Source organism: Corallococcus sp. Z5C101001, from assembly GCF_007352635.1.
Lineage (GTDB): Bacteria > Myxococcota > Myxococcia > Myxococcales > Myxococcaceae > Corallococcus > Corallococcus silvisoli.
This window is the reverse complement of the sequence record NZ_VKLU01000012.1, coordinates 1-57671: the sequence shown is the minus strand read 5'-3', so window position 1 is coordinate 57671 and position 57671 is coordinate 1. Positions and strand designations below refer to the sequence as shown.

Annotated in this window: 40 protein-coding genes (1 of these 40 running past the window's edge); 20 read left to right on the top strand and 20 right to left on the bottom strand. The window is 71.0% G+C overall.

Annotation, left to right across the window (positions count from 1 at the left end):
- The 4 genes in view from FOF48_RS25885 to FOF48_RS25870 are tightly spaced (at most 5 nt apart) and all read left to right on the top strand, a layout consistent with a single transcriptional unit that may run on beyond the window.
- Positions 1-3477, top strand: the 3' portion of a protein-coding gene (locus tag FOF48_RS25885) for a type I polyketide synthase (protein WP_143905684.1). The gene continues 2151 nt to the left of window position 1, outside the view; the window shows 3477 of its 5628 coding nt (coding positions 2152-5628); its start codon lies beyond the left edge, outside the window; the stop codon is at positions 3475-3477.
- Complete coding sequence (locus FOF48_RS25880) at positions 3474-10367, top strand: type I polyketide synthase (protein ID WP_143905682.1); 6894 nt, start codon at positions 3474-3476, stop codon at positions 10365-10367. The genes FOF48_RS25885 and FOF48_RS25880 overlap by 4 nt, the downstream gene beginning before the upstream one ends.
- Positions 10364-15790: a MupA/Atu3671 family FMN-dependent luciferase-like monooxygenase gene (locus FOF48_RS25875; protein WP_143905680.1), complete on the top strand. Its 5427-nt coding sequence runs from the start codon at positions 10364-10366 to the stop codon at positions 15788-15790. The genes FOF48_RS25880 and FOF48_RS25875 overlap by 4 nt, the downstream gene beginning before the upstream one ends.
- 5 nt (positions 15791-15795) lie before the next feature.
- Positions 15796-16794 (top strand): thioesterase domain-containing protein, encoded by a 999-nt coding sequence (locus FOF48_RS25870; protein ID WP_143905678.1) that lies wholly within the window; start codon positions 15796-15798, stop codon positions 16792-16794.
- Between the two features lie 165 nt (positions 16795-16959).
- Here FOF48_RS25870 and FOF48_RS25865 read toward each other — a convergent pair whose 3' ends face one another.
- From FOF48_RS25865 to FOF48_RS25850, 4 genes are all read right to left on the bottom strand, one after another.
- A complete protein-coding gene (locus FOF48_RS25865; RefSeq protein ID WP_143905676.1) occupies positions 16960-18618 on the bottom strand; it encodes a hypothetical protein in 1659 nt (552 codons plus the stop codon).
- A 90-nt stretch (positions 18619-18708) separates the two neighbouring features.
- On the bottom strand, positions 18709-19221 hold the full coding sequence (locus tag FOF48_RS25860; protein WP_143905674.1) for a hypothetical protein: 513 nt from the start codon (positions 19219-19221) through the stop codon (positions 18709-18711).
- 145 nt (positions 19222-19366) lie between these two features.
- Entirely contained in the window at positions 19367-20629 is a 1263-nt protein-coding gene (cml, locus tag FOF48_RS25855) for a CmlA/FloR family chloramphenicol efflux MFS transporter (RefSeq protein ID WP_186002072.1), read from the bottom strand.
- 292 nt (positions 20630-20921) lie between these two features.
- The gene (locus tag FOF48_RS25850) at positions 20922-21608 is read right to left on the bottom strand and encodes a hypothetical protein (RefSeq protein ID WP_143905670.1); all 687 of its coding nucleotides are present in this window, start codon (positions 21606-21608) and stop codon (positions 20922-20924) included.
- Between the two features lie 232 nt (positions 21609-21840).
- Here FOF48_RS25850 and FOF48_RS25845 point away from each other — a divergent pair, with 232 nt between their 5' ends.
- A complete protein-coding gene (locus FOF48_RS25845) occupies positions 21841-23334 on the top strand; it encodes a DUF1570 domain-containing protein (RefSeq protein ID WP_143905668.1) in 1494 nt (497 codons plus the stop codon).
- A gap of 39 nt (positions 23335-23373) precedes the next feature.
- On the opposite strand, the gene FOF48_RS25840 is transcribed toward FOF48_RS25845, so the two are convergent.
- The 5 genes from FOF48_RS25840 to FOF48_RS25820 form a co-directional block, all read right to left on the bottom strand.
- Positions 23374-23724, bottom strand: coding sequence for a hypothetical protein (locus FOF48_RS25840; RefSeq protein ID WP_143905666.1), 351 nt, complete (start codon positions 23722-23724; stop codon positions 23374-23376).
- A gap of 304 nt (positions 23725-24028) precedes the next feature.
- The gene (locus tag FOF48_RS25835; protein ID WP_143905664.1) at positions 24029-24622 is read right to left on the bottom strand and encodes a hypothetical protein; all 594 of its coding nucleotides are present in this window, start codon (positions 24620-24622) and stop codon (positions 24029-24031) included.
- Positions 24623-24715: 93 nt separating this feature from the next.
- On the bottom strand, positions 24716-24913 hold the full coding sequence (locus FOF48_RS25830) for a hypothetical protein (RefSeq protein WP_143905662.1): 198 nt from the start codon (positions 24911-24913) through the stop codon (positions 24716-24718).
- Positions 24914-24935: 22 nt separating this feature from the next.
- Complete coding sequence (locus FOF48_RS25825; RefSeq protein WP_143905660.1) at positions 24936-25655, bottom strand: DUF1775 domain-containing protein; 720 nt, start codon at positions 25653-25655, stop codon at positions 24936-24938.
- Positions 25656-25755: 100 nt separating this feature from the next.
- Positions 25756-26619, bottom strand: coding sequence for a hypothetical protein (locus tag FOF48_RS25820; RefSeq protein ID WP_143905658.1), 864 nt, complete (start codon positions 26617-26619; stop codon positions 25756-25758).
- 198 nt (positions 26620-26817) lie between these two features.
- On the opposite strand from FOF48_RS25820, the gene FOF48_RS25815 reads away from it, so the two are divergent.
- Positions 26818-27555 carry a class I SAM-dependent methyltransferase gene (locus FOF48_RS25815; RefSeq protein ID WP_143905656.1) on the top strand — a complete coding sequence of 246 codons (738 nt, stop codon included), beginning with the start codon at positions 26818-26820 and terminating at the stop codon, positions 27553-27555.
- Positions 27556-27705: 150 nt separating this feature from the next.
- Here FOF48_RS25815 and FOF48_RS25810 read toward each other — a convergent pair whose 3' ends face one another.
- Both FOF48_RS25810 and FOF48_RS25805 read right to left on the bottom strand, forming a co-directional pair.
- Positions 27706-28335 carry an MXAN_6652 family MXYO-CTERM-anchored protein gene (locus FOF48_RS25810; protein WP_255442667.1) on the bottom strand — a complete coding sequence of 210 codons (630 nt, stop codon included), beginning with the start codon at positions 28333-28335 and terminating at the stop codon, positions 27706-27708.
- Between the two features lie 31 nt (positions 28336-28366).
- Positions 28367-29584: an MxcI protein gene (locus tag FOF48_RS25805; RefSeq protein ID WP_143905652.1), complete on the bottom strand. Its 1218-nt coding sequence runs from the start codon at positions 29582-29584 to the stop codon at positions 28367-28369.
- A 362-nt stretch (positions 29585-29946) separates the two neighbouring features.
- On the opposite strand from FOF48_RS25805, the gene FOF48_RS25800 reads away from it, so the two are divergent.
- Positions 29947-30474, top strand: coding sequence for an ureidoglycolate lyase (locus FOF48_RS25800; protein WP_143905650.1), 528 nt, complete (start codon positions 29947-29949; stop codon positions 30472-30474).
- Between the two features lie 83 nt (positions 30475-30557).
- Here FOF48_RS25800 and FOF48_RS25795 read toward each other — a convergent pair whose 3' ends face one another.
- Both FOF48_RS25795 and FOF48_RS25790 read right to left on the bottom strand, forming a co-directional pair.
- Entirely contained in the window at positions 30558-31949 is a 1392-nt protein-coding gene (locus FOF48_RS25795) for a hypothetical protein (RefSeq protein WP_143905648.1), read from the bottom strand.
- A 143-nt stretch (positions 31950-32092) separates the two neighbouring features.
- The gene (locus tag FOF48_RS25790; protein WP_143905646.1) at positions 32093-33007 is read right to left on the bottom strand and encodes a DMT family transporter; all 915 of its coding nucleotides are present in this window, start codon (positions 33005-33007) and stop codon (positions 32093-32095) included.
- Between the two features lie 124 nt (positions 33008-33131).
- Here FOF48_RS25790 and FOF48_RS25785 point away from each other — a divergent pair, with 124 nt between their 5' ends.
- Both FOF48_RS25785 and FOF48_RS25780 read left to right on the top strand, forming a co-directional pair.
- Positions 33132-34079 (top strand): LysR substrate-binding domain-containing protein, encoded by a 948-nt coding sequence (locus tag FOF48_RS25785; protein WP_143905644.1) that lies wholly within the window; start codon positions 33132-33134, stop codon positions 34077-34079.
- A gap of 103 nt (positions 34080-34182) precedes the next feature.
- Positions 34183-34497 carry a hypothetical protein gene (locus tag FOF48_RS25780; protein ID WP_143905642.1) on the top strand — a complete coding sequence of 105 codons (315 nt, stop codon included), beginning with the start codon at positions 34183-34185 and terminating at the stop codon, positions 34495-34497.
- Between the two features lie 68 nt (positions 34498-34565).
- Here the strand turns inward: FOF48_RS25780 and FOF48_RS25775 are convergent, their stop codons facing one another.
- Positions 34566-35198, bottom strand: a complete 633-nt coding sequence (locus FOF48_RS25775; protein ID WP_161666845.1) for an NAD(P)-dependent oxidoreductase — start codon at positions 35196-35198, stop codon at positions 34566-34568.
- A gap of 98 nt (positions 35199-35296) precedes the next feature.
- On the bottom strand, positions 35297-36283 hold the full coding sequence (locus FOF48_RS25770) for an NAD-dependent epimerase/dehydratase family protein (protein WP_143905638.1): 987 nt from the start codon (positions 36281-36283) through the stop codon (positions 35297-35299).
- A 105-nt stretch (positions 36284-36388) separates the two neighbouring features.
- On the opposite strand from FOF48_RS25770, the gene FOF48_RS25765 reads away from it, so the two are divergent.
- Entirely contained in the window at positions 36389-37051 is a 663-nt protein-coding gene (locus tag FOF48_RS25765; RefSeq protein ID WP_186002071.1) for a TetR/AcrR family transcriptional regulator, read from the top strand.
- Positions 37052-37087: 36 nt separating this feature from the next.
- On the opposite strand, the gene FOF48_RS25760 is transcribed toward FOF48_RS25765, so the two are convergent.
- Complete coding sequence (locus FOF48_RS25760) at positions 37088-37972, bottom strand: NAD-dependent epimerase/dehydratase family protein (protein WP_143905634.1); 885 nt, start codon at positions 37970-37972, stop codon at positions 37088-37090.
- Positions 37973-38219: 247 nt separating this feature from the next.
- On the opposite strand from FOF48_RS25760, the gene FOF48_RS25755 reads away from it, so the two are divergent.
- Positions 38220-38399 (top strand): hypothetical protein, encoded by a 180-nt coding sequence (locus FOF48_RS25755; RefSeq protein ID WP_143905631.1) that lies wholly within the window; start codon positions 38220-38222, stop codon positions 38397-38399.
- Positions 38400-38436: 37 nt separating this feature from the next.
- Here FOF48_RS25755 and FOF48_RS25750 read toward each other — a convergent pair whose 3' ends face one another.
- Entirely contained in the window at positions 38437-39522 is a 1086-nt protein-coding gene (locus FOF48_RS25750; RefSeq protein ID WP_143905629.1) for an aldo/keto reductase, read from the bottom strand.
- Between the two features lie 89 nt (positions 39523-39611).
- On the opposite strand from FOF48_RS25750, the gene FOF48_RS25745 reads away from it, so the two are divergent.
- Together FOF48_RS25745 and FOF48_RS25740 are read left to right on the top strand one after the other, a co-directional pair.
- The gene (locus FOF48_RS25745; RefSeq protein WP_186002070.1) at positions 39612-40019 is read left to right on the top strand and encodes a MarR family winged helix-turn-helix transcriptional regulator; all 408 of its coding nucleotides are present in this window, start codon (positions 39612-39614) and stop codon (positions 40017-40019) included.
- A gap of 146 nt (positions 40020-40165) precedes the next feature.
- The gene (locus FOF48_RS25740) at positions 40166-41545 is read left to right on the top strand and encodes a hypothetical protein (RefSeq protein ID WP_143905627.1); all 1380 of its coding nucleotides are present in this window, start codon (positions 40166-40168) and stop codon (positions 41543-41545) included.
- Positions 41546-41567: 22 nt separating this feature from the next.
- On the opposite strand, the gene FOF48_RS25735 is transcribed toward FOF48_RS25740, so the two are convergent.
- Together FOF48_RS25735 and FOF48_RS25730 are read right to left on the bottom strand one after the other, a co-directional pair.
- Positions 41568-41867 (bottom strand): DUF3817 domain-containing protein, encoded by a 300-nt coding sequence (locus FOF48_RS25735; RefSeq protein WP_143905625.1) that lies wholly within the window; start codon positions 41865-41867, stop codon positions 41568-41570.
- Positions 41864-42232, bottom strand: a complete 369-nt coding sequence (locus FOF48_RS25730; protein WP_143905623.1) for a hypothetical protein — start codon at positions 42230-42232, stop codon at positions 41864-41866. Before FOF48_RS25730 ends, FOF48_RS25735 begins: the two co-directional genes overlap by 4 nt.
- 202 nt (positions 42233-42434) lie before the next feature.
- Here FOF48_RS25730 and FOF48_RS25725 point away from each other — a divergent pair, with 202 nt between their 5' ends.
- A complete protein-coding gene (locus FOF48_RS25725; protein ID WP_143905621.1) occupies positions 42435-43394 on the top strand; it encodes a GlxA family transcriptional regulator in 960 nt (319 codons plus the stop codon).
- Between the two features lie 5 nt (positions 43395-43399).
- Here the strand turns inward: FOF48_RS25725 and FOF48_RS25720 are convergent, their stop codons facing one another.
- Positions 43400-44332, bottom strand: a complete 933-nt coding sequence (locus tag FOF48_RS25720) for an MBL fold metallo-hydrolase (RefSeq protein ID WP_143905619.1) — start codon at positions 44330-44332, stop codon at positions 43400-43402.
- Positions 44333-44441: 109 nt separating this feature from the next.
- On the opposite strand from FOF48_RS25720, the gene FOF48_RS25715 reads away from it, so the two are divergent.
- The 6 genes from FOF48_RS25715 to FOF48_RS25690 form a co-directional block, all read left to right on the top strand.
- Positions 44442-45329, top strand: coding sequence for a LysR family transcriptional regulator (locus FOF48_RS25715; protein ID WP_143905617.1), 888 nt, complete (start codon positions 44442-44444; stop codon positions 45327-45329).
- A 37-nt stretch (positions 45330-45366) separates the two neighbouring features.
- Positions 45367-45954 (top strand): NYN domain-containing protein, encoded by a 588-nt coding sequence (locus FOF48_RS25710; protein WP_143905615.1) that lies wholly within the window; start codon positions 45367-45369, stop codon positions 45952-45954.
- Between the two features lie 27 nt (positions 45955-45981).
- Positions 45982-47730, top strand: a complete 1749-nt coding sequence (locus tag FOF48_RS25705) for a DUF885 family protein (protein WP_143905613.1) — start codon at positions 45982-45984, stop codon at positions 47728-47730.
- Positions 47727-48605 (top strand): alpha/beta hydrolase, encoded by an 879-nt coding sequence (locus FOF48_RS25700; RefSeq protein ID WP_186002069.1) that lies wholly within the window; start codon positions 47727-47729, stop codon positions 48603-48605. Before FOF48_RS25705 ends, FOF48_RS25700 begins: the two co-directional genes overlap by 4 nt.
- A 173-nt stretch (positions 48606-48778) precedes the next feature.
- Positions 48779-55540: a polyketide synthase gene (locus FOF48_RS25695; RefSeq protein WP_186002068.1), complete on the top strand. Its 6762-nt coding sequence runs from the start codon at positions 48779-48781 to the stop codon at positions 55538-55540.
- A partial coding sequence (locus FOF48_RS25690; RefSeq protein ID WP_143905607.1) for a condensation domain-containing protein occupies positions 55537-57671 on the top strand: 2135 nt, incomplete at its 3' end. The genes FOF48_RS25695 and FOF48_RS25690, both read left to right, overlap by 4 nt.

Genomic DNA, 57671 nt, shown 5'->3' with positions numbered 1-57671 from the left:
GCCGTCGCGGACCGCGTGTCCGTCGCCTCGCTCAACGGCTCCGACAGCACCGTCATCTCCGGCCACGCCGAGTCCGTGCGGCAGGTGGCCTTCGCGCTCCAGGCGGAAGGGGTGCGGGTGACGCCGCTCAACGTGTCCCACGCCTTCCACTCGCCGCTGATGGAGCCGATGTTGGCGGACTTCGCCCAGGTGGCCAGACAGGTGCGCTACGCGGCGCCTCGCCTCGGCTGGGTCTCCAACCTGACCGGAGCGCTTCATCCCGCCGCGCCCCCGTCCCCCGATGATTGGGTCCGCCAGGTGCGTGAGCCCGTCCGCTTCGCCGCGGGCATGGAGACGCTGGAGAAGCTGGGCTGCGACACGTTCGTGGAGATCGGCCCCCGGCCCACGCTGCTGGGGCTGGGGCGGGCATGCCTGCCAGACTCACGGCACCACTGGCTGCCCACCTTGCGCCAGGGGCAGCCGGAAGGACCGGCCCTGCTCCGCGCCGTGGGCGAGCTGTATGCCCGGGGAGCCTCCGTGGACTGGGCGGCCGTCGAGTCGCGCGCGCCGCGCAAGCGAGTGACGCTGCCGGCCTACCCCTTCCAACGCCAGCGCTACTGGCTCGACCTCCCGGAGCAGCCCACCCACGGCGCGGGTCCCTCCACGGGAGGCCCCGCGCTCCACCCGCTGCTGCACCGCGCGCTGCGCTCCCCGCTCGTCAAGGAGATCGGCTTCGAGTCCCGGCTGGGCACCGACACGCTGCCCTTCATGGACGACCACCGCATCCACGGCATCGTGGTCGTGCCCAGCGCCAGCCATGTGTCGATGCTGGTGGCCGCGACGGAGCTGGCCTTCGGCGCCACGTCCTGCACCCTGCGCGATGTCCTGTTCCCCCAAGCCCTGGCGCTGCCTGACTCCGGTCAGCGCACCGTCCAGGTGGTCCTCACCCCGGGCGCCGGGGGCGAGGCCAGCTTCAAGTTGCTCAGCCTCCGGGGCGACAGCCTGGAGCGTGACGAGACCTTCTCCGTCCACACCACCGGGAGCCTGAGCTGGCCGGACCGGGGCGCGGCGGGACTACTGGAGCGCGCATCGCTCGAAGAGGTACGGGCGCGCTGCGGCGAGGAGATCTCCGGCGCCGGCTTCTACGAAGTGATGGGCCAGCATCAGGCCCGGCTCGGCGAGCGCTTCCAGGTCATTCAGTCGCTGCGGCGGGGGAACGAGGAGGCCGTGTGCGAGCTGCGGCTGCCCTCCGCCCTGGGTGACGTGCGCGACCACCAGCTCCATCCCGTCCTGCTCGACGGCTGCTTCCAGATCCTGGGCGGGATGATCCCCGGCGGCAATGAGGGCACCTACGTCCCCTTCGGCCTCGAGCGGTTCCGCTTCCTGGCGCGGCCCGTGGGCGAGCGGTTCTGGTGCCACGCGCGCATGCGTCGCGGGCAGCAGGGCACGAGCGTCTTCCTGGACGTGCGCCTGCTCGGAGAGGCAGGCGAGGAGATCGCCGTCATCGAAGGCCTCCAGTACCAGCAGGCCAGCCTCGGCGCGCTGGAGCGTGCGTTGCGCCCCAGCCACGCGGATTGGCTCTACGCCCCCACCTGGGAGCCTCGGCCCCTGGCGCCCGCGGCCCGCAAGGCTCCCGCGCTCGCGCCTGATCAGGCGTGGCTTGTCTTCACCTCCGAAGGAGCGCTCGGTGACGGACTGATCCGCTCCGTGAAGGAGCGGGGCGGGCACGGCATCCGGGTGAGCGCGGGTGCGTCGTACGCGAGGCTCGACGGCGCCCACTTCCAGCTCGACCCCTCGCGTCCGGAGGACTTCGCGCGGCTGTTCGAGGCGCTGTCCGTCGAAGGCAAGGCCGTCGCGGGCATCGTCCACCTCTGGAGCCTCACGGCGGCGCCCGTTCGCGAGGAGGCCACCGACGCGCTCGCGGCGCTGGAGCGTGCGCAGCAGCTGGGCTGCGGCAGCGTCCTGCACCTCATCCAGGCACTGGCCCAGGCGGGGCTCGCGCGCGCCCCGCGCCTCTGGCTGGTGACGCGCGGCACCCAGCCGGCGGGCGGCCATCCCCTGCCCCTGAACGCCGAGCATGCGCCGCTCTGGGGTCTGGGACGGGTCATCGCGATAGAGCACCCGGAGCTCTCGTGCGTCCGCGTCGACCTTCCCCCCAGCGAATCCGCCGGGGATGTCCCCGCGCTGCTCGAAGCGCTGGAGGCCACGGACGGCGAGGATCAACTCGCCTACCGCGAGGGAGCGCGCTTCGTCGCACGGCTCACCGCGCATCGCGCGACCCCGCCGCCTCGTGAAGTCGCCGTCCATGCACAGGCCAGCTACCTCGTCACCGGGGGCCTCGGAGCGCTCGGCCTGGAGGTGGCGAAGTGGCTCGTGACGAAGGGCGCACGCCACCTGGTGCTGCTCGGGCGCAACCCGCCCTCCAGTCACGCGACGACCACGCTCCAGGCGCTCGACCAGCAAGGAGCGCGGGTGCACGTGGTGGCCGCGGATGTGTCGCGGGCCGATGAACTCTCGGGCGCGCTCGCGTCCCTGCCCTCCGGGATGCCTCCGCTCGCGGGCGTCGTCCATGCCGCCGGAGTCCTCGAGGATGGCGTCCTCGTCCGCCAGGGCTGGGAGCGCTTCTCCCGGGTCCTGGCCCCCAAGACCGCGGGCGCGTGGAACCTCCATGTGCTGACGCGTGGGCTGTCCCTGGACTTCTTCGTCTGCTTCTCCTCCGCGGCCTCGCTGCTGGGAGCTCCCGGCCAGGGCAACTACGCCGCGGCCAATGCCTTCCTCGATGCCCTGGCGCACCGCCGCCGCGCGCTCGGCCTGCCCGCGCTGAGCATCAACTGGGGCCCCTGGAGCGGTGTCGGAATGGCCGCCACGGGCGCGCAGCGCCGCGCCGCCTCGGACTGGCTTGGCACCCTCGCCCCCGAGCAGGGGCTTCAGGTGTTGACCGGCCTGCTCGAAGAGGACACGCCCCAGGTGGGCGTCCTGCCTGCGACCTGGTCCAGGCTCGAAGCCCGTCCGGGCGCGGCCCCCTTCCTGGAGCGCTTCACCCGCGAGAAGAGCCCGCCCGCCGCGCCCGTCCCGCTCATCCTCCGCCAGTTCGAGTCGGCGGCCCCCGGTGCCCGGAAGACGGTGCTCGAGCGGCAGACGAAGGCGCTCGTGGCCCGGGTGCTGGGGCTGCGCGCCGACGACCTGGGCCCCCGGCAGCGGTTCTTCGACCTGGGCGCGGACTCCCTGATGGCGGTGGAGCTGAAGAACCAGTTGGAGACCCAGGTGGGCCGCACGCTGCGCTCCACGCTCATCTTCGACTTCCCCACCCTGGACGCGCTGGTCGAACACCTGCTGGCCGAACTCTCCGGAGCCGTCCCGGAGGTGGCCCCAGCGCCGCCTCGCGGCGAGTCCGAGCACGCCGCCCGCCCCGAGGAGCTCGAGGAGCTTTCGCAGGACGAGCTGGCGAACCTGCTGTCCCAGAAGATCGCATCGCTTCAGCGAGGTCGCGCGCCATGAGCACGAGCGCAGAAGGACGGGACTACCGGTCCCTGATGAAGAACGCCCTGGTCGAGCTGGAGCGGCTGCAAGGCCAGCTCGACGCCGCGGAGGCCGCCCGACGCGAGCCCATCGCCATCATCGGGCTCGGCTGCCGTTTCCCTGGCGGCGCGGACACCCCCGAGCGGTACTGGCGACTGCTGCGCGACGGCGGCAGCGGCATCGTCGAGGTGCCACCGGATCGCTGGGACGTGGATGCCTGGTACGACCCGGATCCGGACGCCCCGGGGAAGATGTACACGCGCTTCGGCGGCTTCCTGGGACCCGTGGATGGGTTTGATCCGCGGTTCTTCGGGATCTCGCCTCGCGAGGCGAACAGCCTGGATCCCCAGCAGCGCCTGTTGCTGGAGGTCACCTGGGAGGCGCTGGAGCGGGCCGGGATTCCCCCCGAGCGCCTCTATGGCACCCAGACGGGGACGTTCCTGGGCGTGAGCAACTTCGAGCACGCCACCTCGCTGGGGAAGGTCCCCCCGGCGCGGATCGACGCGTACTTCGGCACCGGCGGTGCGCTCAGCGTGGCCTCTGGTCGGCTCTCGTTCGCGCTGGGGCTGACGGGGCCGAGCATGACGGTGGACACCGCGTGCTCCTCGTCGCTGGTGACCGTCCACCTCGCCTGCCAGAGCCTGCGGAACCGGGAGTGCGACCTCGCGCTCGCCGGTGGCGTGAACGTCATCTTCGCCCCGCAGGTGGGCATCACCTTCTGCAAGGCCCGCATGCTGGCGCCGGATGGGCGCTGCAAGACCTTCGACGCCGCCGCGGACGGCTTCGTCCGAGGCGAGGGCTGCGGGATGATCGTCCTCAAGCGGCTGAGTGACGCGCGGGCGGCGGGCGACCCCATCCTCGCGCTCATCCGCGGCTCGAGCGTCAACCAGGACGGCCCGAGCGGAGGCCTCACCGTGCCCAGCGGCCCCTCACAGGAGGCCGTCATCCGGCAGGCCCTGGCCCGCGGAGGCCTCACGCCTCAAGAGATTGACTACGTGGAGGCGCACGGCACGGGGACCGCGCTGGGGGATCCGATCGAGGTCGGCGCGCTCGGAGCGGTCTTCGGCCCGGGCCGCACCGGGGGCCCGCTGCTGATTGGCTCGGCGAAGACCAACCTGGGCCACCTGGAGGGCGCGGCGGGCATCGCGGGCATCATCAAGGTGGTGCTCGCGCTCCAGCACCGGGAGCACCCGCCCCACCTGAACTTCAAGAACCCCAGCCCGCACATCCCCTGGGAGCGGCTGCCCGTGGAGGTGCCCACCACGCCCAGGGCCTGGCCCATCCGGGAGGGCGCGCGCAGGGCGGGGGTCAGCTCCTTCGGCTTCAGCGGCACCAACGCCCACGTGGTGCTGGAGGAGGCGCCGCCCGTCGAGGCGCTGGAGACGGCCATGGAGCGGCCGATGCATGTGCTGGTGCTCTCGGGGCGCACGCCCCAGGCGCTGGAGCAGCAGGCGAGCCGGTTCGAGGCGCACCTGGACACAACGGACGCGCGGCTCGCGGACATCTGCTTCACCGCGGCGGCCGGCCGCTCGCACCACGCCCACCGGCTGGCGCTCGTGGCCAGCTCGCGGGAGCAGGCGCGCGAGCTGCTGTCAGCGTTCCGCGCGGGCCAGGAGTCCACGGGCCTCTCCACGGGGCAGGCACGGACCACCGGCCGGCCCCGCCTCGCCTTCCTCTTCTCCGGCCAGGGCTCGCAGTACACCGGGATGGGGCGGCAGCTCTACGAGACGCAGCCCGCGTTCCGCCGGATCCTCGACACGTGCGCGGAGGTCGTGCGGCCCCACCTCGAGCGCCCGTTGCTCGACGCGCTCTTCGCGCCGAGCGGTGACGGGGCGCTGGACGAGACCGGCTACACCCAGCCCGCGCTGTTCGCGCTCGAGTACGCCCTGGCCCAGCTCTGGCGCGAGTTCGGCGTCGAGCCATCCATGGTGATGGGGCACAGCGTCGGCGAGTACGCCGCGGCCTGCGTGGCCGGGGTCTTCAGCTTCGAGGACGGCCTGAAGCTCATCTGCGCGCGGGGACGGCTGATGCAGCGGCTGCCCCCAGGCGGAGAGATGATCGCGGTGATGGCGGAGGAGGAGCAGGTCGCGCCACTGCTCGCGACACACGCCTCCGCGCTGTCCCTCGCGGCCCGCAATGGCCCCCGCAGCGTCGTCCTCTCCGGGACCCAGGCGGCCATCCGCGAGGCCAGCGCCGCGCTGAAGGCCCAGGGAATCAGCGTGACGCCGCTCCAGGTCTCTCACGCGTTCCACTCGCCGCTGATGCAGCCCATGCTGGCCGACTTCGAGCAGGCGGCCCGGCAGGTGACGTACGCCCCCCCGACCCTGCCGCTGATCTCCAACGTGACCGGCGGACTCGCGGGCGACGAAGTGGCCACGGCTGACTACTGGTGCCGGCACGTCCTCGCGCCGGTGGACTTCGCCCAGGGCATGCGGACCCTGCACGCCGAAGGCTGCGGCGTCTTCGTGGAGATCGGCCCCAAGGCGACCCTGCTGGGGCTGGGACGCGACTGCGTTCCTCCCGACGCCGGCACCTGGCTGCCGAGCCTGCGCGCCAACGGGCAGGAGTGGCAGGCCCTGCTCGACGCGCTCGGCAGGCTCTACGTCCTCGGCGCCCCCATCTCCTGGTCCGGCTTCGACCAGGACTTCGCGCGGCGCCGCGTCACCCTCCCGACCTACCCGTGGCAGCGCCAGCGCTATTGGCTCGACGGGCTCGGAGAGGCCGCGCCGGACGCCGCGCCCAGTGTCTCCAACGTGTCCCCAGCCCGGCCCGCGGGCCCCACCCTGCATCCGCTGGTCGGAGCGCGGCTGCGCTCGGCCCTGCGGGAGATCCAATACGAGGCGCGGCTGAGCGAGGACGCCCCGGCCTACCTGCGGTACCACCGCGTCTTTGATCAGGCGGTGGTCCCCGCCGCCGCGTATCTCGACATGGCGCTCGCGGCCGGAGGGGCGCTCCTGGGCTCCTCCGAGCTGGTGTTGCAGGACGTGCTCATCCAGCACGCCATGGTCCTCCCTCAGGGCACGACCCGGGCCGTCCAGACCGTGCTGTCACCTCCGGAGGGAGGCTCGCTCGGCTTCCGCATCCTCTCCGCGCCGGAGGGAGCGCAAGACGTGGAATGGACGCTCCATGCGTCCGGGACGGTGCGCCTCCGCGAGGCGGGCGACGCCCTGCCCGGCGTGGACCTGCCCGCGCTCCAGGCCGCGCTCTGCGACGAGCTCGCGCCCGAAGCGTATTACCGGACCGCGCGGGAACACGGGGTCGACTATGGGCCGGCCTTCCAGGGCATTGAACGGCTCTGGAGGCGCCCTCATGAAGCGCTGGCCCGCGTCCGCTTCCCGGACGGCGGAGCACCAGGGTCGGAGGGGTACGTGCTCCACCCGGTGCTCCTGGACGGCTGCCTTCAGGTGCTGGCCTCCGCCTTCGAGGACGACGGCCGGAACGAGCCGTACCTGCCGGTGGGCTTCGAGCGCCTGCGCGTCCACCGGAGCCCAGGCCCCGTGCTCTGGAGCCACGCGCGCGTCCGCCCCGTGCTCGATACGGGGCGGCTGACGCACACCGTGGACCTGACGCTGCTCTCCGAGGAGGGCGAGCGGGTCGCCACCGTGGAGGGCATGATGCTCAAGCGCGTGGACGTGCGGGCCCTGCTGGGCACCGCGCTCACGCCAGCCCTCGCGCAGAGCCTCTACGAGCTCACCTGGCGTCCCCGCGAGCGCCGCCACCAGCCTCCTCCGGACTTTCTGCCGGATCCCCAGGCACTCTCCGAACGGCTCACGCCCCAGGTGGACGCGCTCTTCGCCGAGGAGGACTTCCGCGTCTACGCGGAGCAACTGCGGAAGCTGGAACCGCTGTCCGGCGCGTACGTGCTCCAGGCGCTCTCGCGGCTGGACGTGACGCTCCGGCCCGGCGAACACCTGACCCTGGAGGCCCTCGCGGAGCGCGCTGGCGTGACCCGGCAATACCACCGGCTGCTGAGCCGCCTCCTCGACATGCTCACCGAGGACGGTGTCCTGCGCCGCGTGGGAACGGGCTGGGAGGTCATCACCGCGACGCCCATGCCCGACGCGCGCAGCCGGGTGCTCGAACTCCAGGCCAGCGCCCACGCCATCAAGGCCGAGCTGACCCTGCTCGACCGCTGCGGGACCCAGCTGTCCGACGTGCTCCGGGGACGGCGGGATCCCCTGTCGCTCCTCTTCCCCGAGGACGACACCACGACCGCGGCCATCTACACCGACACGCCGGGCGCACGGGCGATGAACACCCTGGTCCAGCGCGCCATCGCGGAGGCCGTTCAGGCGCTCCCCGGCGGGCGCCGGCTCCGTGTGCTGGAAGTGGGCGGAGGCACGGGCGGCACCTCCCGCCACGTCCTCCCCATCCTCCCGGCGCACCGGACGGACTACCGCTTCACGGACGTCTCCCCGCTGCTCGTCGCCAAGGCGAAGGCCCAGCTCCAGGAGTGGGCGTTCGTCGACTACCGGGTGCTCGACATCGAGCGAGAGCCCGCCGCGCAGGGCTTCGAGCCGCACCGCCACGACCTCATCGTGGCGGCCAACGTGCTTCACGCGACCAGCGATCTCCAGCGGACGCTGGAGCACCTCCGGCGGCTGCTGGCGCCGGGAGGTCTCCTCGTGCTCCTCGAGGGCACCGCGCCGGTGCGCTGGCTGGACCTGACCTTCGGCCTGACCCCGGGTTGGTGGCGCTTCACCGACGTGGAGCTGCGACCAGACCACCCACTGCTGGCGACCCACCGCTGGGAGTCCCTGCTGCGACAGAGTGGCTTCCCCGACGTCGCGAGCCTCGCCCCCAAGCTGCCCGGCGGCGATGAGCCCTCGCAGCAGGCGGTCGTGCTGGCCCGCGCGGCGCGCGCCTCCACGCCCCCGCGCGAGGCCACGGGCCCCTGGCTCATCCTCGCGGACGCCCAGGGCACCGGCCACCGGCTGGCGGACGCGCTCCGTGCGCGCGGGGCCTCCTGCATCCTCGTCCGCCCGGCCGACCCGGACCTGCCCGAGGAGCCAGGGGTGCTCCGGGTGGACCCTGCCCTTCCGCGGGACTTCGACCGCCTGCTGGAGGCCGTTCGCCAGCCGGGCCAGCCGCCCCTGCATCGCGTCGTGCATCTGTGGAGCCTGGATGTCCGCGACGCCCGGGAGCTGGAGGCGAGCGCGGGCGAGCGCGGCGTGACGGCGGAGGAGACCGCAGCGGTGGAAGGGGCCGCCCGCCACGGGAGCCTCGGTCTGCTGCACCTGACGCAGGCCCTGGCACGCCGCAAGGAGTCCACGTCGGTGTGGGCCGTGACGCGCGGCGCGCAGGCCGTCGGGGGCCCCCACCCGGTCGCCGTCACCCAGGCACCGCTGTGGGGGATGGGCCGGGTGCTCGCGCTGGAGGAGCCCCAGCTCTGGGGAGGCCTCATCGACCTGTCTCCGGCTTCAAGCCCTCAGGAGAACGCCGAGACCCTGCTGGGCGAGCTCTGGGAGCCAGAGGACGAGGAGCTCATCGCGTGGCGCGAGGGCATGCGCCACGGCGCGCGGCTCACTCGCGCCAACGCCACGGCCGCCCCGGCGCTCACCCTCCATGCCCAGGCCACCTACCTCATCACGGGAGGCCTGGGGTTCCTCGGGCTGCGGCTCGCCCAGTGGATGGTGGCCCAGGGGGCTCGCCATCTGGTGCTGGTGGGGCGCGGCGGGCTTCCCACCCGGGAGCGCCGGACGGACGCGGACCTCCCCACGGACCTGCGGCGGCGCCTCGACGCCATCCAGGCGCTGGAGGCCGCCGGCGCCACGGTGCGGGTCGAGCAGGCCGACGTGGGGGATGCCACCCGCATGGGGCGCCTCATCGAGGAGCTGGGGACGACGCTGCCTCCCCTGCGAGGCGTGATCCACGCCGCGGGGGTGACGGGCGAGGCCTACCGCGACGTGCAGGAGGCCTCCGCCGAAGGGCTCACCGCGACCTTGCACCCCAAGGTGGCGGGGGCCTGGGTGCTGCACCGGCTCACCCGGAAGCAGCCGCTGGACTTCTTCATCGCCTTCTCGTCGGCCAGCTCCATCTGGGGGAGCCGGGGTCAGGTCCACTACGCGGCGGCGAACCAGTTCCTGGATGCGCTGGCGCACGACCGACATGCCCAGGGGCTGCCCGCGCTGACCGTCAACTGGGGCCTGCTGGCCGGAGGCGGAATGGTCGACGCCGGGTTCGACCAGTGGCTGAAGCAGACCGGCCTGGAGGCGCTGACACCGGAGCAGGGCTTCACCGCGATGGCGCATCTGGTGGGCACGGGCGCGGTCCAGGCCACGGTGGCCAGGGTGGACTGGTCGCGCTTCAAGCCCCTCTACAACGTCCGCAAGCAGCGGCCACTCCTGGCGGAGCTCGACGACGCGGCGCCCGTCGCGGCGCCACGGGCCGAGGAGCGAGGCTCGGCCACGCTGCGGCGACTCCGAGACACCCCGGCGGGTGAACGCCAGCAGCTGCTCGTCGGGTACCTCCAGGCGCAGGTCGCGAGGGCCTTGATGCTTCAGCCCGGCCAGCTCGATGTGGAGCAGCCGCTGAGCAGCCTCGGCCTGGACTCGCTGATGGCTTTCGAGCTGCGCAGCCGGGTGAAGAGCGAGCTGGAGATCGACGTCGCGCTGGTGGACTTCCTGGAGGCGGGTGACGTGACGACGCTCGCGGCGCGGGTGCTCGCGCGGCTACCCGAGGCCCCAGCCCCCAGCGGCGCAGGGCCCGCGCGTGAAGAGCCGCGCCCCGCCGCGCCAGCACTCGAGCCGGCCCCGAAGGACCTGGGACAGACCCTGGCAGGACTGAACGAACTGAGCGATGCGGGTGTGGAGGAGCTGCTCAAGTCCCTCCTGGCCCGGCAGACGCAGGAAAGCGACCCCACGACATGAGCACGAATCGTCCCCCCCTGGAGGGCCTCTCCGCCGATGAAAAACGCTCCTTCCTGGAGCGGCTCCTGCGGCAGGAGGCGTCCCGCACGCGCGCCACGCATCCGCTGTCCTACAACCAGAAGAGCCTCTGGTTCGTGCACCAGCTCGCACCGAAGAGCGCGGCCTACAACGTGGCGTTCAGCGCCCGCATCCACTCCGCCGTGGACGTCACGGCCCTGCGCCGGACCCTGCAAGCGCTCGTGGATCGCCACCCCGCCCTGCGCACCAGCCTGCCGGTCCGCGACGGAGAGCCCCTTCAGGAGGTGGCCGGGCACCGCGAGGCGCACTTCGAGCACGTCAACGCCAGCGGCGCGACGTGGGAGGAGGTGGAGCGCCAGCTGCTGGAGGCCTATCGCCAGCCGTTCGACGTCCAGGCGGGGCCGCTGTTCCGCGCGCACCTCTTCTCCCGCTCCGAGCAGGACCACGCGCTCCTCTTGAACGTGCACCACCTGGTGTTCGACGGCTGGTCGCTGTGGATGCTGGTGGAGGAGCTGCACCGGCTCTACCCCGCCCTGCGGGCCAACACCCAGGTGACGCTCCCGGCGGCGGCGGCCACCTACGCCGACTTCGCCCGCTGGCAGGCCGAGCTGCTGTCGGGCCCCACCGGCGAACGGCTCTGGCAGTACTGGAAGCAGAAGCTCGCGGGGAACCTGCCCGCGCTGAACCTGCCCACGGATCATCCGCGCCCGCCCGTGCACCGGCACCACGGGGCCTCCCAGGGGCTGAAGCTCAAGCCCGAGCTGACCGCGCGGCTCAAGGCGCTGGCCCAGGCGGAGGGGACGACGCTCTTCGTCGTGCTGCTCGCCGCCTATCAAGCGCTCCTGCACCGCTACAGCGGCCAGGACGACATCCTCGTGGGCTCGCCGACGGCGGGCAGCGCCCGGGGCGAGAGCCGCTTCGCCAGCACCGTAGGCAACTTCATCAACCCGGTCGTCCTGCGCGGAGACCTGTCCGGCAATCCCTCCTTCCGGGCCCTGGTGGGGCAGCTGCGCAAGACGGTGCTGGAGGCGCTGGAGCACCAGGACTTCCCCTTCGCGCTGCTCGTCGAGCGGCTGCAACCGGAGCGGGACAAGAGCCGCACCGCCCTCTTCCAGGCGGCCTTCATGTTCCAGCGGCCGCAGTCCACGTCGCAGCGAGTGGTGCGGCTGTTGACCCCGGGGGAGCCGGGCCTTCGGGAGGAGCTTGGCGGGCTCCAGGTGGAGCCGCTGTTCCTGCCGCAGCAGGAAGGGCAGTTCGACCTCGCGCTCGAGATGATCGAAGCACGGGAGGCCGTCTTCGGCGTGCTCAAGTACAACACCGACCTGTTCGAGCACGTCACGGCGGCGCGGATGGTGGGGCACCTGGAGCGGCTGCTGGAGTCCGCGACGGCCGCGCCGGATCAACCCCTGTCCACCCTGCCCCTGCTCACCCAGGAGGAGCGGCACGAGCTGGTGGTGTCCCGGAACGAGACCCGGGTCCCGCTGCCCGCCGACCGGAACCTCCACGCGCGCATCGAGGCCCAGGTGGCCCGGACGCCCGACGCGGTCGCGCTCATCTTCGAAGACCAGCACCTCACCTACCGGGAGCTCGACGTCCGGGCCAACCAGCTCGCCCACCACCTGCGCGCGCTGGGCGTGAAGGCGGATCAGCCGGTCGCGCTGTGCACCGAGCGCTCGCTCGAAATGATCGTGGGAGTCCTGGGCATCCTCAAGGCCGGTGGCGCCTGGCTGCCGTTGGATCCCTCCTTCCCCGCGGATCGCCTGTCCACCATCGCCTCGGACGCCCGCGCCTCGGTGCTGGTGACGCAGGCGCGGCTGCGCGAGCGCCTGCCGGCCGCGCCCCACGTGGTGTGCCTCGACACGGAGGCGGCGGCGCTCTCCCGCCACCCGGAGGCGCCTCCCGAGCCCCTGAGCGGGCCGCACCACCTGGCCTATGTCATCTACACCTCGGGCTCCACCGGACGCCCCAAGGGGGTGATGATCGAACACCGGCAGGCCCTCAACTTCTTCACCGCGATGGACCAGCAGCTCGGCGGCGAGCCGCGCGGCACCTGGCTGGCCGTCACCACGCTGTCGTTCGACATCTCCATCCTCGAACTGCTGTGGCCCCTCACGCGCGGCGACCGCGTCGTCATCCAGGGCGACACGGAGAGCTTCTTCGCCGCGCCACATGCCCCCCGCCGGCCCGCCGCGCGCGCACGCGATCTCGACTTCAGCCTCTTCTTCTTCGCCAACTCGGAGCACCGCACGCAGCAGCAGGACAAGTACCGGCTGCTGCTCGACGCCGTGAAGTTCGCCGACACCCACGGCTTCTCCGCGGTGTGGACGCCGGAGCGCCACTTCCACGACTTCGGGGGCCTGTACCCCAACCCCTCGGTGCTCGCGGCGGCGCTGGCGACCCTCACCCAGCACGTGCGGATCCGCGCCGGGAGCATCGTGCTCCCACTCCACAACCCCATCCGCGTCGCGGAGGACTGGTCGGTCGTGGACAACCTGAGCCAGGGCCGCGCAGGCATCTCCCTCGCCACCGGCTGGCAGGCCAACGACTTCGTCCTGGCCCCCGAAAACTACGCGGACCGCAAGCAGGTGATGGTCCAGGGCCTCCAGACCCTCCGCGAGCTGTGGAGCGGGGGGGCGCTGCACCTGAAGGACCCCAACGGCGCGGACGTGGAGGTGACGCTGCGGCCCAAGCCCCTCCAGCCACGGCTGCCCATCTGGCTGACGGCGGCGGGCAACCCGGAGACCTTCGAGCTCGCGGGCCGGCTCGGGGCCAACATCCTCACCCACCTGCTCGGCCAGAGCCTGGAGCAGCTGCGCGACAAGTTCAGGGTGTACCGCGAGGCCTGGGAGCGCCACGGTCATGGCCCCGGGGGCGGCCACATCACCTTGATGATGCACACCTTCGTGGGCGCGGACCGCGACAGCGTCCGCGACACCGTGAGGGGCCCCTTCCTCGACTACCTGCGGACCTCGTTCGACCTGATGAAGCGGCTCGCGCAGAGCCTCGGCCAGGGCGAGGACGCCCAGCGGCTCGGCGAAAAGGACCTGGACGCGCTGCTCTCGCGTGCGTTCGACCGCTACTTCGAACAGAGCGGCCTCTTCGGCACACCGGAGAGCTGCCACGCGATGATTGAACAGCTCGAGGAGCTGGGGGTGGATGAGGTGGCGTGCCTCATCGACTTCGGCATCGACCCGGGCACGGTCCTGAAGGGGCTCGAGCAGCTGAACACCCTCCGGGAGCGCAGCCGCGCCGCCTCCGAGGACGCGCGCCCGGACTTCTCCATCCCCGCGCAGATCCTCCGCCACGGCGTCACCCACCTGCAGTGCACGCCCTCGCTGGCGCGGATGATCACCCTGGACCCGCGAGGCGCCGACAGCCTCCGCGCCCTGAACACCCTGCTCGTGGGGGGTGAGGCGCTCCCCCTGACCCTGGCCCGGCAGCTGCGAGAGCTCGTCCCGGGCCGCGTCCTCAACATGTACGGCCCCACGGAGACGACCATCTGGTCGACGACCTGGTCACTCCAGGCGTTGAACGGCCCCGTCTCCATCGGCCGGCCCATCGCCAACACCCAGGTCTACGTGCTGGATCCACGGCTTCAGCCCGTGCCAGCCGGAACGCCGGGCGAGCTCTACATCGGTGGAGCGGGCGTGGCGCGCGGCTACCTGGGCCAACCCGCGCTCACGGCCGAGCGCTTCATCACCGACCCCTTCGCCAGCGATCCGGCGGCGCGCCTCTACCGCACCGGGGACCTCGTGAGGTACCGCCCTGACGGCACCCTGGAGTTCCTGAGCCGGGCCGACCATCAGGTGAAGGTGCGCGGCTTCCGCATCGAACCGGGCGAGGTCGAGACGGCGCTCCAGCGCCACCCGGGAGTCCGGGAGAGCGTGGTCGTGGCGCGCGAGGACGTCCCGGGCGACACGCGGCTCGTGGCGTACCTCGTCCCGTCCGCCAGCGCGCGGCCCCCAAGCCCCGAGCGCCCCGGCGGCGCGCCCGACCCCCGTCCGCGCCACCGGCTCCCCAACGGGATGACGGTGTTCCACCACACGGCCCACCAGACCGCCGGCATCGCCAAGGAGGTCTTCGGCGATCAGGTCTACCTGAAGCACGGGCTCACGTACCGGGACGGGGACGTCATCTTCGACGTGGGCGCGAACATCGGCCTGTTCACGCTCTTCGCGAGCCAGCAGTGCCGCAACCCGACGCTCTACGCCTTCGAACCTATCCCGCCCACGTTCGAGCTGCTGAAGGCCAACGTCGAGGCGCACGGGCTGGACGTCAAGCTGTTCAACCGAGGCGTGTCGGACAAGCGCGAGACGGCGGAGTTCACGTTCTACCCGCTCATGTCCGGCCTCTCCGGGCGCTTCGCGGACGTGGAGGCGGATCGCCAGGAAGCGCGCTCCATGTTCCTGCACTACCTGGATCCCCAGGAGCGCGCGGCCAGCCAGCTCACGGAGGAGCAGATCGACGCGCTGCTCGAGGAGCGCTACCGCGCGCAGACCTTCCCCTGCCCGCTCATCCCCTTGTCGGACGTCATCCGCGAGCACGGCATCACGCGCATCGACCTGCTGAAGATCGACGTGGAGCGCAGTGAGATGTACGTGCTGCGCGGCATCCGGGACGAGGACTGGCCGAAGATCGGTCAGCTCGCCCTCGAGGTGCACAGCAAGGAGCTGCTGCAAGAGGCCAGCGAGCTGCTGAAGGCCCGGGGCTACGAGCTGGAGGTGGATGACGCGGTCATCATCGAGGCGGACGCGCGGCAACCCGGGGTCTTCATCTACATGCTCTACGCCTTCCAGCCGGGGCTGCGCACCCGCCGGGGACCGCAGGGCACGGCCGCCCTGATGCCGCTCGCGCTGGGACAGGCGGAGCTCAACGCGGCGAACCTTCGGAGCTTCCTCAAGGAGCAGCTCCCACCGTACATGGTGCCTACCGACTTCGTGGTGCTGGACGCCCTGCCCCTGACGCCCAACGGGAAGGTGGACCGCAAGGCGCTGCCAGCACCGAGCGCGGCCGCGCGTTCCCCGGAGCGGCGCCACACCGCGCCCCGCACCGCCATCGAAGAGACGGTCGCGGGCATCTGGGCCCAGCTGCTGCGCGTGAACCAGGTCGGCGTCCATGACAACTTCTTCGAGCTGGGCGGCCACTCGCTGATCGCCGCGCAGCTCATCCACCGGCTGCGAGACGCCTTCCACGTGGACATCTCCATCCAGACGCTGATGGAGAACGAGACAGTGGCGGCGATGTCACTCGCCATCCTGCAGATGCAGCTGGGCGACGAGCCGGAGAAGCTGCTCGAGAGCATCTCTCACCTCTCGGACGAGGAGGCGGGGGCGCTGCTCCAGCACCTCCAGGGCCAGCAGCAGCCCGCCACCGGCGCCGCACGTCCCCCTCGCCTGACCCGGTGAAGCCCATGAACAACCCCGCCAAGACCCCGGAGAGCTTGTCCCCGGTCAAACGACAGCTGCTCGAGCAGCTCCTCAAGCAGAAGCAAGGCGTCGGCGGCCAGGCCCCGCTGGGCCGCGCCGTCCCTCCCGTCGTCCCCATCCGGGTGAAGGGCCACCGGGAGCCCTTCTTCCTCGTCCACCCCATCCTCGGGGTGATCTTCCCGTACTACGAGCTGTCCGCGGCGTTGCAGCTCGACCGGCCCATGTTCGGCATCCAGTCCTTCGAGGACAGCGGGGCGCTCATCCCGCAGCGGACCATGGAGGACATCGCCGCCTACTACGTGCAGCGGCTCCGGGAGGTACAGCCCACGGGCCCCTACTTCCTGGGCGGCTGGTCCTTCGGAAGCATGGCCGCGTACGAGATGGCGCGTCAGCTCACCGAGCAGGGGCAGGAGGTCCGCTTCCTCGGGCTCTTCGACACCTGGGCACCGGGCGCGGGCACGGTGACGACCTACTCCCGCTTCGGGTACTCCGTGGCGCGCGACATCTGGAGTCTGGCGTCTGACTATGTCTACCTGCGGGAGCAGCGGACGCCCCCGAAGGCCCAGGGAAGCGCGGAGACGTCGCGCAGCCGCTTCGCCGCGGTTCCGGATTGGGTCCAGACCCGGGTGCGCGGAGTGCGCTCGACACTGCGTGAGATGCGAGCGGGCTCCTCAGACTTCCAGGCCGGAGCCGAGCAGACGCCGAGCCTACGCCCGCTCTTGAACGCGTACGCGATGAACAGCGCCGCGGTGTTCCGCTACAAGCCCAGGCCGTACACGGGGCGGGTCACGCTCTTCCGCACACGGGCGGACTCCGCGCTGCATGGCCGCGACCCCAGCTGGGGCTGGGGCAGGCTGGCCCAGGGCGGCGTGGATGTTCACGCCATCGACGGCAACCACATGACCCTGCTCAAGCCCCCGCACGTGCAGAGCCTCGCGGCGAAGGTGAAGGCCTGCCTGGAGGCGCTGGACGCTCGGACCTGAGGGCCTCAGTGACACCGGCGCTACACCGGCGGGGGCGCGAGCGCGGCGTCCCCACCGGTGCGGGTGCTACTGGACGGCGAAGAGCAGGTCGTCGTGGTCGTTGCAGGCACCGCGCGCGGTGAGCCCCGGCACCTTTGAGAGGAAGCCCTCGAGCCTGTCGTAGGGCTACCGCTGTGGTGCAGGGACCCTGGCGTAGATGATGGCCACCCGGGCGGCGTTCGGTCCGCCACCGGGCACGCCCGCGGGCTGGGCGCCCACACCGACGTGCGTCAGGCTCGCATCCATCAACCAGGGCGAGCGCGGCAGCCCCAGGGGGTCCTCGACCGCATGCACTTCAATGGCCACCGACTCGGCGCCGGGGAGGGCCTTCAGCGCCCGCTCGTACAGCGCCGGGTCGGTGACTTCTCCGGGAGGCTGGCTGCTCCGAGCCACCTCCGCCGCGAGCTTCGCCAGGACGGCGTTGGGCTTCAGCGCGCGGAGGGTGGCGGGCCGCAGCCTCGCCAGCAGCCGGTAGGAGAGGGCTTCGGGCGTGGCCGCGCCGCCCTTCATGGAGTCCAGCGGACGCCGGGTCAGCACTTCCACCACGAGCGCTTCGCGCCGCCCCTCGACCTCCCGCCACGCGAGCCCCACTCCCGCGAAGCGCATCGCGGGCTCCAGGAGGTTGCGGCGGGCCTCGGCGGTGGTCTCGAGGCTGAAGTGCGCCGCGAGCGCGCCGGCGCCCCAGCCCACGTTCTGCCCACCCCACAGCGGATCCGTCTCGCGGGCGTCGCACGTCGCGGCCAGATCGACGTTGCGGCGCTGGTCCACGCTGGCATCCTGCGGGACGTAGTCACACGTGGGGTTGTCGTCAGGCAGGCGGTCGCGCGCCGAAGTGCCGTCCGGTGCCTCGATGCCGAAGAAGCCCTCCCGCACCATCCGGTCCGCGTAGGCCTGTGCCACTCGCTCCACGAGCCCGTCGCGCTTCACGGGCACGAGCCCGGCCGCGGAGCGCAACGCATTGATGCGGGCCTGCATCCCGAGGCGGGCCTCGGCCAGTCCTGCCGGTTCCGCGGGGGCCGGAGCCGACGCGCCCACCCGGACCCGGAAGACGCCGCCAACGTTGAGGCGTGGGCCGTCCCCTCCCGTCACCGTCACGGTGTGGACGCCCGGCTGGGAGAACCGCGGCTCCACGCAGAAGGACCGCGTTTCGGTGGGGGCCGGCAGGTCGCGCTGCCGCACGAAGCCGACCCCCTGGACCTCTCGGCCAGAGGGCGCCGTGCGGGCCGGAAGCAGCTTCATCCGGGTCACCGTTCCATCCGGACGGGAGACGTCGACGTTCGGTGCGCTCAGCGGAGGCAGCAGCTCACCACACAGGCGCACGCCCTGGTCGGAGGCCGACAGGGCCCGGGGAAAGCGTTCGAGCTGGACCCGACGGTCCGTCTTCATCACGACGAGGGCCACCTGCGAACCCTCGAGGGCCACCCCTACGCCCAGGTGCGTGCCTCCAGCCTTGCGCAGCTCCGGGTTCTCTTGAAGGAGCTCGAGCGCATGGGAGGGAACTCCCGCATGCACCGCCACGGTGGAGACCACGATGTCGGCGCCGCCTTCCTCGCTGATGGCATCCGTTGCCGTCAGCGCATCAGGAGCCCGCGCCGCCCCGGCGCCCAGCGCCCGCTTCGCCAGACGCCTCGCGGCCCGGACGAGCACCTCATCCAGCACCGGCTCGGGTTGCCCTGCCGCCGCGGCCTGCGTCTGCAGAAATCGAGCAGCCCGCTGCTCCAACACCGCCGGCTCCGGCTCGGCCGCCGCCGCCACGAGGAAGACAATCAGCCCAGCTGGAATCATCGAGGCAGCCTATGGAATCCACCGAGGGAATACGAGCGCGACGCCTCGCCCCCTTCGCCGCGCGGATGATCTCATCAGCACCCCATCCCGTCACTCCGTGGGCGTCGCGCTGTCAGTGGGAGCCACCGCGGGCGCGGCCTCCATCACCTGGGTCACAGGGGAATTGAGCACCCAGGAGAAGCCATGCCCCGCCCGAATCGCCCTGTAGGTTCCCCGCATTCCGCAGCCGGTGACTCCCACCGTCACCGGGTCCAACTTGGACACCGTGAGGTTCGTCCGCTCACACGACAGGTCGAACTCCGCGCGGAACCTCACGTCGGGAATCCAGGTGCACTGGCCCATCCGGCAGCGCAGCTCGTAGACCCCTTCAGAGCCACAACCGCGCATCTGATACTGATTCTCCCCGAGATAGTTCGGCGTCAGCTCCGCGGCACACTTGAGATCCCTGGCGGCGATCTTCTCCAGGTTCGCATAGCGCTTGGCATTGATGGATGGTCCCATCTGGGACAGGTCGACCTTGGAGTTGCTCCGGCTCCCGCCACAACCAGCCCCCATCAGCAACGAAACACCCAGGCACGTCATCGACCATCGCGAGAGGTTCATGGGCGCCTCTCTACCATGCACTTGACTGCCCATTCACCGGGCAAACGCAGCCAACGATGAAGTCGAGCCGCGGCGAAGCGCCGCATGGCGCCGCGCCGGAAGGGAATGCCTTCCGGCGCGGCCCGACTCCGCGAACGACCAAGCCTCAGCTGGCCTTGGGCGGCGCGCCTGACTCGGGCGCTCCCTGAGCGCGCCGCCGGACTCCAAGCAGCAGCAGGGACATCAACGTCATCAATGCCATCAACGATGCGTATCCCACCAAGGGCCAGGCGGTGTCACCGTCGAGCATGACGATCATCAGCGTCCCCAGGACCCCGACGATGAGGCTCTGGACGCAGAAGTAGAGCGCGACGGCCGTCCCCGCCACGGCGCCGAAGTCCTGGAGTGCGCCATTGGCGGTGACGGAGGCGGCGAACACGATGCCCGCCGCGATGACCCACATCGGCACGATGAATGTCCAGAATGACGGGGCCGCGAGGAGCTGTCCGGCGGCCAGCATCGCGGCGCCCAGCAACAACAGGAGCATCCCTCGGGTGAGGCTCCCCGCCAGCCCCCAGCGGGCCACGAAACGCTTCGCGAAGCGCGTCGTCACGATCATCGCGAGCGCGGCGGTGGCGAAGGCAAGGCTGAACCCGAACGCCGAGAAGCCAGCCTGCCCCATGAGGACCCGGGGCGCGGTGGAGAAGAACACGAAGAAGGCCCCCATCGCCGCGCTGAAGCCCAGGGTGTACGTCCAGAACGTGGCGCTGCGCAGGATGGGCTTGAACGCGGCCCCACGGTGAGGCCCGCCGGCCGGACGCGTCTCGTGCCACCTTGGCAAGGCATTCAGCATCGCCGCCGTCGCCAGGACGCCGAGCGTGATGAAGATGGCTCGCCATCCGAAGTGTTTCGCGAGCAAGGCCCCGGCGACCGGACCAAGCGCCGGAACGAAGGCCAGCATGCTGCTGAACAAGCTGTAGATGACCGCGCTCTCGGGCCGCTCCGCGTACACGTCCCGGACTGTCGCGAACGTGGCGACGAGGGCCGCGGAGGCCCCTACCGCTTGCAGGAGCCGGAAGCCAACGAAGAGCGCGGCGTTGGACGTCCCCGCGAGCAGGAACGAAGCGGTCGCGAACAACAACGCACCGCCCAGCAACACCCGGCGCCGGCCGATGCGATCCGAGACCGGACCGAACACCACCTGTCCAAGCCCAAGCACGGCCATGTAAAGGCTCAGCGTGAGCTGGATGAGGGTGGGAGAGGTATCAAGGATTCCGGCCATCGCCGGAACCACGGGCAGGTAGATGTCCATGGCCAGCGAGGCCAGGAGGTCGAAGGGAGCCATCAGCCACAGCGCTGCTGGCACGGAGTGATTCCACGACAAGGATTTCGGGTCAGGCACGATCGCATCCGCACAAATGAGGAACATCTGGCGGCGCTCTGCCACTCCACGGGGACCGGGATGAGCTGGGGCAGATGGCCGCGGCAACGGTTGACGTGTCGCCGCGGCTCACTCATCTGCGGATTTGGAGTTTCCCATCCTGTTGGCTCCGGCGTGCGCCGTGTCCGCGCACGAAAGCGGGCGTGAGGTTAGCAGCCGCGACCACGCTGCTCAATCACCCGGAGCGCCGCGAGCCAGCGGGCCGCGGCACCGGCCCGCACCCGTGGGGAGCCAGGCCGAGCAGCCCACCGGTGCGGGTGCCGCAGGGTTGGGAGTGGCGCTACTGGAGGCCGACGGGCGGCGCGTTCTGCGCCAGTCTCCTGGCCACGGCCGCCGCGCTGTCGCGCATGTGATGGAGCTGGTCGTCGAACCCCCCAACGCCCGCGCTCCCCGCGCGCTCGGTGTAGAGCAGCTCTCCGCTCTCGTTGATGTAGTGGACATAGAAGAGCGCGGTGCCATCGGCGCTGAAGCGCTCGGTATCCACGGTCGCGACCTGCGTCCCGTCCGCCGACCGGATCTCCTTCTGGATCGGGGAGCGGAACAGGTTCGCGACCGGGATGATCACGCCCTTGGCTCCGGACCGCTTCACGTACTCAGCCAGCTCCTTCTTCAGTCTCGGCGGGACGTTGAAATTGTCGGTGGCGATGTTCTGGAGGGCCTCGCACCACTCGCTGTCACCCTTCATTCTCTTGACCTTGGCCTGGGAGACGTCCTGGCCGTACGCGCTCCAGATCGCCGGCGCCACGTAGTCCTCGATGTTGCGGCTGACCTTCTCGTTGTTATCCGCCGGGTAGGCACAGGCGAGCAGAGGGGTGAGCGCATAGGGGCCGTCCAGTTGGGTCCACTTCCCGCCGGTGAAGTAGGTCGGGTTGGACGTCGCGAGACCTGGGACGCAGCCGGAGAGCGTGGCGACCGCCATCGTTGTGAGCAGCGCGGCGCGGAGGAGGGGTGCACGACAGGGGATCATGGGGACTCATCGAGCGAGGAGAGACAGCTCACGGAAATCCGTGAGCTGGTTGTACGTCCCGCCCCTCACCCAGGTTCCAACCCTTTTTCCTGGTTCACGGCGATTGCACCCGTCAAGCCCGATTGAAGCGGGCACGGGAGATCGCTCCAGATCGAAACCACTTCATGTCCACCCCGGGCGTTCACCCAAGGCCTCTGTCCTTCAGCCGAGCGTTCTGGCAGAAGCCGCGCGCATGAGCTTGCGATTGGGGATCTGGGGGCTGGCGTTGACGTTGTTCTCGGGCTGCGCGGCGAGCCGGGCCTTGTGCCCGGCCGAGGGAGGTCGACCCTGGCGCGAGGTCCGCAGCACGCATTTCCGCCTGCGCACGAACCTGGAACCGAAGGCGGCGTCCCAGACCGCCGTGGAGCTGGAGGCGTTCCGCAGGGCGCTGCTGCTGGCCTGGGGACCGGACTTCGACCCTCCGGGCACGGTGGACGTCATCCTGCTGAGCAATCCCCGCGACATGGAGGAGTTCACCCAAGGCCAGTACGCGGGCTTCGCGGGACAGACTCCGGACGGGCCGCGGATGGTGATGACGGGCGGCGGTGGCTACCTGTTGCCAGACGCCCCTGGTGACAAGGAGACCCAGGCGCATGAGATGGCGCACTACCTGAGCGCCTTCGCCCTGCCCCGCCAGCCCCGCTGGGTGGCGGAAGGCCTCGCCTCGTATCTGCAAACCGTCACCATCAAGCCCAGCAACCGCGACGTGGTCCTGGGTCAGGCCAGCCGGCCGCTGCTCCGCTACGTCCGCGAGCACGGCTGGCTCACGCTGGACGAGCTGTGGCAGTGGGACGGCCAGACCCAGCAGAGCTCCGCGGAGCTCCAGCGCCACTACGCTTCCGCGTGGCTGTGGGTGCATTACCTCATCAATGAGCACGGCGACCGGTTCGGCACCTTCCAGGATCAGCTGTCCCGGGGCGAGGAGCCGAAGCGAGCCTTCGCGGCCGCCTTCCAAGGAGCGACCGGCTTCCAGGAGGCCGTCACCCAGTACGTGCAGCTGGGGCGCTACGTCATCTCCACCCAGCCCCTGCCGCCCGTCCCCACCCAAACCCAGACGCGCGACCTCGCGCCCGCGGACGTGCACGTCATCCGGGCCCTGCTCTTCACCCAGGCGCCAGGGGACACCTCCCCGGAGGAGCGCCAGCGCAAGACGGACCTGGAGCTGGCGCAGGCGCTGAAGGAGGACCCCACCCACGTGGAGGCGCAGCGACTGCGGGCCGAGGGATTGGACAAGCCTGAACGGCTGAAGCTCGCGCGGCTGCTGGTGGAGACGCATCCGGAGGATGGCCTCGCGTGGGCGCTGCTCGCCGACGCGCTGGATGCCGAAGGGGAGCTGTCCGCCCCACAGGAGCAGGCCCGCAAGCGCGCCGCCGAGCTGCTGCCGGACAGTCCCTCCGTCCAGAACGAGCTCGCCTGGTACTACGCGCGCATCCAGCAGCCCCAGCAGGGGCTGGCGCCGGCCCTGCGCGCGGTGCGACTGATGCCGGGAAACGCCGGCATCCTGAACACCCAGGCCGCGCTGTTCTTCCAGTCCGGACGGTGCAAGGAGGCCGTGGCCATGGCGCGTCGCGCGCTCGACATGCTCCACGAGCAGGCCCCGGACACGGCGCGCCAGAAGTTCAAGCAGGTCATCACCTTGTATGAGACGAAGTGCGCCCCGGCCTCGGCCTCGGCGAAGCCGGAGTAGCGGCCTCCTCCGGGGGCCCGTCCAGCGCGGGCCCCCGCATCACCGTGCCGTCCGCCCCTGACCGGAGGCCGCACGCGCCGACTCAAGATCCTGGAACAGCGCCCCCCTGGGAATCCCTGCGTCCATCAGGTGCTTCTCGGCGGGACCGCTCACCCACCAGGCCGTGCACCCCGTGCGCGCGTGGAACCTCGCGAAGAGCGGATGAAGGAACGTGCCCATCCCCTCCAGGTTCGAAAGGTCCATCAGGAGGGGCGCGTCCGGGCCGACCGTGGCGAAGAGCGATTCAAGGTCCTTCGCATGCAAGGTCGAAAGGCTTCCGAAGAGCCGGATGCGCCGAGGCGTCTCCTCGAACACCTTCGCGGTCAGCTCAGCGCTGACGTATGCGAACACCTGCTCCAGGTACCGCGAGGTTCCAGGTTCTTGGACCCCATCAGGAGCGCCGCGTCTTTCAGTGTGGCGGTCTCACCACGCCATCGGATGCTCAGCGTCCAGACGGGGAGCCCCTCGTAGACCGAGCCCACGACCGGGGCCCGTTCCACGAAGTCACATGACAGACAGAAAAGAGAGAACCATTCCCCAAGAGGCTCCCACTCCAGCCGGACCTCCCCGATGAGGCCACCACAGCGGGGACATCGGGAACCTCTCCTGGGATGAACTTGCATGTCACCTCTGGGAGTCGAGGCCGGGGTCTGGCTCAGCGCTCGGCTTCGCCGGTTTCGAAATCCATTCTCGGACAGGCCCCCTGCAGGACCGCTTCCTTCACCTTCCGGAACCGGCCCGCCTCGATGACGAAGTCCCGCAGGGCACAGGTCTCGGGTACATCCAGCGAGCCCCCTCTCCAGATGGCTCGCATCCACCGGCTGTCCGGGCGGAAGGCCAGCTGGAGCAGTCGGTAGCGCTCTCCGCTGACGGGCAAGGCCCGGATGTGGCCGTTCGTCTCGTCGATGACGAACCCGAAGAGGCACTCGGTGCCACAGCCACTGAGCATCACGCCGTACCGCCCTCCGAACGTCACCCCTGCCGCGGCGGCACGGCGGAGGCGGGTCCGGTAAAGCCTCACCTCCGCGTCGCCCCCTGCCACGTCCGGCTTCGCGAGGGGCCCGGTGTAGACCTGGACGGGGTGCGCCTTGAACGCGGCGGGCGGCAGCGTCGCGACCGGCTCCTCGGAGTCCCCCGCTGTCGAGGACTCCGTCGGTGGAGTGGCTGGCTCCGGGCGCGGCGCGGACGCGGCCTGCCCTCCCCACGCGACCCATGCGGCCACGAGCAACCCAGAATTCGCACTCGCCACGTTCGACCTCTTCGAAGGTCGCATGACCCTATCGTGCAAGGCCTGGCGCTGGAAGCCACGGCTCCCCCTCGCGCGAGGAACCCTCCAAATCCGCTACCGGCCGGGCGGCTTCAGGTCCTCCGGCAACCGGTCCCCGGGCGGACGCGGCAAGGTGTCAGGACGGTCCAGGCCGGAGGGCGTCACGCCTCCATCATCCGAGCCCGCGTCGACAGCAGGCGGAGGCGACACGGGGGCCTTGTCCGAACAGCCGGCGAAGACCCCAAGACACATCACGAAGAGCCAGTGGCGCATGGTCGCTGTCTCCCGGCCGCGGCTAATACTTCACCCAGATGACCGTGCCCGGGTGGATCTCCGTGAGCGGCGTGGTGCCCGGCTCCTTCTGGATGAGCGCCTGGGTGACGGGGTTGAAGCTGTATGCCTGCGTGCCGGACCAGACGATGAGCGCGTCCTTGAACACCGTGAGGTCGTGCACGTGCTCCTCCACCGTGTACTGGTTCCAGCCCGGGAGGCGCGTGGGCAACAGGTAGAGCGAGGGGGCCGGGTTCTCCGCGGGCGCCGTGCCCGCATCCGAGTCATGGCCATGTTCACCGCCGCTCGTGCCCGTCCAGGCCACCGTCGTCTCGACGCCGGCCGCCGTGCGGCACGTCTGTTCGGTGGGGAAGAACACGGTGGTGAACGGCTTGGCGGGCAGCTTGAAGCGCAGGCCCAGATGGAAGTAGTGCGTGTCCGCGGCCTTGACGTCCCCCAGCGCCTTCGTCCAGACCACCGCCGTCACGTTGCCCGCGCCGTCCTTCTCCACCTCCGCCTTGCCGAACGTGGAGTCCACGGGCCGCACCCCTGTCACGCCCTCCGGGATGAGCACCCGCATCCGGTACGTGTCCGCCCCGTCACAGCCATGGCTCACGGTGAAGTCGGCATCGAACGAGCCCCCCGCGTACGGCGGAGTGGGACCCGCCACCGCCGCATGCGCGAAGGCCGTGGTGGACAGCAGCGAACCCGCGACGACGCACAGCGGCCCCAGGGGAAACTTCATCGGTGACTCCAGGAAGGAAGAGGAGAAGCCGTACGGATAGCAGCCCTCCCTGTCATCCCCGGATGCGGTCAATTGTCGCAGCACCCTCCCCGGCAACACTTCACGGCAGGGCGATGCGCCCCGGCGCGTTGCTGGCCCCCTGCTCGGTATGACAGGTGTTGCAGTCCCCGTTGGTCTGGAGCGTGCTCATCTCACGCGAGCGGCCATCCGCCCCCACCAGCCGCACACGGTAGGGCAGCGGGAAGGACGGCTGAAGGCTGTTCGACATGAAGTTGCCCGCGGCGTTGGGCGTGAGCGTGAGCCGCGTCTGCCCTTGCGAATCCAGGATCTCCACCTTCACCTCGGACGGCGACGCCAACCGGGGGTCGCACCCATCCGCCTCGTGGAGCGTCGGGTACACCGTGCCCATGAAGAAATACGCCACGGAGGGCGCCTGCTGGAGGTGACAGTTCCGGCACGCATGTCCGGGCGCCATGCTGGCGCCGGTTCCGCTCGCCTCGCTCCAGAAGCTCCCGCTCGAGCAAGTCGTCGGGGCCGGGCCGGCGGGCAGGCTTCCGCACGTCCCCGCCGGCATCCCCGACTCCAGCCACGCCGTGAGCACGGCGCGCTGCGCGTCTGGAAGGGACGGCTCCGACTTCGGAGGCATGGGCGCCGCCGCGCTGCCCAGCCGCTCCAGGCTGCGCTGTCCCACGCTCTGCAGGGCATTGACCGAGGAGGCGCGCTGGAAGTCCGAGCGCGCGAGCAGCGCCATGGGCGCGCTCCCCTTCAGGGGCGTGGTGTGACAGTACGCGCAGCGCTCCGCCACCACGGCCTTCACGTCACAGGGCAGCTCATCCGGTCCCAGGTCGGTGCCCGCGTCGCTCCCGCCCCCACCCTCGTCGGTCCCCGAACAGCCGAGCGCGCCGCACAACAGCAGGCCCCACATCCAACCCCGGCTCAGCGCCCCGCGATGCGTCCTCGTCATGGTGTCCCTCATCCTTTCGCGCGCGCGTTTAACACGCCCCCGCCCCCCTCCCCCCTGTGGCAAATGCGCGCAGGCGTGAAGGGATGCCGCATCGACGCCGCGCCAGTCCCAGTGACACGATGCCCGCCCCGCATGGACTGTCGTGCCGCGGGGCTGGCGCCAGGGCGCCTTTGGCATTGCAGGGAAAGGTCGAGGGAAATGTCGGCGCAATATGACCAGATTGGGGAGAAGGTCGCGGACTGGGATGTCCTGCCGGTGCGCTCGGAGTCCATCGAAGGCCACACCTTCTTCAAGGCGCTCGGGGCCGTGCAGGGCCGTGCGGTCCTCGACCTGGCGTGTGGCGACGGGCTCTACACGCGGCAGTTGAAGGCGCGCGGCGCCAGCAGGGTGGTGGGCGTGGACATCTCCGAGGAGATGATTCGCGGCGCCAGGCGGCACGAAGAGGAACAACCGCTGGGCATCGAGTACCACGTGGCGGACGTGGCCGACATGTCTCCGCTGGGCACCTTTGATTGCGTGACGGCCGTCTATCTCCTGCACTACGCGCACTCGCCCGAACACATGCTGCGGATGTGCCGGAACATCCATGCCCACCTGAAGCCAGGGGGCAGCTTCGTCACCTATGCGTTCAATCCCGGGTTCAGCGCGAAGGGTCCCAACAGCACCCGGTATGGCATCACGATGTTGGACTTCCCTGTGTCACCCCGGGATGGGCAGGCCATCTCCGCGGAGCTGCACACGAAGAGCCCCTTCACCATCCACTTCTCCTACTGGAGCCAGGCCACGCACGAGCAGGCGCTGCGAGAGGCGGGCTTCCACACGCTCACCTGGATGCGCCCCGAGTGCGCGCCCGAGGGGATCGCCCGGTACGGACAGGCGTTCTGGCAGGACTACCTCGACAACCCGCACGCGGTCGCACTGCGCTGCGAGCGGTGAACCGGGCCCCGTGAAGGCCACGGTGTTCGAAGCCGCGAAGGCCCACGCGTTCCCGGCTGGGGCCGCGCCGCCTTCCCCGCGCCCGGGGTGAAGCCCCTTCCCCATGCACCAGGGAAAGGGGCTCCGTGCCGCGAGAGCGCCGCGGACCGTTCAGCGCTGGCGGCGGCGGCGCGCGGCCAGGGGAAGCGCCATCAGCGCGAGCGCCCAGACCGGAGCGCTGCTCGCGGCGGTGCAGCCCCCACCCCCGTCGCCTTCGCCGCCAGGGACGGGATCCACGACAGGTGAACCGTTGCCCACCTTGACGCTCAGCTTGGTGGACGCGGCGCGGTCCCCGTCACTTCCCTGGTCCGCGTTGGTGGAGTTGCCGGCGCCGAACACCGTGAGCGTGACGTCGGTGGAGGGCGCGACGAGGGAGAAGTTGAACCGCAGCTCCGTGCCAGTGAAGGCCTGGGGCGCCGTATGGGTCAGCTCGTTGCCCAGCTTCTTCATTCCGGTGCCGGCCTGGAGGTTGGCCGCCGTGCTGTCCACGGCGATGCCCACCCCACCCGTCTTCGCGGCCCCACCCCGGATGATGAAGGTGTACTGGCCGGTGGCCCCCGGCTCCAGCGTCGTGGGCCCCTCCAGCACGACGGTGGGCATTTCCCCGCCCTTGTGACACGTGCTGCAGGTCACCCCGTCCTTGCCCGACTGGCCGGTGATGCCCGTGCTGGTGGCGAAGGCGGGAGCCGCCCCCAGCAGCGCGACGACAAACACGCCGGCGCCGCGGAGCGGATGACGCATCTGATTTCCGTGCATGGTCTGGAGCCTGGCGCTAGCGCAGCTGGAGGAAGGAGAAGGACAGCCCCTGCGTCGTCACCGTGGGCTTGCCGCTGTCGCCCAGCACGTGGAGCGTCGTGGACGCCGCGCCCGCGCCAAACTCCGTGTAGAGCGTCTGGTTTTGCGACTCGAAGAGGAAGACGCTGCCGGAGGTGGACGGGAAGTCGCTCCTGCGCGTCGCCTTCAACGTGTCGAGCTTCAGCTCCCACCACTGCCAGCCGGTGCCGCTCGCCACCGTGCGAGGATGGGTGCCCTCCGCCACGGGCGCGAGGCTCTCGTCGAGCACGCGCACGTACGCGGTCCCCTGCGCGCCCGGAATGAGGGCCCCCGCGGTGCCGCCGCCCACCAGCGCGTCCAGCGACTGGTAGAAGCTCGGGTCGAAGGTGTGCGTCTGGGGGTCGTACCGCAGCAGGCAGGGCTCCGGCGCGTCCTGGCCCACCACCCGGCGCACCGCCGCGCCGTAGGCCTCCGTCGCGACGTAGACCTTGCCATCCAAGCCCAGGGCGGCGTCGTGCGTGTAGCCGCACCGGTCATCCGTCGCGAAGGTGGCCGCGTCCGTCGCCGTATTGATGGCGACCACGCCCGCCCGTTTCGTGACGTTGACGCCCGTCACCGGACGCCAGCCCACCGGCATGAGGATCTGCCCACCGGTCCGCACGACGGCCCCGGAGAACGCCATGATCGTGTTCGGGATGACGAGCGAGTCCAGCGGAATGGAGCCCGTGACCGTCATCGCCGAGGGGTTCCAGATGACGACCTGCGCGGTGGCGCCGTCGAAGAAGTAGGCCTTGGTCTCCGAGACGAACTGGAAGTTGGCCTGGTACTCGCCCAGCGACGTCACCCCTTGGCTGGAGAAGCTCACGGTGCCCGCGGCCTCCAGGGCGCCGCGGCTGTTGAGCGTGTAGCGCGTCACCGTGGCGCTCTCGTCGCTCACCACGTAGACCGAGCCGGACTTGGGAATGCCCACGCCGAGCGCCCGGCCGGACACCTTGATGGCGCCGTCCAGCGACAACGACGCGGCCTGCTCGGCCTTCGCCGTCACCACGACGTAGCTCTCCACGGGGTCAGCCACGAGCAACTGCGTGGTGATGGCATACAGCGGGCCTTCATTCTCGGTTCCTTCCTCTCCCGAGTCGCCGCATCCCACGAACAGGGACAGGGCGAGCGCCGCGGTGGAGAGTGGGAGGGAACGCAAGGCAAACGAATGCTTCATCGGCGATGTCCTCTTGGAACGGGGGGATGGAATGCGCGGCGCTTCACCCGGGACGGGGACCCGGAAATGAAGATGATACGCATTCTCATTTTCAACCCAATAAGGACGCAGACACGAGATGTCAAGAAAGGGATGCGTTCCCGCCGAATCCGGACAACCTTGGGTTACCCTGGACCCTGGCTCCATGCCTCGGCGGTCGAGGATGGACTCATGTTTCACACACGGGACCGAGCACTCGGCCTGGTCCGCGACGAACACGACCGCGTTCCTCGGTTCGAAGACATGAGCAACGCGCTGGCTTCTGCTGGAAGGGACTGGACAGGGAGCGCAGCTCCCGCCGGGTCTCCGCCTATAGTCACCCCATGAAGGACGGCTCCGCCCCACTCCGCACGCTCGTCGCCCGCCCCCTGACACCGGAGGCGTTCGCGCCATTCGGTGACGTCGTGTCCGCGGGCCTCAAGGCCGGCGCCGCCGCGAACCAGGGCACCGCGGTGCGCTTCGACTGGTCGGCGCGACTGGAGAACGGCCGGCCGGGCGCCAAGCCCAACCTCGCGGTGTTTCGTTCGGTGCCACAGGCGCTGCCCTTCACCGTGAAGCTGCTCGAACACCACCCCCAGTCGAGCCAGGCGTTCCTGCCCATGCGCTGCGCGCGCTTCCTGGTGTGTGTCGCGCCAACGGCGCCCACCGGAGGCCCTGACCTGGAGGGACTTGTCGCGTTCGTCTGCGGTCCAGGCCAGGGCGTGAACTACCACCGGGGCGTGTGGCATCACCCCATCGTCGCGCTCGATGCCCCGGCCGAATTCGCGATGCTCGCATGGGAGGACGGGGGCGAGGAGGACTGCGTCGTGCGCCCGTTCTCCACGCCCGTCTCCGTCGTCGTCGCGGACTGAAGGAGCCTCCGGATTGCGGATGCGAATCTCGCTTGAGCCAACGGAGCACTGGGTTTCAGCTCCTGGCCCCTGAGTCGCGGCCCCTACCCCGTCGTCCTTGGCTGGCGCGCGAGCCAGGCGCGCCATTCCTCGGCGCTCTCGTACTCCTCGCCCGAGAGCTGCTTCAACACCTTCACGGCGGGGTCGCGGTTGATGGGCTGCTGGAGCGCGGACATCGCCACCAGCGTCTCTCCCAACTGCCGGATGAGCCCGGCCCGCTGCGCCTTCAGCACCTCCGGCGCCAGGTCCTCCAGCAGGTACGACAACAGGTAGACCGCCTTGTTGCGGTCCATCGTCGTCGGCAACGAGACCGCGTCCACCACCGTGGCCACGTCCACCATCGGCAGCTTCGCGGCCTCCTGCGTGGCCGTCAGCACGCGCAGGACGCTGTTGCGCACACCGTCGGAGCCGTCGCGGATGCAGGGCACCAACCTCCGGACCGTCTCCTCGGCCGTGGGCGCGTAGGCCAGCAGGAACGCCGCGGCGCCCCGCCGGTCCGCGTCCGCGTCGTCACCCAGCACCGCCGTCAGCGCGTCCAGGTTCCTCGGCACCTTCGCGATGAACTCGGGCTCGAAGCTCGCGAGGTCCGGATGCCCGAAGCCGCCAAGGCAGTGCGCGATCCGGCAACTGGACGCATCATCGAGCTTCCCCTGCATCTGGAGTTGAAACAGGCGCTGCTCGTATTCGAGCCACCGGGCGACCAGCCCTTCCGGATCCGGGGGATGCCCCTTGGGCGCCGGGAGGAAACGCAGCCGGGACGCATCCTCGGCGTCCACCATGTCCGCGACGACAAAGGCCGTGCCTTTGCGCTCCTCGGCGAAGAAGAGGGTCATCCCCAACCGGACGAAGGACAGTCCATACCGCTCGCGCAGCAGGGCCTCCTTCAGCGAGACGAGCGCCCCGCTGAACACGATGGGCTTTCCCACCTCGAACCCCAGCACCTGACGGACCCCCTCCCGGTCCGCCTTCCGCGAACCAAAGGCATCCAGGCCCGCGAGCGTCGGAACCGGGAACGGCGCCTCGGGCGCCTTCGCGAGGTTCGCGCGAGCCTCCGCGACAATCCCCTCCCACGCGGCCAGTGAGTGCAGCGACACCAGCTCCGGGTTGTACTGGAGATGATCCGCGTCGAAGTAGCCCCCCTGGACCGCGCGCTTCAGCACCTCCACCGCCGCGTCCGCGTGGCCCGCGAGCGACGCACAGCCCGCGGAGCGATAGTAGGACTCGGCGCGCGCGCCCACGTCCGTGTCCACCTCCGCCGACGCACGGAAGGCCCTGGCACAGCCGTCGAAGTCGAGGGCCTTGTAAGCCTGCTCCGCTTCCTTCGTGAGCCGTTGGACCGCGGAAGCCTGCCCCGGTCCGCCCTCACCGACGGCCGACGGAGCATGCGCGCAGCCGGTGCCCACTGCGACCATGCCCAGCACCATCACGAAGCGCATCTGGACCTTCCTTTCGGAAAAGCCCGTATCTCACGCAAGCTGTGGCCAGGTTTCAAGGAGCGCCCACCTGGCCATCGCCAGCAGCTCCGCCCGGCAGCAACCCGTCGACGCGCTCGCGCGGGAGCTCGGGCGGTCCTGAAGCCTCATGTCCCCTTCGGTGCGGCGGGCTGCTGCCCCAGCGCGACGCTCCCCAGGATGAGCGTGCCCGCGACGAACATGGAGGACGTCAGCGGCTCCCCCAGGAGCAACCAGGCCCAAGCCACCGCGAAGAGCGGCACCAGGTAGGTGACGACGACGGCGCGCGCCGCGCCGATGCGCTGGATGAGGCGATAGTACATCGCGTACCCGAACCCGGTGCAGAGCATGCCCAGGGCGGCCGCCGCCGACCACGGCCCCGCGCCAATGGGCCGCGCCGGCCACGTGGCGACCGCGAAGGGCAGCGTCAGCAGCGCGGCGCAGGCCAACGTCGCGGCGGCCACCGCCGCGGCGGGCAGTCCCGCGAGGTGGCGGCGCACCATGTTCGTACCAATGCCGTAAAGGAACGCAGCCGTGGTCCCCGCCGCCGCGGCCTGGGCGACGCTCTCACCCGCCGCCTTGCCACTGGCCAGCACCACCACACCGGCGAAGCCCGCCAGGAGCGCCACCACGCGCCGGGGGCCGATTCGCTCGCCGTAGAACAGGAACGCCACCAGCGCGGTGAACAGCACCGCCATGCTGTTGGTGATGGCCCCGACGCCCGCGGGCGCACGCCGCGCGGCCCAGGCGAACAGCGCGAAGGGAACCGCCGCGTTGATGAACCCCACCAGCGCCAGCCGGGGCCAGAGCCCGGGGCGCAGGGCGGAGCGCGCGCGCCAGAGGAACGGCATCAGCACCGCCGCGCCCAGCGCGAGCCGCAGCTCCACCAGGGGCAGCGGCCCGAAGGCCGGGGCCGCGATGCGCATGAACAGGAACGGCGTGCCCCAGATGGCGGCCAGGCCGCCCAGCTCCAGCGGGGTGAGCCACGCCCGGTTGAGGGAGGGAGACACGGCGTGGGGATGGGTGAGACCGGATGCACTCATGGCGGGCCCCCTGGAGGGAGGAAGGAATCTGGCTTCTGCCAGGGCCTCTCTTCACGCCGCCACCCTCGCTTCACAAGCGCATCCTTTCCGTGCCAGACATGAGCCAGATTTGAGGCTCGAGCCCATGACCCTGCGCACCGAACTGCTCCCCGCCCTGGCGGCCTTCGAGTCCGCCGCCCGCCACCAGAACTTCGCCCGCGCGGCGGAGGAGCTGCACCTGACCGCCAGCGCGGTCAGCCACCACGTCCGCAAGCTGGAGGACCGGCTGGGCGTCATGCTGTTCCAGCGGCATGCCCGGGGCGTGGCCCTGACCACCGAGGGCCGTCAGCTCGCGGACGCCGCCAGCAGCGCGCTGTCGGACATGGACAGCGTGCTCGCGGGGCTGCGGTTGACCCGGGATGGCGACACCGTGGTGCGCATCACCACCCTGCACTCGCTGTCGTACGCGTGGCTGCTGCCCCGCCTGCCTCACTTCACCGCCCTGCATCCCGGCATCCGCCTCCATGTGGACACGGAGATGGCGCTCACCCGCTTCGACGAGGGCGGGCCCGACCTGGGCATCCGCTACGGCCAGGGCCCCTGGCCGGGCTTGAGCGCGCATCACCTGATGGATGACGCACTGTTCCCCGTGGCCTCCGCGCGGCTGGCCGGCGTCAGCCACGTCCGCGCGGCGGAGGACGTCGCGAAGCTGCCGCTCATCGCCGACCTGTCGCGTCAGGGCTGGCAGGACTGGTTCCGGGCCGCGGGGGTGCGCGGCGCGCGGTTCGAGGAGCGCTACAGCTTCAGCGACACCACCGGCGCGCTGATGGCCGCGGCCCAGGGCCTGGGCGCGGCGCTGGCGCGGGAGACCATCGCCACGCCCTACCTCGCGGATGGGCAGCTCTTGCGGCTGGCCGGGCCCACCGTGCCCACGCGCGCGAGCTACTTCGTGGTGCACCCCACGCACCGGAGACTCCGCCCTGCCGCGCGGATCTTCTTCGACTGGCTCTTGTCTCAGCGCGACAACGCCGACGCACCGCGCCCCTCGGCGACGCAAGGCGTTGCACCGTCCCGACGGAAAGTTCCCCAATGACAAACCCACGCCCGGGTGTCATCAAACCCACGCAATAACAGCCATTTACACATCATGAAACAAAGCCCACACTGACCGTGCTGTACTCTCACGAGGAGAACACATGCGCACGCTGGTGAAGTCCTTGTTGACGATGTCGGCGGTCCTGTCGCTCACGCCCTCGGTGGCCCTCGCACTCCCCCCCCAGTGCGACGACGTCTGTTTCTTCAGCTCGTGCGATGAGGCATGTGCCATTGGGGCTCGCATCTGGACGACGTGCGGGCAGTACACCGGCATGGCCTGCGTGAACACCCCGGTGGACACCTCCGCTCCCGTGGCCTCCGTGACACCTGACGAGGCCCATCAGGCCAAGGAGTCCTCGCAGGTGTGCAGCGAGGCGCATCCGGCGATGGAACAAGCCCTCACCGCCGGGAGCTGAATTGCTTCGCGAGGCCCGGACGACACCTCCGGGCCTCGCAGCCGTACCGGTGTCTCCGGGCGCGACGGTCAGCCGCCAATCTGGACCGCGTGCCGCACCCAGGTGTCCGTCTCCACGGCCTCCACGAGGAAGTCCGCCACGTCCGCCCGGGAGATGGCGAAGGGGACCTTCTCCAGCGCCGTCTTCTTCACGTATCGCCGGTGGGCGGGGCCGTCGGTGAGCCGCCCCGGCCGCGCGATGACCCAATCCAGCCCGCTGGCGCGCACCAGCTGCTCCTGCCGCGCGTGGTCTTCGAACGGCAGCTTCAGGATGAACGAGGCGAGCAGCGCGCCCAGCACCGGGTTCAGGAGCTTCCGGCTGTCACCCGTCCCCAGCGCGCTCAGCACCGCCAGCTTGCGGACGCCATGAGCCTTCATCGCGTCGATGACGTACCCGGTGCCTTGCGTGAAGTAGTCCGGGTTGTCCTTGAACGCCTTCAGGTTCGAGGACGCGGTGATGAGGATCGCGTCCTGCCCGCGCACCGCCTCATCCACCGACGCACGCTGGTGGAAGTCCCCCTTCAGCCGGGTGAGCTTCGGGTGCTCCAGCACCAGCTTCTGCGGACTGCGCGCGAAGGCCGTGACGTCATGCCCTCGCTCCAGCGCCGTCCGGACCGCGAGCGCGCCCGTTCCCTGTGATGCCCCAATGACCGCGATGCGCATACCGTTCCCCTCCGCTTGAGGCCCGGGAAGGTAGGCCCCACGCGTCCCCTTCATCAATCATGGGCCAGATGGACTGTTGCCCTCGGTGCTCCCCAGCATCAGGTCGCGGAGGGAACCGGCGCCGCGTGTGCATCCGCCTTCCGGGGCGCGCGCAGGGCCGCCAACGTCTGGCGGATGCCTTCCGCGTAGGACGTCTTGTGCACCGGGCCCAGGAGCCCCCTCAGCGCGGAGTCATCCAGCAGCACCGGGTTCGTGAGCAGGTAGTGCATCTCCACCAGCTCCCGCATGAAGGGATCGAAGAGGCCCATCAGCCGCACCATCCCCTTCCCCATCGGCAGCACCTTCGGGGCTCGGCCAGCCTGGGCGAACATCTCCTTCACCATCGCGCGTTGCGTGGTGGCGCCCGCGCCCGCCAGGTTCCAGAAGCGCCCGTACGCGCCGGGCGTGTCCATCAACGCCGTGACGACGGGGCCCACGTCATCCACGAAGACGAACTCGTGCGGCGTGTCGATGGGGCCAATGAGCTGGGCACGCTTGCCCTGCGCGGCGGCGACGAAGGCGCGGTGCAGGAAGCTGCGCTCCACTCCCGGGCCGTAGAAGTCCGGCAGCCGGAGGATGGTGCCCTGGAGGGAGCCCGCCGCGTCCGCCGCGAGCAGCAGATCCTCCTGCTCCTTGCGCATGCGGCCCTTGTAGCTGTTCGGCTCGCGCGGATGGGCTTCCGTCACCGGTGCGGTGCGCGGCAGCCCGTACGGATACACCGTGCCGATGAGCACCACCCGCTCCACGCCCTCCGCGATGGCCGCGTCCAGCGTGCGGCGCATCAGCTGCGGGTGCAGGTGGAACTGCCAGTAGTTCACCCCCACCATGTAGATGAGCGTCCGGACGCCCCGCGCCGCGGCCCGGATGGACGCCGCGTCCTCGGGATCCCAGGGGACGATCTCCGCTCGGGGATCCGCGCCGAACTCCCGCCGCAGGCTCCCCGCCGAGCGCCCCACCACCCGGTAGCCACGCCCCTGCGCCTGGAGCGCGCGCGCCACACTCTGCCCAATGACGCCCGAGGCGCCGAACAACGCGACCGTCTCCATGTCGTCCTCCCTGGAATGAACGGATGAACTTTTTATGAACACCGTTCTGTGAACACCGTTCATTTATTGCTGGCCGTTCGTCCCGTCAAGTCCTACACTCGTGACATGGGCATCTCGGAGCGCAAGGAGCGCCAGCGGGCGGAGCTGCGGGAGCACATCCTCCAGGTGGCGCGCGACATGGTGACGAAGGAGGGCTTCGCCGCCCTGTCCATGCGCAAGCTGGCGGACGCGGTGGAGTACGCCCCCGCGACGCTCTACCTGCACTTCGAGAACCGGGACGCCATCGCGCGGGCGCTGGTCGTGCGCGGCTTCCAGGAGCTGCTTGCGCGGTTGGAGCCCGCGGCCGCCGTGGACGCTCCGGTGGAGCGGCTGTCACGCCTGGCCCAGGCCTACCTGTCGTTCGGCCTGGGGCACCCGGAGACGTATCGCCTCGTCTTCATGGAGGACCCGAGGCTGTCCGAGGCCCTCTTCCAGGACACCCACGAGGGCGCGGGACCGAAGTCCTTCGCGCTCCTGGTACGGACCTTCGAGGACCTCCAGGCCGCCGGACAGACGCTGGATGCCACGCCCCCGGAGCGGCTCGCGGAGGTGTTCTGGGCGGGGCTGCACGGCATCATCAGCCTCAAGCTCACCTGCTCCGGGTTCCAGGGCGCGCCGGCGGAAGTCCTGGCGCGGACCCTGGTCGCGACCCTCGTGCGCGACGAGGCGAAGCCCTCTCGGCCCTCTCGGCCCTCTCGGCCCTCTCGGCCCGCGCGCCGCTCCCGCTAGGCAGCTCCACCGCCCAGGCGGCACCGGGACGCGGACCTATTTCATCTCCGCGATGACGTCGAACACGGAGGGCCGGTGTGGCTTCCAGCCCAGCGCGCGCGCCCGCTTCGCGCGGATGCGGCTGTTGGACGCGAGCGCCAGCCGCCCCAGCTCCACGCCCCAGCGCGCCTCCGCCTCCGCGACCGGCAGGCTGTCCACGGGCAGGTGGAGGCGTTTGCCGATGGCGGTCACCATGTCGCGGAAGTTCGCTTCGCCGTTCTCCGCGAAGAAGAACGTCCCGGCCGGGGCTCGCTCCAGCACCAAGAGGTAAAGGTCCGCCAGGTCCTCGATGTGGACGTTGGACCAGACATTCTCCCCCTTCCCGATGTAGCGCGCGGTGCCCGTTTCGCGCGCGTACCGGATGAGGGGCGGCAGTTGGACGCTGTCCGGGTTCAGGCCCAGCCCCTGACCGTAGATGAGGCATGGGCAGATGACGTCGGTGTGGATGCCCTCCTTCGCGGCGTCCAGCACCCGCCGATCCAAGGCGATGCGGGCCACCTTCTCCGGGACGGGCTCGATGGGCGTGTCCTCGTCGTGCACCCCGGACGTCGACTCGCCGCGCGAGTCGGTGGCGACGATGCTGGAGCCGCTGGTGTGGATGAAGCGCTTGCCGGTGCCCCTGAGCGCGGCGAGCAGCGCCTCCACCGGCCTGCGCTCGTCCGCGGACGCCGCGTTGATGACGGCGTCGGACGCCTTCGCCAGCCGCGCGAGCACGTCCAGGTCGTCGAACGACGCGACCGTCGCCTGGATGCCCCGCGCCCCCAGCATCCGGGCCTTGTCCGGCGTCCGGGCGGTGCCCACCACCTGATGCCCCGCGGTCATCAGCCGCACCGCCACCGAACCCCCGATGTACCCCGTCGCCCCCAAGACAAAGACTTTCATGTTCCGCTCCCGTGGATGGGCACCAACGTGCGCTGTTCCTCCAGGGAGAGCTAGTGGCGTGTGAAGCACATGTCCTGTTCCTGGAGTTCGCGAAGGCCCCTCATCCAGGAGCCCCTCGCTGGACTGGGCGCCTCATCACGCGTGCCTCGCGTACCTGCGCGAAGGCCCGCGTGTCCCCTGGCGGCTGAGCGGAACGCCGGTGGACGTGCCCGGCCCCTTCGCGTGCGACATCAGGGGGCTCCAGTCCGTGAGGCCCGGCGTGTTCATCGTGCACCCGGAGCGCCGGCACCTGTCGCCTCGCGTGCGCGTGTTCGTGGACTTCGTGTCCGACGCGTTCGCCCGCCCGGGGGCGCGGCCCTCCGCGACGACGAAGGGCCGCGCACGGAAGGCCGCGGCCCCGACGGCCTCCCGTGCGGTGAAGCGTTAGGGCCCTGGGCTTCAGCGCGTGTCGAGCGCCCGCGCGCTCAGTACGGCTTGTCGCCCTTCTCCAGCCCGAAGCCAGAGGTCGGCGCGTGGACTCCGTTCACGGTCGTGCCTCCGTTGTGGATGCTGGGGAACACGGGCTGCATGTTCTGAGGGAAGCCGAACGTGGGCTTGGTGAGCGCGTCGAGCCGAGCCAGCTCCTCGGCCGTGAGCTTCACGTCGAACGCCCTCACGTTGTCTTCGAGCTGCGCGATCCGCCGCGCGCCGATGATGGTCGAGCTCACGCCCGGCCGCGACTGCACCCAGGACAGCGCCACCCGCGCGACCGTGCTCTCATGCGCGCGGGCAATGGCCTCGAGCGCGTCGACGAGGGTGAACGTCTTCTCGTTCAGGTAGGGCTGGAGGAAGGCGCCTCGGTCCCCCTTCGTCTGTCCCACGTTCGAGCGCGTGTACTTGCCGCTGAGCGCCCCGCTCTTGAGCGGCGACCAGGGCGTGATGCCCAGCCCGTGCTCCAGGGCCATGGGCACGAGCTCCTGCTCGACGGTGCGCTCGAGCAGCGAGTATTCGATCTGCAACCCGATGAAGGCCGACCAGCCCCGGAAGCGCGCGAGCATGTTGGCCTCGACGATCTTCCAGGCGGGCGTGTCGGAGACCCCCAGGTAGCGCACCTTGCCGGCCCGGACCAGGTCCTCCAGCGCGGCCATCGTCTCGTCGATGGGCGTGTGCACGTCCCAGTTGTGCAGCCAGTAGAGGTCGATGTAGTCGGTCTGCAGGCGGCGGAGCGAGTTCTCGCACGCGGCGATGATGGACTTGCGGCCGGAGCCGCCGCCGTTCGGGTCCCCTGGATAGAGGTTCCCGCTGAACTTCGTCGCGATCACCAGGCGCTCGCGCCGGGCGGCGTGGCGCCCGATGTGGTCGCCGATGATCTTCTCGGAGTGGCTCTTCGTGTAGAAGTTCGCGGTGTCGATGAAGTTGCCGCCCAGCTCGATGTAGCGGTCGAGGATCCGCTGGGACTCCTCCACGCTCGAACCCCAGCCAAGGTCCTCACCGAACGTCATCGCGCCAAGGCACAGCGGACTCACGCGCAGGCCGGAGCGGCCGAGCGTCACATAGTGGTCGAGAGACATGGGTTCTCCTCGAACGTGATATCGTTCGAAAGCGAAGTTGTTTAAGTCGGAACTGATTTAATTTTGTACCAATTTCCGCGCAAGGCCCAATGTCGAAGATCGACCCGGCGAAGATCTGGTCGCTGAATTACCGCCTCATGATGTCGGTGATCACGAGCGTCACCCCCGACATCGCCGCCCTGGGGCTGGAGGCGAAGGAGCTGTTCGTGCTCACGGAGGTGGACGAACACCCCTACCCCGCGGAGCTCGCGACGACCCTGAGCATGCCCAAGCCGACGGTCACGGTGTACGTGAAGCGGCTCGAGGCCGCGGGCTTCCTGCGCCGGGAGATCGACGCCATGGACCTGCGGCGCCACCGGCTGCAGATCACCCCCGCCGGGCGCAAGGCGATGCATCAAGGAATCGCGCTGCTGTCGGAGGCGTACGGAGCGCGGCTCGGACGGCTGAGCGCGGCGCAGCAGGCGGAGCTGCGGACCCTGCTGGAGAAGATGGGCTGACGCCCCTGCCCGGCGCCCCCGCACGCTCGCCTTCGACTCCTGCCTGGGAAGACGTCCGCCCGGCTGCTTGAATCCAGCGGTTCTGCTGGTACGTATTCCTCATCGGTCGCCGAGGCGGGCTCCGCCCGGCCGGAGGTTCCCTGGACATGTGCACGCGTCGCGAGGGTGGAGCGGTTCTGGGTGCGGTGGTCGGTCTGATGCTCGCCGCGTGCGGCGGGGACAAGGTGAAGGTCCAGGGGCACGTCACCAACGGAGGGGGCCAGCAGACACAAGGGCTCACCGACGGTGCCCCCGCGCTGGGTGGGGAGGGAACGGCCTCGGCGGCCACCACCGTGCGGATCAGCCGCGTGGTGGCGAGCGGGGACCTGAACACGCTGGCGAAGGCCGACGTCGCGGCGGACGGCAGCTACACGCTGGAGCTGGATGACGTGGGCCAGCGGCTGATCATCGAAGCGGTGAACAAGTCCGGCATCACCGTGGCCTCCGCCCTGCTGGACTCCACGGAGCCCAGGTCCGGACAGGCGGCGCGCACGGCGCCGCCCATGACGAGCGAGTCCTCACTGGAGGCGGAGGTCTTCGTCCAGATGGTGCGGGACGGGGACGCTGCGGGGAGCGTGGACACGGTGGACCTGCGCACGCGGCTGACGGCGGAGCAGGCGGCGGCGGTGCGCGGCCAGACGAAGGAGACGGCGGCACAGTCGGTGGCGGCGCTCGGCGCGGCGGTGCGGGCGGCGCAGGCGACCCGGCTCAAGGCGTACGCGCGGTCGGGAGCCCTGGTCACGCAGGAGGGGCTCTTCAACGCGTCGCTGGCGCCGGCGGCGAAGCTGGACGCGGCCCTGGACGCGGGCGGGCAGGCCGCGGCGGGGGCCTATGACACGTTCTTCGCGGAGGTGCGCACGGCCACGCCGGAGGCGAACGACACCCAGGACCAGCAGGCGGAGCGGGAGGCCGGCATGGCGTACCGCATCGCGGTGGAGGCGCGGCTGTCGTCGGGCGCGGGGAGCGCGGTCGCGGATGCCGCGGTGCGAGCCGCCGCCGTGCTGGAGGCCCGCGCCACCGAGGCCGCCGCGCAGGCCGTGCTCAAGGGCTCCGGCGCCACGGCCGCGGTGCTCGCCCAGGCGGACACCGCGGCCACGTCGCTGCGCGAGGGCCTCTCCAGAGCCACGTCGGCCAGCGCGTCCGCGATGGAGTGGGCGAACTACAGCGCAAAGCTCGGCACCGGCAACACCGCGTCCGTGATGGGGGCGCATCTGGGCGTGACCAGCGACACCAACCTGGCCTTCCTGTCCGCGATGCACACCGGCGTTCAGGCGGGGGGGACGCTCGCTGGCACGCTGGGCACGCTGCGGGAGCAGTCCGGCAAGGCCACCGCCGCGGCGCTCGCGGAGGCCGTGGTCAACGCCTACGCCACCTACGACGCCGCGGTGCGGACCGACGCCACCGGCGTCCTCACCGGCTTCGGACCGAAGGCGGCCCCCAGCGTGGAGCTGCTGATCATCTCCGAAGGCGCATTCCGCCTCCGCTAATGCCCAGGCACCCGGGGGCACCTCAGGCGGCCCTCCCCTGCTCCTCCCGCCGCAGCGCGCGGTCCAGCACGAAGGTCCCGAACGGCACCAGCGACGCGCCGAACGCCATGAGCGAGCGGCGCGTCGGCCACCCGTGCTCGGCCGCCACCCGGAACAGCGAGGACACGAAGAGCAGGAACAGGAGCCCGTGGACGCTGCCCGCGATGCGCACCGCCAGCGGCTGGCCCCCCAGGTACTTCACCGGCATCGCGATGAAGAGCAGCCCCAGGAAGGACACCCCTTCCAGGAAGGCCACCCACCTCAACTGCCGCAGCGCGCTCATGGGTCCACCCCGGGCCAACGCGGCCGGAAGATCATCAGCACCAGCACGAAGAAGAACGGCACGGCCGCCAGCAGCGCCCCCACCCAGGTGCGCCGCTCCCGCGACGCCATGGCGACCAGCGACAGCTGCGAGACCAGCGACAGCGACAGCCCGCCCAAGATCCACGGCTCCGTCAGCGCCACGTTGAGCTGGAGCGTGAGCAGGTAGCCCGCCGTCCACGTCACCACCAGCCCCGGCGACGCGATGGCGTGCACCGCGCGCTTGCGGTCGAGCGCGGACGTCGCGGCCAGCGCCCCGACGAGCCCTCCTCCGTAGAGCACCACGCCCACGAACTTCAGCAGGAGCAGCAGCCGGTAGGTCACCATCCGCCCCCTCCTCCGCTCCGCGCTCGCCTGCCCCGCGTCAATGTCGGACCCCGTTCGCGCCGTGGCGGCCACCGCCATGGGAGTCCCGTCCCCATGGCACGCGGCGCATGAGCGAGGCGAGTGGCGGAAACGCCAGACTTCGACGACTTCCCGCCACGCCCACGGCCTTGGCGGAATCCCGGCGCGCTGGCATCTTCCCGCCATGCACACCGTGGCCATCGTCGCGCTGGAGGGAGTGGTGCCGTTCGACCTCTCGATTCCCACCGAGGTGTTCGGCCGCGTACGGCTGCCCGGCGGCGGCGAGGGCTATCAGGTCCGCGTCTGCGGCGTTTCACCCGAGGTCCACGCCGGGGCGTTCGTGTTGAAGACCCGCCATGGGCTGTCGGCGCTGGCGCGCGCGGACACCATCATCCTGCCCGGCATCGCGGACGTCTCCGCCCCGGCGCCCCCCAGGCTCCTGAGCGCGCTCCGCGCCGCGGCGACCCGGGGCACGCGCATCGCGTCCATCTGCTCGGGGGCGTTCCTCCTGGCAGCGGCGGGGCTGCTCGACGGGCTTCGCGCCACCACCCACTGGCTGGCCACGGAGGAGCTGGCCCGGCGCCACCCGGCCATCCAGGTGGACCCGAACGCCCTCTACGTCGACAACGGACAACTGCTCACCTCCGCGGGCGCCGCGGCGGGACTCGACCTGTGCCTGCACCTGGTGCGGCGCGACTACGGCGCCGCGGTGGCGGCGGACGCGGCGCGGCTCGCCGTGATGCCGCTGGAGCGTGATGGGGGCCAGTCGCAGTTCATCACCCACGCTCCCCCCACGCCCGAGGGCGCGTCGCTGGAGCCGCTGCTGCGCTGGATGGAGGACCACCTCCACCGGCCGCTCACGCTCCAGGCCCTGGCGCGGCGGGCGGCGCTGAGCGAGCGAACCCTGAGCCGGCGCTTCCGGGAACAGACGGGCACCACCCCGCTCCAGTGGCTCCTGCGCGCCCGCGTGCGCCGCGCCCAGCACCTGCTGGAGACCACGGGCCAGTCCGTGGAGGCCGTCGCGGAGAAGGTGGGCTTTGGTTCAACGACCACCTTCCGCGACCACTTCCAGCGCTTCGTCACCACCAGCCCCCTGGCCTACCGCCGCGCGTTCCGAGGCGGCACCCGGCCCGCGCCGCGCTGAGGCGCTCAGTGCTGGTGGCCGAAGCGCACTTCGACGCCGGGGTGCGCCGCGACGAACGCGCGCAGCTTCTTGAAGCTCTCCACGCCCCGCGGCCCGTCCTGGGTGAAGCTGCCCGGCTCCACGTCGTGCTCCCAACCCCAGCGCGTGTGACTGGCGTCGCCCAGCAAGAGCACCGGCCCCTTCGTCGAGCGCACCAGGTACGCGGTGCTGCCCGGCGTGTGCCCCGGAACCCAGAGCGCCCACACCGACCCGTCCCCGAAGACATCCACCGCGCCCTCGAAGAGGCCCTGGGGGTCGGCGTTGAAGCTCCACTCCGACAGCGCCGGCTTGCCCTCCAGCGCCCGGTCCGTGGCGCCCTGCACCACCAGGTTCACGAACGCGCGCTTGGACGCCTCCCCCGGCCCGGTGAACACGGGCGTCCCCGCGGGTACATCCGCCATGCCCGCGATGTGGTCCGGGTGCAGGTGCGTGAGGAAGACACCGGCCAGCGGCTGCGACTGCCCCGCCAGCCACTCCCCCAGCGGCGCGTACACCTTCATCTTCCCCATGTGCATCGCGTTCGCCACCATGCCGCGCATCGCCGAGCGGTCCGGCGCGTCCCGGAGCGCCGTCTCCACCCCCGTGTCCACGATGAACAGCCCGCGCGTCGGGTGGCGCAGCGCGTGGAAGAAGACCTGGATGGGTTCATCCCCGTCCTCCAGGTGCGCCGCCTTCGCCGTGGGGTGGTCCAGGTTGATGAGGCCACCGCGCTCCACGCTCCAGTCGCAGGAGGTCACCGTCTCCAGCTCCACCGGCCCCGGCTCGTCCAAGTGCGCGAGCACCGCGTCCGCGGACCGCGCCACGCCGAGCGCGGACTTCTGGACGTCGTGGGAGGACGTGGCGCAGCCGGTGCCGAGGGCGACTCCAGAGAGGCAGAGCACGAGCAGGGAGGACTTCATGGCGGGACTCCTTTCCGGGCGCGGGGCACCGGTGGTTCAGGACAGGCGGGACCATGCGCGATGCGCTGATGGATGGGAATCCACGAAAATGGCATGATGCCATCCATTCATGGATATCTCCTGGGATGATGCCCGGCTGTTCCTCGCCATCGCGGAGACGGGCAGCTTCAGCGGCGCCGCGCGGCGGTTGCGCATCGGCCAGCCCACGGTGAGCCGGCGGCTGGCCGCGCTGGAGTACGCGGTGGGCGCGGCGCTGTTCCGCCGGGGCGTGGAGGGCGCGGCGCTCACGGCGGCGGGCGAGCGGCTGGTCGTGCCCGCGAAGAAGATGGCGGAGTGGGCCGGGGAGCTGCACCGCGCGGCGGAGTCCACGGACAGCTCGCCCCGGGGCATCGTGCGCGTGACGGGCACGCCCTACTTCAGCTTCGACTTCCTCGCGCCCTTCGCGGCCTTCGTCGCCCAGAAGCACCCGGGCCTGCGCCTGGAGGTCCAGTCCCAGATCCAGTACCTGGACCTGGTGCGCGGGGAGTCGGACCTCGCGCTGCGCGGCCGGCCTCCGACGAGCCCGGACCTCCAATGCGTGGACACGCTGGACGTGCCCAACGCCGTCTTCGTCTCCAAGGCCCTCAAGGCCCGGCTGCCAAAGAAGGTGACGCCCCAGGATTTGCCCTGGGTGGCGTGGTCGCCTCCCTTCGAAGCGGTGCCGCCCAACCCCCAGCTGGAGACGATGATCCCCGGCTTCACGCCGTCGTTCACGGCGGACAACTACCTGGTGTTGGTCGCGGCGGCGGAGGCCGGCCTGGGCGCGCTGGTGATGGCGCGGATGTCACACCGCTTCACACGCGCGACGCAGCTGGTGCCGCTGGAGGTGGAGCTGGGGCCCTTCTCCCGGAGCCAGACACACCTGGTGTGCGCGAAGTCCGCGTTGGACATCCCGCGCGTGCGGCGGGTGTCGGAGCTGCTGGTGGAGGAGTTCCAGCGGATCCGCGCGCATCGATGAAGCCCCCAAGCGCCAGCGGCCCGCGTATGGTTCCCCCATGCAATCCGTTCGTCCCGCCGCCGCATCGTATGTCCTCATCGACGCCGAGAACGTCGACTGGGCCGTCTCCAACATCGTCGGACGCAAACCCGAGCCCCAGGACCGGGTTCAGTTCGATCGGCTGGTCGCCTTCTGCGACACCTACTTCCCCAAGCCGGTGCGCTGCGTGGTGGTGCTCAACGCACGCGGAGAGCAGCTTCCGGACGCGATGATTGGCTTCGTGCGCGCGCTGAAGTCCGCGGGCTGTGAGGTCGCGCTGCTGCACGGCCGGCCGGACCAGAAGGTCGTGGACCTGGGCATCCTCAAGCTCCTGGAGAACATCCGCACCCAGCGTCCGGGCGCGGCGGTGGGTCTGGCCAGCCACGACGGCGCGGACTTCGCGGAGGCGCTCAAGCCGCTCCTGGCGGAGCAGCGTCAGGTCGCGGTGCTGGGGCTGCGCGAATACGTGAGCCAGCGCTTCCGCGAGCTCATGCCGTCGGGCCTCAAGGTGGTGGACCTGGAGCTCAACGCCCGCGTCTTCCAGCGCCCCCTGCCTCGCCTGTTGCCGGTCAACGTGGACGAGTTCGATCCTTCGCTCTTCGTCTAACCGCGGTCCCCTTCCCGGAGTCGGTCCATGTCCTCCAAGCCCCTTCCCGCGCGCGGCGCGGTGTCCGCCGCGCTGCATGCCCTCCTGGAAGCGGAGTGGCAGTACTCACTCCAGCAGTACCCCACGTATGCCTCGCTCCTGGGGGACCGGCGCTGGAACGACCGGTGGGACGACCTGAGCCTCGCCGCGCTGGAGGCGGATCACCGGCACAGCCACGACGTGCTGGCCCGCCTCCAGGGCGTGGACCGGGCTGCCTTGGACGACGACGCGGACCGGCTCCACCTGGACCTCTTCCGCCGGATGCATGAGACGTGGGTGGAGGAGTACGGGGCGAAGTGGCACCTTCTGCCCCTCAACCAGATGGGCGGACTGCCGGAGGGGCTCAAGCAGCCCCCGGGGCTCCAGACGGCGTACCAGCTCGCGGACACCCTGCGCTTCGAGACGGTGCGGGACTACGAGGACTGGGTGAAGCGCCTGGAGGGCTTCGGCGCCTACGCGGATCAGGTGGTGGCGCTGATGCGCGAGGGCCTGCGCCAGCACCGCATCCACCCGCGCGTCGTGCTCCAGCGCATCCCGCCGCAGTTGGAACGGCAGCTGGTGAAGGACCCGGCGGAGAGCGGCTTCTTTGGCCCCTTCACCCGCCTCCCGAAGGACTTCGCCCCGGAGGACGCGCGGCGGCTGGCCCAGGCGGGACGCGACGCCATCGCGAACACCGTGGTGCCCGCGCTCAGGCGCGCGCTGGACTTCCTCACGGCGGAGTACCTCCCCGCGGCGCCGGAGACCGTGGGGGTCTGGCAGTTCCCGGACGGCGAGGCGCTGTACGCGTTCCTCGCGCGCCGGCACACGACGACGCGCCTGACACCGGAGGAGATCCACGCGGTGGGGCTCGCGGAGGTCCAGCGGCTGCGCGCGGAGATGGACCGGGTGATGGCGCGCACGGGCTTCACCGGCACGCTGCAAGCGTTCTTCGAGAGCCTGCGCACGGAGACGCGCTTCTACGAGCCCACCGGGGACGCGCTGCTCGCGCGCTACCGGGCGCTGGCGAAGCGCATCGACCCGCTGCTGGAGCGGCTGTTCCGCACCCTGCCGAAGAAGCCCTACGTCGTCGAACCCATCCCGGAGGCGATGGCCCCGGACGTGACGACAGGCTTCTACTTCCCCGCGGCGGCGGACGGCTCGCGCCCCGGCATCTTCCAGGTGAACCTCTACCGTCCGGAGACGCGGCCCGTCTGGGAGATGGTGCCCCTGACGCTGCACGAGGCCGTGCCCGGCCACCACTTCCAGATCGCCCTGGCCTCCGAACAGACCGAGCTGCCGGAGTTCCGCCGCTTCACGTCCTACGTGGCCTTCGACGAAGGCTGGGCGCTGTACTGCGAGTCCCTGGGCGACGAGCTGGGCCTGTACGACGACCCGCACGACAAGTTCGGCCAGCTCGCCTACGAGATGTGGCGCGCGGTGCGGCTGGTGGTGGACACGGGGCTGCACGCGAAGCAGTGGACGCGCAAGCAGGCCCTGGACTTCTTCATGGAGAACGCCCCCCGACAGGAGCTGGACATCACCAACGAGGTGGACCGCTACATCGCGTGGCCGGGCCAGGCGCTGGCGTACAAGGTCGGCCAGCTGCGCATCCGGGCCCTGCGCGACCGGGCGGAGGCCGCGCTGGGCCAGCGCTTCGACGTGAAGGCGTTCCATGATCAGGTGCTGCTGACGGGCTCGCTGCCGCTGGACGTGCTGGAGGCGAAGCTGGACGCGTGGGTGGCTCGGGAGTCCGCGTGAAGCGCCCGCTCGTCACCGGGCTCGCGTTGGGCGGACTGGCGCTGCTGGCGCTGGCGGCCTGGGTCGCGGTGCGCAGCGCGCGCTACATCTCCGCGGAGGTGCATCCCCCGCGTCAGCCGGTGGAGCGCCCCCCGGAGGACGCGGTGTTCGCCGGCCTGCGCGACGTCGCGTTCCAGGACCGTGGCGGCCTCCAGCTCAAGGGCTGGTACCTGCCTCCGAAGGACGGGGCGCTCGTCATCCTGGTGCATGGCCTGTCCGGCAACCGCACCCAGCTGCTGCCCGAGGCCCGGTTCCTCGCGCAGGCCGGCTACGGGCTGGTGCTCTTCGACCTGGGCGCGCACGGCGAGAGCGGAGGCACGGTGTCCACCTACGGCGACCGCGAGGCGGCCCAGGTGGTGGCGGCGGTGGACTTCGCGGCGAGCCAGCCAGAGGTGGACGCGAAGCGCATTGGCGCGCTCGGCTTCTCGTTGGGGGGCTATTCGGTGCTGAAGGCGGCGGCGGAGGACGCGCGCCTCAAGGCCGTCGTGGTGGAGGCCGCGGCCGTCGCGCCCGCGCAGGCGCTCCAGGACGAGCTGGGACACTGGGGCCCCGTGGGCCTGTGGCCGGCCCTGGGGGTGATGAAGCGAGCGGGCGTGGACGTGAACGCCGTCCGGCCCGCTCGCGACATGGCCGCGCTGGAGGGCCGCCCCGTCCTGCTGGTGGCGGGCTCGGAGGACCCCTGGGTGCCGGACGCGGCGCTGGAGACGCTCCTGCGCCAGGGCCAGGGTCCCTGGGAGAAGTGGCTCGTCCCGGGCGCGGGCCACGGCGACTACTTACGGGTTTCCCCGGATGCCTATCCTCGCCGCGTGCTTTCCTTCTTTTCGCGCTTTCTTTGAATGCAGGGACGTGAGTCCAGTCGAGGGGTCGTCCGCCTGACAGGAATCTGCCCGGACGCGATCCTTCCGCCACGACATGGCATGCTCCCGGTCCTGGGTTGGCCCGTCTTTCCCATCCTCTACACGTCAAACGCTTGAATCCAGATGGTCGGATGGCCCTGGGGGATAAGTCCTTGGACGCAGCGGTCCTGCAGACAGTGGTGGCACGCTTCACCGCGCAGGCGTCCCGGACGCCGGACGCCGAGGCGGTCCGGTTCGAGGGCACGGGGCTGACGTACGCGCAGTTGGATCGCCGCTCCAACCAGCTGGCCCACCACCTGCGGGACCTGGGCGTCACCACGGACGTGCTCGTCGGCGTCTGTCTTGAGCGGTCGGTGGAGATGCTGGTGGCGGTGCTGGCCGTGCTCAAGGCTGGCGGGGCCTATCTCCCGTTGGATCCCGCCTACCCCGCGCCGCGTCTGGCTTTCATGTTGGGGGACGCGAAGGCGCCGGTGCTGCTCACCCAGGCGAAGCTGCGCACGGGGCTGCCTGCGTTCGCGGGCCCGGTGCTGTGTCTGGATGAGTCCCCCGCCCTCTTCGCCCCGGAAGCCAGGGCCACGCCGGTGGACGCGTCAGGCCTGGAGGGGCTGGCGTACGCCATCTACACGTCGGGCTCCACGGGGACGCCCAAGGGCGTGGCGATGGGGCACCGGCCCCTGGCCCACCTCATCGCGTGGCAGTTGGGCCAGTCGGTGGCGGGGCTGGGAACGCGGACGCTCCAGTTCTCCCCGCTGTCGTTCGACGTGTCGTTCCAGGAGCTGTTCGGCACGTGGTGCTCCGGCGGCACGCTGGTGCTGGTGCGGGACGCGCTGCGGCTGGACGCGGTGCTGCTGCTGGGGCTGCTCGCGGAGGAGCGCGTGGAGCGGCTGTTCCTGCCCTTCATCGCGCTGCAGAACCTGGCGGAGATCGCCACCGCGCACCAGAAGGTGCCGACCGCCTTGCGCGAGGTCGTCACGGCGGGTGAGCAGCTCCAGGTGACGCACCACCTGCGCGCCTTCTTCGCCGCGCTCCCGGGCTGCGCGCTGCACAACCACTATGGCCCGTCGGAGACGCATGTCGTCTCCAGCTACGTGCTCCGCGGCGCTCCGGAGGCATGGCCCGCGCTGCCGCCCATCGGGAAGGCGCTGGACGACTGTGAGCTGCTGGTGCTGGACGAGCAGCGGCGGCCCGTCCCCGCTGGCGAGTCCGGCGAGCTGTACCTCGCGGGCGTGTGCCTGGCGCGCGGCTACCTGCACCGCGAGGCGCTGACGGCGGAGCGCTTCGTCCCGCATCCGCTCAAGCCCGGCACCGGTGAGCGCGCGTACCGCACGGGGGACCTGGCGCGGGTGCTGCCGGACGGCGACGTGGAGTTCCTGGGCCGCATCGACGGACAGGTGAAGGTGCGCGGCTACCGCATCGAGCTGGGCGAGATTGAAGTCGCGCTCGGGAGCCACCCGGCGGTGAAGCAGGTGGCGGTGGTGGCGCGCGAGGACGTGCCCGGCGACAAGCGGCTGGTGGCCTACGTCGTCGCGGACCGCACGCTGGAGTACGCGGCGGGGGCGCTCCGGCGACACCTGTCCACGCGGGTCCCGGACTACATGGTGCCCTCCGCGTTCGTCGTGCTGGAGGCCCTGCCGCGCACGCCCAGCGGGAAGATCGACCGCCGGGCCCTGCCCGCTCCGCTGCCCACGCGCCCGGAGCTGCAGCAGGCGTTCGTCGCGCCGCGCTCGCCGCTGGAGCGGACCCTCGCGGACGCATGGGCGCAGCTGTTGCGCATCGACCGGGTGGGCGTCCACGACAGCTTCTTCGAGCTGGGCGGCAACTCGCTGCTGGCGCTCCAGTGCGTGGCGCGGCTGCGGCAGGCGCACGGGCTGGAGATCCCCATCGTCCAGCTGTTCCAGTCCCCCAGCGTGGCTCAGCTCGCGGCGGTGCTGACGGGCGACGGCGCGCGGCCTTCGCTCAAGCAGCAGGTGGAGGCGCGGCAGGCGAAGCGCCAGCAGGCGGCGGGCGGCACGGGCGGCGCGGAGCCGGTGGCCATCATCGGCATGGCGGCCCGGTTCCCGGGCGCGCCCGACGTGGAGACCTTCTGGAAGAACCTGGTGGACGGCGTGGAGTCCGTCACCCCCTTCACGCGCGAGGAGGTGGACCCGTCGGTGCCCGCCTCTGAACGAGACGCCCCCGAGTACGTGCGGGCGCGCGGCATCCTGGACGGCGTGGAGCTGTTCGACGCGGCCTTCTTCGGCATCATGCCCAAGGAGGCGCAGGTGATGGATCCGCAGCAGCGCCTGTTCCTGGAGACGGCCTGGGAGGCACTGGAGTCCGCGGGCTGCGTGCCGGAGACATACCCGGGCCTCATCGGTGTCTTCGCGGGCACGCACAACAACAGCTACCAGCCGCTGCACGTGCAGCCCCGGCAGGACATCGTGGGCCAGGTGGGCGCCTTCCAGGCGATGGTGGCCAACGAGAAGGACTACGTGGCCACCCGCGTCGCGCACAAGCTGGACCTGCGCGGCCCGGCGCTGTCGCTCAACACCGCGTGCTCCACGTCGCTGGTCGCGGTGGCGCAGGCGTTCTGGGCGCTCCAGACGCACCAGTGCGACGTGGCGCTGGCGGGCGGCGCGTCGGTGACGGTGCCGCAGAAGTCCGGCCACCTGTACCAGGAGGGCGGCATGCTCTCCCAGGACGGGCACTGTCGGCCCTTCGACGCGAACGCCACCGGCACCCTCTTCAGCGACGGCCTGGGCGCGGTGGTGCTCAAGCGCCTGTCGGACGCGCAGGCGGACGGCGACGTCATCCACGCGGTGCTGCGCGGCGTGGCCGTCAACAACGACGGCGCGGCCAAGATGAGCTTCGCGGCCCCGGGCGTGGAGGGCCAGGCCACGGCCATCGCCACGGCGCACGCGAACGCGGGCATCGACCCGCGCACCCTCCGCTACGTGGAGGCGCACGGCACGGCGACGCCGCTGGGCGACCCCATCGAGGTGGAGGCCCTGTCGCAGGCGTTCCGCGCGCACACCACGGACACGGGCTTCTGCGCCATCGGCTCGGTGAAGAGCAACTTCGGCCACCTCACCGCCGCGGCGGGCGTGGCGGGTCTGCTGAAGACGGTGCTCTCGCTGAAGCACCGCGAGCTGCCGCCGACGCTGCACTTCCAGACGCCCAACCCGAAGATCGACTTCCCGCGCAGCCCCTTCTTCGTCCAGACGCGGCGCTCCGCGTGGCCGGAGGGCGAAGGCCCCCTGCGCGCGGGCGTCAGCTCCTTCGGCGTGGGCGGCACCAACGCGCACGTCGTGGTGGAGGAGGCCCCCGAGCGGCCCGCCTCCGGTCCGTCGAAGCCGCGCCAGCTGTTGACGCTGTCAGCGAAGTCGCCCGCGGCGCTGACCCAGGCGGCGCGGCGGCTGGCCGCGCACCTCCAGGCGCATCCGGAGACGCCGCTCGCGGACGTGGCGCACACGCTCGCCACGGGCCGCAAGGCGTTCGCGTTCCGGCGAGCCGTGGTGGCGGGGACGCACGAGGAGGCCGTGAAGGCGTTGACGGCGGCCGAGGCGGAGGCCTCCGCGCTGGAGTCCACGCCCCCCGTCGCGTTCCTCTTCCCCGGCCAGGGCTCGCAGCATCCGGGCATGGCGCAGGGGCTGTACCGCCACGCGCCGGCCTTCCGCGCCACGGTGGATGCCTGCGCGGAGGTGCTCAAGCCGCTGCTCGGACGCGACCTGCGCGAGCTGCTCTTCCCGAAGGATCCGGAGTCGCCCGAGGCCGCCGAGGCGCTGCGCCAGACGTCGTTCGCCCAGGCGGCGCTCTTCACCGTCGAATACGCGCTCGCGCAGCTCTGGTGGAGCTGGGGCGTGCGGCCGGGCGCGCTGGTGGGCCACAGCGTGGGCGAGTTCGTCGCCGCGTGCCTCGCGGGCGTCCTCACGCTGGAGGATGCGCTGCACCTGGTGGCGAAGCGCGGCCAGCTGATGCAGGCGCAGGCGCCGGGCAGCATGCTGTCGGTGCGCCTGTCCGCGGAAGCGGTGGCCTCCCGGCTGCCGGACGGCCTGGCCATCGCGTCGGACAATGGACCGCGGCTGTGCGTGGTGTCCGGCCCCACGCAGGCCGTGCAGCAGCTCCAGGCCACGCTGGAGGCGGAGGGCACCGCGTGCCGGTTGCTCCAGACCTCCCACGCGTTCCACTCGCCGATGATGGACTCCGCGGTGGCGCCGTTCCTGGACACGGTGAAGGGCGTGCGCCTGTCCGAGCCGCGCATCCCCATCGTCTCCACCGCGACGGGCACCTGGCTGAAGCCTTCCGAGGCGACGTCTCCTGAGTACTGGGCGCGGCACCTGCGCGACACGGTCCGCTTCGCGCCCGCGCTGCGCACGCTCTGGGACCAGGGCGACTGTCTGATGCTGGAGGTGGGCCCGCGCGTGACCCTGGGCACGCTGGCCCGGCAGCAGGCCACGGCGGAGCAGCGCTCGCGGGTGTTCACGTCCCTGGGCGAGTCCGGCGGCGATGGCGCTGACTGGAGCGCCCTCCTGGGCACCGTGGGCCAGCTGTGGCGCCGCGGGGTCCCCCTGGACTGGAGGGCCTTCCACGCCGACGAGCAGCGTCAGCGCGTCACCCTCCCCACCTATCCCTTCCAGCGGCAGCGCCACTGGATCGACCTCGAGCGGGCCGTGGTGCCCGCCCCCACACCCTCCACCGGAGCCGCCGTGAGTCCCGCCCCTGTTCCTCGCGCTGAACGCCTTGTCCCCACCCTGCGCAACCTGTTCGAGGAGCTGAGCGGGCTGGAGCTCGCCGACGCCGATCCGGGCGCGAGCTTCCTGGAGCTGGGGCTGGACTCGCTGGTGCTCACGCAGGCGGCGCTCGCGGTCCAGAAGCAGTTCGGCGTGAAGGTGACGTTCCGGCAGCTCCTGGAAGAGGTTGCGTCCCTGACCCAGCTGGCCACGTTCCTCGACGGCCGCATGCCGCCGGAGGCCGCACCGGCGGTCGCCACCGCGCAGCTCACCGCGAACGTCCTCGCGCAGCCACAGGTGGCCCCCGCGCAGGCCGGCGGCGCGTTCCCCGCGCAGCATCCAACCGCGCCCCTCCCGGGCGCGTTCCCCGCCCAGGCCCTGGGCGCGTTCCAGGCCCAGGCGATGGCCGCGCCCCCCGGGACGATCCAGGCGGTCGTCGCGCAGCAGCTCTTCCTGATGACCCAGCAGCTGGCGCTCCTGTCCGGCCAGACCGCGCAGCTCCAGGCCGCGGCTCCCTCCGCGCACGCGCCGGAGGCGGTCCCGGTCCAGGCGGCATCCCCAGCGGCCCAGCTCGCCCCCAGCGCGCCGGCCCCCGTGGCCTCCGCCGCGCCGGACGAGGCCGAGCTCAAGGGCCCGGTGAAGTACGACGTCAAGAAGGCGTTCGGCGCCATCGCGCGGATCAGCCTGGCGCCGAAGGACGCGCTCACGCCCCGGCAGCAGACGTTCCTGGAGGACTTCACCCGCCGCTACAACGCGAAGACGCAAGGCTCCAAGCGCTCCGCGCAGGAGAACCGCGGACAGCTGTCCGACCCGCGCGTGGTGACGGGCTTCCGCCCGCTGCTCAAGGAGCTCATCTACCCGCTGGCGGTGAACCGCTCCAAGGGCTCGCGGCTCTGGGACGTGGACGGCAACGAGTACCTGGACGCGCTCAACGGCTTCGGCTCGGTGATGTTCGGCCACGCGCCGGACTTCATCACCCAGGCGGTGCACAAGCAGGTGGACGACGGCTACGAGCTGGGGCCCATGCACCCGCTGGCCGGCGAGGTGGCGAAGCTCGTCTGTGAGTTCACCGGCGCGGACCGCGCGGCCCTCTGCAACACCGGCTCCGAGGCGGTGATGGGCGCGATGCGGATTGCCCGCACCGTCACCGGCCGCAGCACGGTGGCCATCTTCTCCGGCAGCTACCACGGCATCTTCGACGAGGTGCTGGTGCGCGGCACCAAGAGCCTGCGCACCGTGCCGGCCGCGCCGGGCATCATGGCGGGCGCGGTGCAGGACGTGCTGGTGCTGGACTACGGCACGCCGGAGTCGCTCGAGATCCTGCGCGCTCGCGCGGACTCGCTGGCCGCCATCATGGTGGAGCCGGTGCAGAGCCGCCGGCCGGACTTCCAGCCCCGTGAGTTCCTGCACCAGCTGCGCGACCTCACCCAGAAGTCCGGCTCCGTCTACATCTTCGACGAGGTCATCACCGGCTTCCGCATGCACCCGGGCGGAGCGCAGGCGGTGTTCGGCGTGCAGGCGGACGTGGCGACGTACGGCAAGGTCGTGGGCGGCGGCATGCCCATTGGCGTCATCGCGGGCAAGCGCCCCTTCATGGACGCGCTGGACGGCGGCGACTGGCGGTTCGGCGACGAGTCCGTGCCCTCGGTGGGCGTGACGTACTTCGCCGGCACGTTCGTGCGCCATCCGCTGGCGCTCGCCGCCGCGAAGGCCGCGCTGGAGCACATGAAGGCCGCGGGCCCGGAGTTGCAGCGCGGCGTGAGCGCGAAGGCGGACACGCTGGCCCGCACACTCAACGCGTTCTTCGACGAGGTGGGCGCGCCCCTGCGCATCAAGCACTTCGGGTCGCTCTGGAAGACGTTCGTCACGGCGGACATCGCGCACGGGGACCTGCTGTTCTGCCTCCTGCGCGACAAGTTCATCCACATCTGGGACGGCTTCCCGTGCTTCTTCACCACCGCGCATTCGGAGGCGGACGTGCAGCGCCTCATCACCGCGTTCCAGGACAGCGTCACGGAGTTGCAGGACGCGGGCCTCCTGCCGGGCACGGCCCGTCCCCAGCCGCAGGCCGCCGCCGCGCTCGACTCCAGCCAGCCCCCCGTCCCTGGCGCCCGCCTGGGGCGTGATCCGCAGGGCAACCCCGCCTGGTTCGTCCCGCACCCCACGGTGCCCGGCAAGTTCGTCAAGTTGAGCGAGACCCGATGAAGACCTCCGTCACCCCGCCGCACGACATGCCTGACGACTTCGATCCGTTCGCCGGGCCCGCGCTGCTGCTGACCGCGCCTTCCACCGAGCCCCAGCGCGAGGTGTGGACCGGCGTGCAGATGGGCCCGGACGCCTCGGCCGCCTTCAACGAGTCCATGTCCGTGCGGCTGCACGGTCCGCTGGACGTCGAGAGCCTGCGCGCCGCGCTCCAGGACCTGATGGAGCGCCACGAAGCCCTGCGCACCACGTTCAGCGCGGACGGCCTCACGCTGTGCGTGGCCGCCACCACGCCCTTCCCGCTGGAGGTCCTGGCGCTGGACGCGCTGTCCTCCTCCGAGCGTGACGACCGCGTCGGGGAGCTGCTGGCCCACGAGGTGGAGACGCCCCTGCCCCTGGAGACCGGCCCGCTGCTGCGCCCGCGCCTCGCGAGGCTGGGCGCGCAGGAGCACCTGCTGACGCTGACCGCGCACCACATCGTGTGCGACGGCTGGTCCATGGCGGTGATGCTGCGCGACCTGGCGACGTTCTATTCGGCGCACGTTCGGCGGACCCCGCACACGCTGGCGCCCGCGCCCACGTTCAGCGACTACGCCCGCGCGCAGGCGAAGCTGGCCACGACCCCGGAGTACGCGGCGCATGAGCGGTACTGGCTCCAGCGGTTCTCCGGGACGCTGCCGGTGCTGGAGCTGCCGCTCGACCGGCGCCGCCCGCCGTCGAAGACGTACAGCTCCCGGCGCGAGGACTGCGTCCTGGAGCCGGCGCTCGTGGAGCAGCTCAAGCGCGTGGGCGCGCGCCACGGCGGCAGCTTCTTCACCACGCTGCTCGCGGGCTTCAAGGCGCTGCTGCACCGGCTGACGGGACTGGAAGACGTGGTGGTGGCCATCCCCGCCGCGGGCCAGTCCGTGGCCGGACTGAAGGACTTGGTGGGCCACTGCGTGAACGCGCTGCCCCTGCGCAGCCAGGTGTCCGCGGAGGCGCCCTTCACGCAGGTGCTCAAGCAGCTGCGCACCACGATGCTCGATGCGTACGAGCACCAGGAGTACACGTTCGGCACGCTGCTCAAGCAGCTGGCGCTGCCGCGCGACCCCAGCCGCCTTCCGCTGGTCAACGTGCTGTTCAACGTCGATCAGGCCGTGACGGGCGAACAGCTCGGGTTCCAGGGCCTCACCTGCACCCTGGCGAGCAACCCGCGCCACTTCGAGAACTTCGACCTCTTCATCAACGCGGCCGAGGCCCATGGCCGCGTGGTGCTGGAGTGCCAGTACAACACCGACCTCTTCGATGGCGCCACGGTCCGCCGCTGGATGGCCTGCTACGAAGAGCTGCTGCGCGGCGTGGTCGCCAACGCGGAGACCCCGCTGTCGCGCCTGCCGCTGCTGCCCGAAGCCGAGAAGCAGCGCGTGCTGGTGGACTGGAACGCCACCGCGAAGCCCTTCGACCGCGAGGCCTTCGTCCACACCCTCGTCGCCGCACAGGCCCAGGCCACGCCCGACACAGTCGCCCTGCGCTCCGGCGACGTCACCCTCTCCTATCGCCAGCTGCTCCAGCGCGGCCATCAGGTCGCTCACGCCCTCCAGCAGCAGGGCGTCACCCCCGGTAGCCTCGTCGGCCTCTTCACCGAGCGCGGCCCCGACATGGTCGTCGGCCTCCTCGGCATCCTCGAAGCCGGCGCTGGCTACGTCCCCTTGGACCCGGGCTTCCCGCCTGAGCGCCTCGCCTTCATGGTCGACGACGCGAAGCTCTCCACCATCCTCACGCAGCAGGCGCTGGTGGCGGCCTTGCCGTCCACCACCGTGAAGCCCCTGCTCATCGAGGACACGGCGTCCCAACCCGAGTCCGCGCCCCCAGCGCCGGAGGTCTCTCCGGAGGCCGTGGCGTACGTCATCTACACGTCGGGCTCCACGGGCAAGCCCAAGGGCGTTCGCGTCCCCCACCGCGCCGTCGTCAACTTCCTCGCCTCCATGCAGGAGGCCCCGGGCCTCTCTCCCCACGACGTCCTCCTCGCCGTCACCACCCTCTCCTTCGACATCGCCGTCCTCGAGCTGCTCCTCCCCCTCACCACCGGCGCACAGCTCGTCCTCGCCTCCCGCGACACCGCCTCCGACGGCGCACTCCTCAAGGCCGCCCTCGA

Coding starts and splice junctions, on each gene's coding strand:
- FOF48_RS25730 (WP_143905623.1), bottom strand. CDS start 42,232: ATGGTGACCTACCGGCTGCTGCTCCTGCTGAAGTTCGTGGGCGTGGTG.
- FOF48_RS25720 (WP_143905619.1), bottom strand. CDS start 44,332: ATGAAGTCCTCCCTGCTCGTGCTCTGCCTCTCTGGAGTCGCCCTCGGC.
- FOF48_RS25850 (WP_143905670.1), bottom strand. CDS start 21,608: ATGATCCCCTGTCGTGCACCCCTCCTCCGCGCCGCGCTGCTCACAACG.
- FOF48_RS25775 (WP_161666845.1), bottom strand. CDS start 35,198: ATGCGCATCGCGGTCATTGGGGCATCACAGGGAACGGGCGCGCTCGCG.
- FOF48_RS25715 (WP_143905617.1), top strand. CDS start 44,442: ATGGATATCTCCTGGGATGATGCCCGGCTGTTCCTCGCCATCGCGGAG.
- FOF48_RS25860 (WP_143905674.1), bottom strand. CDS start 19,221: ATGAACCTCTCGCGATGGTCGATGACGTGCCTGGGTGTTTCGTTGCTG.
- FOF48_RS25765 (WP_186002071.1), top strand. CDS start 36,389: ATGGGCATCTCGGAGCGCAAGGAGCGCCAGCGGGCGGAGCTGCGGGAG.
- FOF48_RS25745 (WP_186002070.1), top strand. CDS start 39,612: ATGTCGAAGATCGACCCGGCGAAGATCTGGTCGCTGAATTACCGCCTC.
- FOF48_RS25710 (WP_143905615.1), top strand. CDS start 45,367: ATGCAATCCGTTCGTCCCGCCGCCGCATCGTATGTCCTCATCGACGCC.
- FOF48_RS25770 (WP_143905638.1), bottom strand. CDS start 36,283: ATGGAGACGGTCGCGTTGTTCGGCGCCTCGGGCGTCATTGGGCAGAGT.
- FOF48_RS25750 (WP_143905629.1), bottom strand. CDS start 39,522: ATGTCTCTCGACCACTATGTGACGCTCGGCCGCTCCGGCCTGCGCGTG.
- FOF48_RS25785 (WP_143905644.1), top strand. CDS start 33,132: ATGACCCTGCGCACCGAACTGCTCCCCGCCCTGGCGGCCTTCGAGTCC.
- FOF48_RS25790 (WP_143905646.1), bottom strand. CDS start 33,007: ATGAGTGCATCCGGTCTCACCCATCCCCACGCCGTGTCTCCCTCCCTC.
- FOF48_RS25705 (WP_143905613.1), top strand. CDS start 45,982: ATGTCCTCCAAGCCCCTTCCCGCGCGCGGCGCGGTGTCCGCCGCGCTG.
- FOF48_RS25830 (WP_143905662.1), bottom strand. CDS start 24,913: ATGCGCCACTGGCTCTTCGTGATGTGTCTTGGGGTCTTCGCCGGCTGT.
- FOF48_RS25870 (WP_143905678.1), top strand. CDS start 15,796: ATGAACAACCCCGCCAAGACCCCGGAGAGCTTGTCCCCGGTCAAACGA.
- FOF48_RS25795 (WP_143905648.1), bottom strand. CDS start 31,949: ATGCGCTTCGTGATGGTGCTGGGCATGGTCGCAGTGGGCACCGGCTGC.
- FOF48_RS25780 (WP_143905642.1), top strand. CDS start 34,183: ATGCGCACGCTGGTGAAGTCCTTGTTGACGATGTCGGCGGTCCTGTCG.
- FOF48_RS25815 (WP_143905656.1), top strand. CDS start 26,818: ATGTCGGCGCAATATGACCAGATTGGGGAGAAGGTCGCGGACTGGGAT.
- FOF48_RS25805 (WP_143905652.1), bottom strand. CDS start 29,584: ATGAAGCATTCGTTTGCCTTGCGTTCCCTCCCACTCTCCACCGCGGCG.
- cml (WP_186002072.1), bottom strand. CDS start 20,629: ATGTTCCTCATTTGTGCGGATGCGATCGTGCCTGACCCGAAATCCTTG.
- FOF48_RS25820 (WP_143905658.1), bottom strand. CDS start 26,619: ATGACGAGGACGCATCGCGGGGCGCTGAGCCGGGGTTGGATGTGGGGC.
- FOF48_RS25760 (WP_143905634.1), bottom strand. CDS start 37,972: ATGAAAGTCTTTGTCTTGGGGGCGACGGGGTACATCGGGGGTTCGGTG.
- FOF48_RS25800 (WP_143905650.1), top strand. CDS start 29,947: ATGAAGGACGGCTCCGCCCCACTCCGCACGCTCGTCGCCCGCCCCCTG.
- FOF48_RS25845 (WP_143905668.1), top strand. CDS start 21,841: ATGAGCTTGCGATTGGGGATCTGGGGGCTGGCGTTGACGTTGTTCTCG.
- FOF48_RS25875 (WP_143905680.1), top strand. CDS start 10,364: ATGAGCACGAATCGTCCCCCCCTGGAGGGCCTCTCCGCCGATGAAAAA.
- FOF48_RS25825 (WP_143905660.1), bottom strand. CDS start 25,655: ATGAAGTTTCCCCTGGGGCCGCTGTGCGTCGTCGCGGGTTCGCTGCTG.
- FOF48_RS25810 (WP_255442667.1), bottom strand. CDS start 28,335: ATGCGTCATCCGCTCCGCGGCGCCGGCGTGTTTGTCGTCGCGCTGCTG.
- FOF48_RS25740 (WP_143905627.1), top strand. CDS start 40,166: ATGTGCACGCGTCGCGAGGGTGGAGCGGTTCTGGGTGCGGTGGTCGGT.
- FOF48_RS25735 (WP_143905625.1), bottom strand. CDS start 41,867: ATGAGCGCGCTGCGGCAGTTGAGGTGGGTGGCCTTCCTGGAAGGGGTG.
- FOF48_RS25880 (WP_143905682.1), top strand. CDS start 3,474: ATGAGCACGAGCGCAGAAGGACGGGACTACCGGTCCCTGATGAAGAAC.
- FOF48_RS25865 (WP_143905676.1), bottom strand. CDS start 18,618: ATGATTCCAGCTGGGCTGATTGTCTTCCTCGTGGCGGCGGCGGCCGAG.
- FOF48_RS25725 (WP_143905621.1), top strand. CDS start 42,435: ATGCACACCGTGGCCATCGTCGCGCTGGAGGGAGTGGTGCCGTTCGAC.